A 57671-nucleotide genomic window follows, 5' to 3' on the forward strand; every position below is an offset into this window, starting at 1 on the left:
ACCTCCACGACCATTTTCCCATATCACTGCAATCGCTATTTCTGGGTTGTCGGCAGGGGCGAAGCCTACAAATAAGCCGTGATCGAGTTGACGTTCAGTTAATAAAGCTTCGTTATACTTTTTACCTTGCGCAATACTCTTGACCTGAGCGGTACCTGTTTTACCCGCAATTTGATATTGCAGTCCACCACGAATCCCTTTACCTGTTCCAGATTGGATCACATCCACCATGGCATCACGCATCTTAATCCAATCTTCATCAGTACCATTGAAGGCAATTTTATAATCTGGTGCATTGTGGACTTTGAATTGCTTTGTTCCTTTGGTTTCACGCAATACATGCGGTGTAACATGGGCGCCATGATTTGCGGTAATTGCAGTTGCCATCGCGAGTTGTAAAGGGGTAGAAGTGAATGCACCTTGCCCAATACTGACTGAGATTGTTTCACCTTTGAGCCATTTAGAATTGCGAGTACGCATTTTCCATTCTGGCGAAGGATACAAGCCTGTGCTTTCGCTAGGAAGGTCTACACCCGTTTTCTCACCAAATCCAAACTGACGCATCCATGTGTTCATACGATCAATCCCCATCTGGTAAGAAAGAACGTAATAGTAAGTATCACATGAGACAACAATGGACTTGTGCATATTGACTACACCATGACCCGTTTTTTTCCAGTCACGGAATTTGTGGGAGTCTCCTGGTAAGTGGAAATAACCTGGATCTGAAATAGCAGTTGACCAATCGACAATACCGTAGTGAATACCCCCTAATGCAGCCATAGGCTTAATGGTAGAACCTGGTGGATAAGTCCCTTGAACTGCGCGGTTATACAACGGCTGATCTAAATTGTCACGCAGCGCACTATAATCTGTATGACTGATACCAGTCACGAATAAATTTGGATTGAAACTTGGACTCGAAACGAGTGCCAAAATTTCACCTGTACGTGGATCCATTGCAACAATTGCACCACGACGCCCCGCAAGTTGCTCAGCAGCTACTGTTTGGAGACCATAATCAAGTGATAAATAGAGGTCATTACCGCGTACAGAATCTTTACGCCCTAATTTCCGTAAAACATTACCGAAAGCATCTGTCTCAATAGATTCAAAGCCAGGTGAGCCATGCAACAGGTCTTCGTAAAATTTTTCTACACCAATTTTACCGATCAGGTTGGTACCTGCGTAAGCATCTTTATCAATGCTTTTGAGTTCTTTATCGTTAATACGACCGACATACCCAATAACATGGGCAAATAATTCACCATGCGGGTAATAACGCGTCATTTGGGTTTCAATAGAAACACCAGGAAATTTAAACTTTACTTCACTAAATTTAGCGATATCTGTTTCAGTTAAGTTTAGTTTAAGCGTGACACGTTCAGTCTTTTTTGCGGTTTTCACACGACTCATGAAGCGTTCGATGTCTTCTTCGCTCAAGTCAATAATCTTTCTAAGGCGTTCTACTGTATCTTCAATATCAGGTACATCCGCTTTACTTAATGTAGCCGTAAAAACTGGATAATTGTCAGCCAGTAGAATGCCGTTACGATCAAAAATATAACCGCGGGCAGGGGAAATCGGTTGTAAACGAATTCGGTTTTTGTCCGATGCATCTTTAAACTGGTCGTAATGCACAATTTGCAAATAAGCATATCGAGACAATAGAACAATTAAAAAAAAGATTACCACGCAAATAGCAAACACCACTCGACTGCGAAAAATTCGCTTTTCTTGTTGTACATTTTTCAGTGGGAACTGCTGCTTCATAGATCTTTACTTTTTTGCGGGTAAAAGCTGACTTTATATCAAAGTATTTTAACTCAGATTGACTATAAAATTTGAAAAATTAATAAATAGTTCGTATGTTATAAAAATTAAAATTTGACCAAATAGACACTAATTTTAAAGCTTGTTGTATATAAGAACGAAAATTATTCTGTTAAAGTCGAATCACTATGGATGAATAATAATATTGTTCTCAGTTTGAGAAAATGGAGAAAATAATGAGAAAAATCGTTTCCTTTGCTGTCATGATGTGGGTAGGGAATTTAGCATACGCAGATTTTTCATCGTTTTATCCTGAAGCAAAATTGAAACCAGAACAATTTTCTAAAATAAATGTGGGTGCTGGTGTTACACAACGGTTAGCGCATGGGAATTTAGAATACGTCACTCCATACGGTATTGGATACGGAAAGCTTGGCGCTTTCTTAAATGACGACCACGATGTGGGTGCTCAAGTCGGTTTTCGTTACCCAATAATTCTCGGAACTAAGGACTTAAATGGATTTTATTTAGGTGCATTTGCTGGTCATCTAAAATCAAAAACAGTCAATGGTGAAAAGGAATCTCAACTCGGTGGTGGTATAGATTTATCTTATGTCATGCTGAATAAAGAAAGAATTAGTACATTTAGTGTAGGGATAAAAGCAGGAGAGGAAATCACGCAAGGAAACCAAGTGATTTTTGAAACTAAACCAGAACTACAGTTTGCTTACACCTTAAGTGTAGGATTTTAGAAAGCTTTATGGTTTTATACCTCAAGTTCGACTGCAATTAGATATATGAATATGAGAGTCATGAATGTTTGGATATGTGAGTGATTTGTGGCAAGCCTTCGTCAATCGACCTGATTTTTATGCAGTACTGAGTATTATCCCAGTAACCGCATTTGTGACTTGGGCTCACGTCTGGATGGCACTCAAGATGGTGTTTTATCCAATTAAGTTTTGGGGTTTTCACTTAGGTCCGCTTCCGGTGGGATGGCAAGGAATTGTTCCACGTAAGGCAGGACGTATATCGGGTATTATTACCGACAATACACTATCAAAACTTGGCTCCTTACGAGAGTTCTTAGATGCGATGGATCCCGAGGATACTGCTCGTATCATTGGTGAACAGGTTGGCTTTGAGTTAGAGCACTTAATTGATGAAGTGATGATGGATCGCAATGCGGTTCTATGGGAAAACTTACCTTACTCAATCAAGAGACGTATTTATGCGCAAGCACATAAGCAACTTCCAAATGTTTTGAAAGAGCTCGTAACCGAATTAACTTTAAATGTTGAGTCGCTCGTGGATATGCGTGCGATGGTAGTGAGTCAAATGGAAGGCGACCGTCAATTGATGGTCAATATGTTCCTAAAAGTGGGTCAAAAAGAAATTAACTTCATTTGGCATATCAGTGCATTAATCGGTATGTTCTTCGGTATCTTCCAAATGATCGTTTGGTTTGTGGTGCCTTGGCATTGGACTGTACCATTCTGGGCAGCAATTTGGGGCTTTTTAACAAATTGGATTGCAATTTGGATGGTATTTAATCCAGTTGAACCACACTATATACGTTATCCACAATTCTTTGAATTAACGAAAGATCGTAAATTCCCTTGGATAAAACCTGTCATTCCACGCATTGGTTCTTATAATATTCAAGGTGCGTTTATGAAGCGCCAAGAAGAAGTATCTGATGTATTTGCACGTGTAGTGACTGAAGATTTGATTACATTGAAATCTATTATGATGGAAATGATGTATGGTGGAAAAAAAGACAAAACACGCCGTATTGTTAAACGTCATATCAATGAAATCATGGAAACACCATTGGTTCGTACATCATTACAGCTATCTTTAGGTCCAAAAGAGTATGCAAAACTCAAGACAGACTTGATCGATCGCTCAATTGAAATTACGATGGTGCCTGTATGCGACCCAGCTTTTAATGCGAGCCGCGCACAGAAAATCTATCAAATGTTTAAAGAACGTATCCGTGAATTAACGCCGCGCGAGTTTCAAAATCTATTACGTCCTGCATTCCAGGAAGACGAATGGATCTTAATTGTGCTAGGTGGGGTAACAGGTTTCTTCGCGGGTCTGATTCATTTATTTGTGGCTTTCTTATAAATAGATGCTGGATTGGTGCCTACCAAAGACATTAACCAAGTATCGTCGATATAGTTAAAATGAGGATGTTTATTTATGCGCATTATATTACTCGGACCACCTGGAGCAGGTAAAGGTACTCAAGCTCAGTTGATCTGCAAGCGCTACAATGTCCCACAAATTTCAACCGGTGATATGCTCCGTGCTGCAATTCGTGAAGGAACTGAACTCGGTCTACAGGCAAAATCTGTAATGGACAATGGTGGTCTAGTTTCTGACGAACTGATTATTGGTCTGGTTAAAGAGCGTATTGCACAACCAGATTGTGCAAATGGTTGTATCTTTGATGGTTTCCCTCGTACGATTCCTCAAGCTGAAGCTTTGGAAAAAGAAGGCATTGATATTGATCACGTGATCGAAATTGATGTGCCTGATGAAGAAATCGTTAAACGCTTATCGGGTCGTCGCCAACATCCAGCATCAGGTCGTGTTTATCATATCGTCTACAACCCACCAAAAGTGGAAGGCAAAGATGATGAGACTGGTGAAGATTTAGTTCAGCGTCCAGATGACCAAGAAGAAACAATTCGTAAGCGCTTAGGTTCGTATCATACTGAAACTGAACAGTTGGTTGGCTTTTACCAAGGGCGTGCAGCTTCAGGTGAAAATGCGCCAACGTATGATAAGTTGAATGGACTTCGTCCTATTGAAGAAGTTCAAAAAGAACTTTTTGCAATTTTAGATCAAACTAAATAACCATTATTCAGCTTTGACAAAAAAGAAGCCCTAAGTCATATTAGGGCTTCTTTTTTATGATGTGAAGGTAAACAAGTGCAAAATATTGCCATTATTTTATTGATGCTTGCATGCTTGGCAGTATTGTCTTTTTTGGTATTTATAAGTTTTAAATTACTTCGCGATAGTCAAAAACAGATGAAATTAGATAAAGAGAAAAAAGATCAAAAAAAATCTCTTGATCGTTAAACCTGTTTTAAATCGATCTGTCTTGTCGCTCCATATTCGAAACGTTCAGGCCAGTTGCACACATCACTCACAGCACACTCATTGCACTTTGGCTTCCGCGCAATACAGCAATAACGTCCATGTAAAATTAACCAATGATGAGCGTCTACAATAAACTCTTTTGGAATCACTTTAACTAGACGGTGTTCAACTTCGAGTACATTTTTTCCTACCGCAAGTCCAGTACGATTACCTAATCGAAAGATGTGGGTATCAACGGCCATGGTTGGTTGACCAAAAGCGGTATTTAATACCACATTTGCAGTTTTTCGACCTACGCCCGGAAGTGCTTCTAAATCAGCACGGTTGTGAGGAACAATACTGTTGTGTTGTTTAATCAATATTTCACAAGCTTTGATGACATTTTCAGCTTTAGAGTTATAGAGACCTATTGTTTTAATATAAGATTTTAATCCTTCTACACCTAAGGCATAGATTGCTTCAGGTGTGTTTGCTACAGGGAAAAGCTTATCTGTGGCCTTATTTACGCTTACATCAGTGGCTTGTGCTGATAAGGTCACAGCAACTAACAACTCAAAGGGTGAAGAATAATTCAGCTCTGTTTTAGGGTTTGGGCGTTGAGCTCTTAATCTTTCAAAAAAAATTTGAATTTGCTTTTTTGTCATGTTTTTTACAGTTTTAGGTGTTTTAACGTTCATTTAAACACCCTCAATTGAATTGAGTTTTTCATATAATGTATTGAGTTGCTCTTGCTTATCGACACTCTCACGTACAGCAAGTTGTTTTTCAAGCTTTTTAATTTGTGTACGTAATTTGGCAAGTTCGATTGTAGATTTTGCATCTAATGTCTTATGAAGCGCTGTTTTTTTTATCGTTTGAATAGTAGGTACTGATTGTAATTGTTTTGAAAACTGAGCAAAAAGCGCAGTATCAATTTCAGCTTTAACGACAGGACCTTTGCGATGAAGACTGCGATTTTCCTCACGTTGAATATGAGCATAATAACGATTTCTAAGATCATTTTGTTCTAGGAAGCGGGCTTGCTGATTTGGTATGGGCTGTAAATCTTCAACAAGATCGATACAGTCAACTGGACAAGGTGGTATACATAATTCGCATCCAGTACAAAGATCAGTTAACACAGTATGCATTAACTTTCCTGATCCAATGATGGCATCTACAGGGCAAGCACTGATGCATTTAGTGCAACCAATACACTCGTCTTCACGTATGATCGCTTTCATACGCTGTGGGCGACCATCAGATTGAATTGGCCAAACGCTTTCTTCAGCTTTAAGCTTAGGGCGATTCAGTAAGTGAGCAATTGCGTCAGCAACAGGTTGACCGCCAGGGACACATTTATTCGCGTCTTCTCCTTCTACAATAGCTTTAGCATAAGGTAAACAACCATCACGGTGGCCACATAGACCACATTGGGTTTGAGGTAGGAAAGCATCAACTTGTTGTATCAATGAGATTTGTGCGTGCATGTACGTTAAAACTTAATCAAGCGAAAAGGAGATCATAGGTGCGAAATATGAATGATTTTAACATGATTAGTGTTAGTTTGGGGTGCGCTGTTATGGGTCATTTATCGCGCAATAAAAGCGCCGAATAAGCATTAATCCATAATTAAAAGTAATGAATTTGATAATTTAAAATTATTAAATACTATAATTAAGTAATTGAAATTAAAAAAATATTAAAAAAAATTATGAAAACTATTGTACAGTGCCTGTAAAAGATATTTAATACTTTGCGCCAAAACTTATCAATATATTGAAATTTTGACCAATTTTGATCCATTTTCTGCTGAGGATTAAGCGTTGAAATACAACAGCCTTAACGACTTCCTAGACTACGTTAAAACACGTGATGCACATCAACCAGAATTTCTTCAAGCTGTTGAAGAGGTGATGACAAGCTTATGGCCTTTTATTGAAAAGAACCCTAAGTATGCAGCTCATGGTTTATTAGAACGTTTAGTTGAACCTGAACGTGCGATTCAATTCCGCGTTTCTTGGGTTGATGATCAAGGTCAAACACACGTTAACCGTGCGTTCCGTGTTCAGTACAACTCAGCAATTGGTCCATTCAAAGGTGGTATGCGTTTCCACCCTTCAGTGAACCTTTCAATCCTAAAATTCTTAGGTTTTGAACAGACTTTCAAAAATGCGTTAACTACACTACCAATGGGTGGTGGTAAAGGTGGTTCTGATTTTGACCCTAAAGGTAAATCAGAAGGCGAAATCATGCGTTTCTGCCAAGCACTCATGATTGAGTTATACCGTCACTTAGGTTCTGACACAGATATTCCTGCGGGTGATATTGGTGTTGGTGGCCGCGAAGTTGGTTACATGGCGGGTATGATGAAGAAGCTCAGCAATGACACTTCATGCGTATTTACAGGTAAGGGTTTAACTTTTGGTGGTTCACTAGCGCGCCCTGAAGCAACTGGTTACGGTACAGTGTATTTCGCTGAGGAAATGCTTAAGACTCGTAACGACAGTTTCAAAGACAAGGTAGTTACGATCTCTGGTTCGGGTAACGTTGCACAGTTTGCTGCTGACAAAGCAATGTATTTGGGCGCAAAAGTTGTTTCACTTTCAGATTCAGCTGGTACTGTATACATTAAAGACGGTTTAACTCCAGAGCTTTTAGCTGAAGTAATGGAGCTTAAAAACGTTCAACGTGGTCGTATCTCTGAGTTTGCAGCGAAGCATGGTTTTGAATATCTTGAAGGGCAACGTCCTTGGGGTATTAAGTGTGATATCGCACTTCCATGTGCAACACAAAATGAATTAGATGCTGATGATGCGGATAAATTGCTTGCAAATGGTGTGATCTGCGTAGCTGAAGGTGCAAATATGCCTTCTACACTTGCTGCAGTTGAAAAATTCGTTGATGCAAAAATTCTATATGCTCCAGGTAAGGCATCTAATGCAGGTGGTGTTGCAACTTCTGGTCTTGAAATGTCTCAAAATGCGCTTCGTTTAGGTTGGTCTTTCGAAGAAGTAGATGAGCGTTTACATGCAATCATGAAAGAAATTCACCGTAACTGCGTAAAATTCGGTACTCAAGAAGATGGTACTGTGAATTATGTAGATGGTGCGAACATTGCTGGTTTCGTAAAAGTTGCTGATGCGATGTTAGCTCAGGGTGTATTCTAAGAATATATTCAAAAATAAAAAAACCGAGGCTTAGCCTCGGTTTTTTATTCTTTATAAAGAACCTTTTACAGCTTCACGCTCTACAGCCATATCAAAAATATAAGCATACTTTGATTGATCTGCAGCAGGATTTTTAATTTCATAACGTTTTACACGAATGATTTGACGTTCATTCGGACTATGTGAAAAACCTTCAATTTGATCGTAGAATAAAGTCCAGTCTTTATCGACTTGCGTTTTAATACCACTATCGTTGTATTTTATTTCTCTGACTTGTAGACAAGTTTGGGGAGCTACACCAGTACATTGTTTAGTTTCTGGCGAAATTTCAAGAAATATGGTTTCACCTTGAGTTTTGTATTTGGTTTCAGGTGTCATTTTACCCGTGAAGATAATCTTTTCACCATTCGGCTGTACCAAAGTCAACGTTGGATTATCACGATCATTTAAATTAAGCACGAAAGGAACAGCAGCTTGGGAAAATAGATTTCCAGCAAAGTGTTCTTGTTCGGCAGCCGAACCATTACATCCCTTCATGGTAGATGCAAGTTGAGCAGCTACGATAGTATTGTTTTTTAGCTCAAACCCGCCAAATAAAGTATTGCAGCTCGTATGAATTGAAAGTTTTTTATCAGCGGTGAAGTTTAAAGTGATTGGTTGAGGCGCATTTTGTGGATTGGCTTGCCATTGGTATGCAGCGAGAGTTTGATCCGCATTTTGTTGTTGAAGCACAGACACAGCTAAATCCCCAGCTTTTTGTAGATCGGAAGTCTGACACGCAGCAAGTGTGATAGGCAAAATAGCCAAGGTAATTAATTTTAATTTCATAACAAGCTTTCTAAATTGTATTGATCCGAGGAAGGATAACGCAGGAGATCTAAAAAATTATGGATACATTTTGCACTTTTCAGTATCAAAATGTATCCATTGATCGATGATTATTTCGTGATGGCCATTTAAAAAAATGATATTTTATTTTCTCTCAATCAAAGCGATAAATATCCATCCCTAAAGCACCCATGGTAAAACTACTATGTACAATGCTAAAACGATCACCAGTGCCCATAGAGAAAAATAAAGGTGCAAAGTGTTCTATCGTAGGGTGGTTACGATGAACATAAGGAATCGTATCCCACGCTAAAATAGCAGGATAATCCGAATGAGTGAGCTGCTGCACCACGTAGTTTCTAAAAGTTGATGCCCATTCTGGAACTTCACTCGTTTCACCATGCCAAGCAAGCTCTCTTAAATTATGGGTAATGCTTCCCGAGCCAATTAATAATATTTGCTGATCTCTTAATGGAGCGAGAGCTTGACCAATTTTAAATATCGCTTCAGCAGACATCGTCATGGGTAAAGAGATTTCGACTACGGGGATATCAGCTTCTGGATACATATGTAATAAAGGCATCCATACGCCATGATCACGAGGTCGTGTACTATTGGCATGTGCAGTAATTTGTGCCTCAGCGAATAAATTTAAAACTTGTTCAGCAACATCTGGAGCACCAGGGGCAGGATAGCGAATTTCATAGAGTGCATCTGGGAAACCTCGAAAATCGTGCCATGTTTCAGGTCTAGTCCCCGTACTTACTTCGAGTGCATTGCTTTCCCAATGCGCAGACATGACGATTATCGCTTTAGGTTTGGGCAAATTGAGACTCAAGCGATGTAAAGCTGGACCAACCTGTTCAGGATTCAAAGCCAGCATTGGAGAGCCATGTGAGATGAATAAGCCAGGTAGCGTTTGAATAGTCATGAGGGTGGTTCCATTCTTAGATGTATGAGGTGATCATCGCAAATTTTAGAAGTCAGAGTAACCATTTAAATTTGAACATCATGTTGCAAATTCGGAACGATTATCCAGCACGATGGTACGGATGGTTATGATTAATGCTCATGGCACGGTAAAGTTGTTCAATCAACAGAATGCGAACCATAGGGTGGGGTAGCGTTAATTTAGATAAAGACCAGTGCCAAGCAGCAGCTTTACGAACTGCATCAGAATGTCCATCAGGTCCACCAATCGCGAGTACAACATCATTCCCTTCTAGCATCCAACCTTTCATGATTTCAGCTAATTTTTCTGTACTAAACTCTTTTCCTCCCACTTCAAGTGCAATTAAAAGTTCATTTCCTTTCAGTGCATTTAAAATGCTATCGCCTTCGATATTACGGTATTTTAAAATATCAGCTTCAGAGTCATTCTTTCCGCGTTTCGCCATAGGAAGCTCAACAATTTGAGTTTGTACAAAAGGTTGAATTCTTTTGAAATAATCTTCAAAACCAGTAAGAACCCATGCTGGCATTTTTTGACCAATGGTCAAGATACGAATTTTCATGAAAATGTGTCACTAGAAGTTTCACGTTATTATACATTTCAAAGTGATGAATTTATAAAATCAAAAGTTAAAACATAATGGGTTGTTAATTTTGCATCCATTGGCATCTTATAAAAAAAAGAGAGCCTAAGCTCTCTTTCTTCACTTAAAAGACCGATTAGTGTCGAGCAGATTTTGATTCGTCAACTGCTTTCACAATGGGTGTTTTGACTAATGGTTTAGGCATAGAGGTTAATGCTAGTGGTAAAATTTCATCAATTGATTTTACAACTTTGATATCTAAACCTTCTTTCACATTATCAGGAATTTCGACTAAATCACGTGCATTTTCCTGTGGAATAAAGACCATTTTTACACCGCCACGATGTGCAGCCAGTAATTTTTCCTTTAAACCACCAATACGCATTGCACGGCCACTCAAGCTAGTTTCACCAGTCATTGCAATATCAGGTCGAATCGCAATGCCAGTAAACGCTGAAACTAATGCTGTCGTCAAAGCAAGACCAGCTGAAGGACCATCTTTAGGCGTAGCGCCTTCAGGTAAGTGCACGTGAATATCGGTTTCTTCAAAGCGAGTAGAATCGATACCTAAAGCATCAGCTCGTGTACGCACTACGGTCATGGCTGCAGTAATAGACTCCTTCATAACATCACCTAAAGAACCAGTGGTTACAAATTTGCCTTTACCTTTCATTGCTGCAACTTCAATTGTCAGTAGTTCACCACCAACTGAAGTCCAAGCTAGACCATTAACACGACCGACTTGAGCTTCTTCTTCAGCCATACCAAAATCGAATTTATGCGGCCCTAAGTAGTCAGGTAGATTTGCCGAATTAACTTCAATTTGAAGATTTTTCGCTTTTTTACTAACCGCTTCTTTAACCACTTTACGTGCGATTTTAGAGACTTCACGCTCTAAACTTCGAACACCAGCTTCACGTGTATAGCGTTGTACGATATCTCGAATTGCTTCTTCGTGTACACTTAATTCCTTAGCACGTAAGCCATTATTCTTGATTGCTTTAGGTACTAAGTAACGCTCAGCAATATTGATTTTCTCTTCCTCTGTATAACCAGGAAGGCGAATGACCTCCATACGATCTAACAAAGCTTCAGGTATATTCATACTGTTTGCAGTACAAATAAACATGACTTCAGATAAATCAAGATCAAGATCGAGATAGTGATCGTTGAATTTGTGATTCTGTGAAGGATCAAGCACTTCTAACAAGGCAGATGCAGGATCACCACGATGATCTTGAGCCATTTTGTCAATTTCATCGAGTAGGAATAAAGGGTTTTTTACACCGACTTTAGAAAGTGATTGCACAATCTTACCTGGCATCGCACCAATATAAGTTCTGCGATGTCCACGAATCTCAGCCTCATCACGAACACCACCAAGTGCCATTCGAACGAATTCGCGACCTGTTGCTTTAGCTACAGACTCACCTAATGAGGTTTTACCTACACCAGGAGGACCTACGAGACACAATACTGGTCCACGTAGTTTTTTTACACGTGACTGAACAGCAAGATATTCAACGATACGTTCTTTAACTTCATCCAAACCATAATGATCAGCATCAAGAATATCTTGAGCTTTAGCAAGATTGATACTTACTTTGCTCGCCTTATTCCATGGTGTATCTAAAATAGTTTCGATGTAATTACGAACTACGGCTGCTTCACTCGATGCAGGCTGCATTGCTTTGAGCTTACGGAATTCACCTTCTGCTTTTTTACGAACATGCTCAGGAAGATCCGCTTCAGCTAAGCGTTTTTCTATCTCAGCAATGTCATCTTCAGCACCGCCATTCATGTCAGAAAGTTCACGCTGAATAACTTTCATTTTTTCATTTAGAAAATATTCGCGCTGATTCTTTTCCATTTGACGTTTTACATTGTCATGTAAATTTTGCTCAATCTGTTGTTCTTCAGACTGTTGAAGCAAATAAGTCATTAACTCTTGTAAATGAGCTTCAAATTCATCGTGTTCGAGGAATTTTTGTTTCACTTCAATGTTTAACGGCACGCGTGTAGCGACAAAGAACATGAGTTGCAATAAATCATCGATTTTATTTGCAGCATTAATTAACTCACGCGCATTACGTAGTTTTGCTTCAGCGTATTGGCTGAAAAGACCACGTAATTCTTCGAGGCGAGTTTGTTGAGTTGACGATTCCATACGGATCGTCATTGGGCTAAGGCTGTGCTCAGCTTCTAAATAATCGTTTTGATCGTAAATATTAATCAATTTAGAGCGATAAATACCCTCGATTAAAACCTTAATGCAGTTTTCATCGTTTTCATGATTTACGACTTGTACAATCTTCGCGACAGTACCGTATTGATATAAATTGTCGTGATCAATTTCTTCTGTAAGAGAATCTTGTTGAGCTACTACAAAAACTAAATTGTCACTGTTACGAGCTACATCAACTGCTTTAATCGATTTTTCACGGCCGACAAAAAGCGCAATTTGCATGTGGGGATAAACCACAACATCACGCAAAGCTAATAGCGGTAACACGCTAGGGGTCTGAAGTTCTAAGTTTTCTTCATTCATAATAATATCAGTCATGAGCACTCCTAATGAGTGACAACGGTGTTGCCATATTTTTATAGTGATGTGTAATTTAAAAAATACAAGGGTGAAAATCGATAAAATTCGATTTATTTCTACTAATCTTGATAAATTCAGTTGGATTTAGGGTGAATTAATATTCTTCGTTTGAATTTTAATCGTTTTCTAGGGGTGATTAACTCATCTAATGGCTGATCCCAAGGTTGGCGCTTTAAAGGATCTAAGATTAATTGAAAGTCATGCGCTAAACCGATGCGATATGGTTGATTGCTCGCATGCTTTAACGTTCTATCATAAAAGCCACCTCCCATACCCATACGTGTTCCATGATAATCACAGGCTACTAGGGGCATCAACAGTAAATCAATTTGTTGTACATTTTTCCCCAATCTATGCATAGGCTCATACATGCCTAATTTATGTTTAGTAAAACGTTTATTTAGATATTGATGCTTTGAAATTGGAACCCATTTTAAAGTTGAATCAAGTCTGGAGACTTTTGGGAGATAGACGACTTTATGCTTTGAAAAGCAATGCATGATTAGGATATGTGTTTGAACTTCACCGAATGCATCTAAATAAATCCCAATTTTTTGTGCAGATTTAAATTTAGAATGAGATTGGATTTTTGACAAAATCTGAAAAGCAGAACGTCGTTGCGTAAAAATTGAGAGTTGTCTTCTACGAGAACGTAGATTTTTTCTTAAAAGTTGTGTCTGCAACTGCATTTCAAACTGTACCAATCTAAGTGCATGTGTAAGGGTAAGTAGTTTATCGATTTTTACTCAGGTTTAATCAACCTGATTTGAATATTTTCGATAGTATATTTTTCATTTACCCTAGGTGTAACAAATAAAAGATTGGGGTCAATTTAATTTTTAATTGAAGCCGATAAGCTGAACTCTATCAGATCAATGAAGCTCTGATCATAAAGAATAGAAAAGGGAACGATAATGAAAAATAAAAAAAACGGTAGTCTATTTAAAAAGAGCAAGCATGCTTATCGTATGGTTATGCTCACGACAGTAATTAGTCTTTCTGGTCTAATCACAAATCATGTAAATGCTCAAACTAACTCTAAGTTGGATTTATCATTGTCCAGCCATTCTGTGAATAAAATAAAAAAACTACTGAATGATCCAAAAGTTTGGCAACAGATTCCGAAACAAGTCACCTTATGTGTGTATTCACCGAGCGGTGCTCATGGTGAAGCATTTGAGCAAGCGACGAGCTATATGAGTGAATTACCACGAATTGCTAAAGTTGCTCAAGATTTTGGCGTGCAAATGACTGTCAATCGTACGGCTAAGCTACAAATGCAGATAGATTTGAATTATCCAAAATTAAAGCAAAAAACATCCACTGAAGTTAATTTAAAAGTCTATACAGATGAACGGGTTTTAACTGAAGACTTTAGAAGTAAACGTTGTGATGGTGCTGGAATAAGTAATTTACGTGCTAAGCAATTCAACCCTTTTGTTGGAAGTATTGATGCAATAGGTGCAGTTCAAAACTATAAACAACTGACTAAAGTGATTCAGCTGTTAGCAAGACCTGAATTTGACTCGAAAATGGTCAATAAGGATTATGAGATTGTCGGTATTGTGCCTTTAGGTGCTGCTTATATTATGGTAAATGATCGTAAAATTGATACTTTATCTAAAGCAGCTGGGAAAAAAGTTGCTGTAATGAGTTTTGACGCAACCCAAAAAAAATTAGTCCAAAATGTTGGTGCTCAACCAGTTTCAGTGGATTTAACTTCTGTAGGCGGAAAATTCAACAATAAGGAAGTTGATATTATCGCAGCACCTGCAATCTTATTTGAACCTTTGGAACTCTATCGTGGAATGACAAACAAGGGCGAGGTACGAGGCGCAATTATTCGTTTTCCACTGGTTCAAGTGACGGGTACATTGATTATGCATCGAAATAAATTTCCTGCTGGAATGGGGCCCATAGCAAGGGAGATTATTTCCAAGCAATTAACACCAGCTTATAAATTTATTGATCAAACTGAATCTAAAATTGATTCTCAATTTTGGATGAATATAAGAGATGCTGAGAAACCTGGATATTTGAAAATTATGCGCGAAGCTAGAATTCAGATGACAAAAGAAGGGCATTATCATCCTGAAATGATGTCTATCCTTAAAAAGATACGATGTAGTGATGATCCTAAGAATTATGAGTGTGCGCTTCAAGATGAGTAACTAATAATCTATAAAATAGATGGTTTTTATAATTTTAATCGGTTTTATTTGTTTTTAGCCATGCGTTAAATTACTCACATCTTGGTTCATGAGTAAACGTGAGATGAAAATTTTTATCGCAGTGGTTACTTATACTTTGTTGATAAGTGCATGCGCATATGATCCAGTGCATTATGAGCAGCTTAGAATGTCAGAGAACGCGCAACACATGAAATTAAATGGTTAAAAAAGCCCCCAGATGGGGGCTTTATGCCTATTTCTTTTTAACGATATCGCTCCAAGACACATTAGCTGGCACGCCTGAATTAAAGCGAACTGATGCGGATGATGAATAATCTTTAGTTTGTTCAACGACAATCTTTTGATTGTACTCATCAATAATTTCTAACTTACCGCCTGCTTTCGGGTAAATTCTCCACGACTCTTTTTCGAAGGGTTGAGTTACACTGAAGTTGAATGCATATGAAAAATTAGCATCTTTAGGTTGGCCAACGATTGTACCTTTACTTGACACACTTTGTAATTGATCATCAAAGAAACGGTATTCATAATCTTGTAGCCCCATATATTCCAATGTAGTGCTAGGGTTGTTTTTATCTAAAATCTGGAATTTTAAAGGATCTTTTACAGAATAAATTGCGCCATTAGAACCAACTGTATCTTTTACAATTTTACCAGTGACTAAATATAGTTTAGATGTATCAGTCCACGGTGTATAAAGCGCATTATTAAACTCTACTGTGGTTGAGCTTAATGTTTCAGTAAGCGAAATAGATCCTCCTTTAAATGTTACGACTTCCTTGCCGAAACTAGTAGCACAAGAATCATTACCACTTTTTAGCTTGATTATTTGAGTAGTTCCACTTTTAGTTAGCTCAGTACAAATTAAATTTCTAAAAATTGTAAATGCACTTGTTCCTTGATCTGTTAATTCAATTACTCTACCTGTACGAGTAATGGGTCCATCACCCAATGTTTCGCCAATCATGTGCCCTAATGCTTGATTAAATCGATCATCCATGACATTTAAAGATTCTGAAAAACCAAGCGTTTCTTTAAGTTTTGTTAAAAAATCTTTATCTTTAAAAGGTATAAATGTAGAGCTCACATCGCCTGGTTTAATATAATTATCATTTGGCGTGTCAAGCTTCGAGTCACTTCCACCACCACATGCACTTAGTAATGCAGCAATACTCGCAACCCCAGCCAATTTTGCTAATTTAGACATATTCTCTTCCTTTAAATATAAATCTATTCTCATTGTTTATAATGTTTGACTAATAATATGAAGTCTTTAAACAATAAGAAGACATTAAAATGAAATACTTTTTGTGTAATTTCTATTATGGGGAATAATAATTTAAATTTTAGAAAAGTTACTAGGTCATTATTAACCAAATTTACAAATAATATGTCAATTTTTTTATATTGTTAAATATATATAAAGCAATAGGTTTAAATAATTAAATAATATTGAGGATTAAATATATTTATTTTAGAAAAGTGTGTAATAATTTGTTTATGGTGATGATAATGTGATAAAAATCAAAAATTATTAATATTGATTATTAATTTGGGATAAAGCACAAGGATGTTTATTCAAAAATAAGAAAAAAGAGAAAATAAAATAATAAGAAAAAAGAGAAAATAAAATAAAGACTCCGGAGATGCCGCTGCATGTGTCGTTACCCTGAACCCGACGAGTTCAAGGTGGACGCGACGTATACTTGCTGGGTTTCCCACTCGAGGTGGGCATACGCTCTAAATATACAGAACACAATCCATAAGTTTAAGTATCGGCAGGGGAATAGACCCGCTGGCGAACATCCCAGAGTTAAATTAAGTATAACGAAATGAGTGAGATTGGCAAACCTTGGTGTACCCATTATTTGCGTGATAATTCACTCAGTAAAACTGACTGTGCAAACTTAGATCAAATTTATACAGTTTCTTCAACGTCTTCCAAGATTGTTGCAAGTAAGCGTTCACAATGAGAATATTCTTGTAAGGATTTGTTCATTGTTAAAACTTCTTGCATAAGCTCTAAAGCCACCATGATAACGAGCTTATTGTGTTCTACGTTAGGTGCTTTTCTACGAAATTCTTGAAATTTCTCATTCAGCAAATCACCAGCACGTTGTAAATCATCTTTCCGATCTTGAGTGGTTGAAAGTCTAAATGTTTGTTCAATTAGTCTTAACTCGACTGTAACGACTTCAGACATAATTATGCTTCCTCATTTTGTTCAGCCGGATTTTCTAATTGTTGGATTTCTTGGGCATGATGATCTTGATCAGTACCTAAAATGGCCAATCGTTGAATGATTTGCTCAACCTTAGTTTTAGCGAGTTCATTTTTTTTGATTAAACGTTGATTTTCAGCCTTCAATTCATCAATTTCTTTTTGAGCTTGACGTTGTTCAGCCAACATTTTTTCTTTGATGACTCTCAACTCATTCCTTTCAGCCAAGATTTCCTGAAATCTATTTTTTAAATCAGTACAACTCTTTTCTAAACGACTATAACGTTCTGCTAAAGCAGTAGCATCTTGATTTAAAGTTTTATAAATACCATCCAATTGATTGTATTTGTCATTTAGACTTTCAATCTGTTCTTGCTTTTGAGTGATGACGCTATTTTTTTGAGCAGTTTGAGTTTGATGAGTTTCCTGAAGTTCTTTCTGCTTAGCTTCAAGAGAACTATTCATTTGTTCGGTTTCGGACAAACGATGTTTAAGCGTGCCTAAATGCGTTTGTAAACGCTGTAATTGTTCTAACATAACGAGGTCGCGTAGTTTCGCAATCAAAGGTAATATATACAGAAGTATAGAGATTGGAAAAGCGAATGCAAGACGATATTTCAGGTTGGACAGATTGGAACCAACAATTCGGTTCAATTGAGGAAATTACTAGTCCTAGTGAGTTACATGGTCTACTTACAGGTATTGTTTGTGTAACTGAACCGCCATCTCATGAGGAGTGGATACAAATTTTGTCTACATTGAATGTGCCTCAATTAGAACCTACGGCGCTTAATTTACTGGCTGAGGAATCTGAAGATGTTTCGCATGCTTTATCAGAAGATGAATTAGATTATTTACCCATTTTGCCTGATGATGAACATGTATTGTCTGAGCGTGTTCAAGCTTTAGCAGATTGGTGTGCAGGAGTGGTATTGGGGTTTGGATTAGCGTCTGGGCATATTCGTGCTGATGAAGCTGAGTTGATTGAACACTTGCAAGATATTGCAGCAGTCGAGTTTGAAGATTCTGATAATGATGAAGAAGGTGAAATTAGCTATCAAGAACTTTATGAATTTGTTCGATTAATTCCAGTGAGTTTATCTGTTGGACGAACCAAGATTGCTGTTGAAGAAAGCTCATTACTGAAACATGTAAAACCAACAATTTCGAAAAAAAATGAGCAAAGTGTCGTTGAGATGTTTACACCTCATCGACCAAGTTGATTACATTCAATCAAGAGTACTACTTAACATATAAGTAGTACTGTATTTTCTTAAATTAAATAGCCTAAGCTGCAGAAAAGATATGAAACTTACTCAATCAGATTTTCAAAAACGACGTGATCAATTAGCCGCTGAAATAGGCCTAAGAAGCATTGCAATTATTGCAACACGTGAAGAAATGTTTAGAAATCGTGATGCTGATTATAAATATCGCGCTGATAGCAGCTTTTTTTATCTAACAGGATTTGCAGAGCCTGAAGCAGTTGCTGTAATTGAAACATTTGATACTGAAGAAGAAGGTTATACCTACAGTTTATTTTGTCGTGAACGCAATCGACAGATGGAAATCTGGACAGGTTACCGTGCAGGGATTGATGGTGCAGTCGATGATTATGATGCGGATGAAGCTTATGCGATTGATCTACTAGACGAAGAAATCATCGCAAAGCTTCAAGGAAAAGAAAGATTATTTTATAGAATTGGTCAACAAGCCAGTTTTGATGCAAAAATTACAAAATGGATTGCAGAAGCAAGTGGTGAAAGCCGACGTGGTACCGCTGCACCGACACAATTGATTCAGTTAGATACAATTTTAGATGAGATGCGTCTACACAAAGAGCCAAAAGAAATAGAGTTAATGCAAATCGCATCTGATATTTCTGCTCAAGCACATACGCAAGCGATGAAATCTGTACGACCAGGAATGATGGAATATGCTTTGGAAGCGGAGCTGAATTATATTTTTGGTAAAAATGGTTGTGTACCATCGTATAACAGTATTGTGGGTGGTGGTGAAAATGCTTGTATATTGCACTATGTTGAAAATAACAAACAACTTAATGACGGCGATTTAGTTTTAATAGATGCAGCTTGTGAATATGAATTTTACGCGTCAGATATCACACGGACGTTTCCAGTAAATGGTAAATTTAATCCTGAACAAAAGGCGCTCTATAATATAGTGCTCGATGCACAAATCGCTGCAATAGATGCGGTTAGAATTGGTAACTCTTATAAAGAGCCACACTACGTTGCTGTTCGTATTTTAGTGCAAGGCTTGCTTAATCTTGGAATCATGCAGGGTGATCTCGATGAAATCATTGAGACAGAAGCCTATCGTCAATTTTATATGCATGGAACTGGTCACTGGTTAGGCATGGATGTTCATGACGTAGGGGCATATAAAGTCGATGGAGAATGGCGAACATATCAAGAAGGTATGGTGGTGACCATTGAACCAGGTTTATATATTGCCCCTGATGATGAAACTGTCGATCCAAAATGGAGAGGGATTGGTATTCGCATTGAAGATGATATTGTTGTCACTCAAGATGGACCGAGAAACCTGACTGCTAAAGTAGTAAAAACCATTGAAGATATCGAAGCCTTGATGGCGAGTTAACCATTTTCACAAATCTAAAAAGTCGATGGAAACATCGGCTTTTTTTTAATGTCATATTCAATATTGAAAAATGAATTATGGCTTCATCTTCAATAACGCTAATTCATTATAAAAAGTAAAAACTTTATTGTAAGATGAATTTGATTAAGAATTTATGTGTATGCAGCTATTGCTTGCTTTTATAAGGATCAAAACATGCAACAAGAAGTCATCATTGTCGGTGGTGGAATGGTCGGATTAAGCCTTGCTCTTATGCTGGCTAAAACTAACATTGCAGTGAAATTGTTAGAGGCGATCAGCTATCCTAACTATGATGATGCTAACCTTGCACCATATCATTCAAGTTTTGATGCCCGTAATAGTGCGCTGTCACGTCGAAGCGTGCAAATTTATCAAGAATTGGAAATTTGGGATTCACTGCAACAATATGCAACGCCTATTTTAGAAGTAAATATCACAGAAGAAGGAAGCTTCGGTAAGGCACGTTTAATCGCGGCTCAAGAGAAAGTAGAGAGCTTTGGTCAAGTGATTGAGAATGCATGGCTTGGACGAGTATTGTTATCAGAGGTCAAAAAAAATCCACTCATTGAGTTAATTGATGGTGTTCAAGTGACGTCGCTTAAACAGGATGAGAATTTAGCTTATCTTGAAGCATTAAAAGCGAATGAACATTTGCAGTTTCAATCCAAATTAGTCATAGCAGCAGATGGACGTGATTCTTTCTGTCGAAAAGCACTCGGTGTTGGTGCATCAGTGTGTGATTATGATCAAGTGGCGATTGTCACTACAGTGCAGACATCCAAACCTCACTCCCATGTCGGTTTTGAACGTTTCAGCCCACTTGGTCCTTTAGCATTGTTGCCTTTACCTGGTGAATACCGTCGCTCTGTTGTTTGGCCAGTGCCTAAAGGTACTGAGGGAGAGTGGCTAGGTGATGGAAATGATCAGCATTTTTTAGATGCTCTTCAAAAAACGTATGGCGATCGAGCTGGAAAATTTGAGAAAACTGGACGTAGATTTAGTTTTCCTTTGTCTCAGGTTTTGGCTGAAAAACAAGCAGTAGGACGAGTTGTACTTATGGGTAATGCTGCTCATACGATTCATCCAGTCGCAGGTCAGGGTTTTAATTTGTGTATGCGTGATGCATATGTATTGACCCGATATTTAAAACAACAAGTCATCAAAAATGCCGATTTAGGTGAAGCTGCTGTACTGAAAGAGTATGAAAAATCTCGACTCAAAGATCAGCAACGTGTGATCAAGTTTTGTGATTCTGTGGTGCGAGGCTTTAGTAATCAAAATCCAATCCTAAAATTTGTGCGAAATACAGGTCTAATGTGCTTTGAAAATATTCCAGGTATTAAGCCACTCGTTGCCAATTATGCAATGGGGTTAAAAGCATGAATGATGCTATTTTAGATGTCGTGATTGTGGGCGGTGGTTTAGTCGGAGGATTAGCTGCTTTATTGCTGGCTAAAGGTGGAGTTCAAGCGACTGTACTTGATGCAGCACCGATATTGGATCACGAGAAGACCTTAAAATCATTGAATCCTCGTGTACTTGCATTGAGTCAAGCCACTATTCATTTGCTTAAGCATGTTGATGTATGGGATAAGTTGGCTCGTCAACAACCCTACACGGGAATGCAGGTGTGGAACAAAAATGGCTTTGGTGAAATCAATTTTGGAACATCAGCGCATTCTAAACCTGATCAAGCACAAATATTAGGTTCAATGGTCGAACCAAGTATCTTGAACCTTGCGATTCAGAGCATGATGATCGACCAGATTGATGATTACCGTACTCAGATTCAAGTGAAACGTATTGAGCAAGGAAATGGTTGTTGGATTCTTCATCTCGCTGATCAAACTCAATTGAAAACGAAACTTTTAATTGGTGCGGATGGTGCAAACTCATTCGTACGTGAACAAGCCATGATTGATTTGGATGTTTTGGATTATCATCAGGCTGGTATTAGCTGTGCGATCAAGACGGAACAAGCTCATCAACATGTTGCGAGACAAATCTTCTTAGAAACAGGGCCACTGGCTTTTCTCCCAATGGCAAGTTTAGAAGATCAAGAATATGGTCATTGGCAATCCATTGTATGGACTTTACCAGATGATTATGCAGACGAATTTGCGTCACTCTCAGATGAAGATTTTGTACAATTACTGACAAGAGAGAGTCATCATATGTTGGGCAAAGTATTAGCCGCAACGCCTCGAGCAAAATTCCCACTGAAAGCACGAGCTGCTCAACGATATATTAAAAATGGCTTAGCGCTAATTGGTGATGCAGCCCATGTTATTCATCCACTTGCAGGTCAGGGGGTGAATATTGGTTGCCTTGATGCAGCAATTCTATGCGATGCGCTACTTTCGGACTACGCACGTGGCGTTTGGGCTCATGAGCAAACTTTATTGAAATATGAGCATCGCCGTAAATTTCAAAACGATGCCATGATGCATAGTATGTCTATGATTGGGTGGATGGAATCTGCTCCTGTTTTTCCTATTGTTTGGGCGAGAAACTTTGGTTTGAAACAAGTTGAAAATATCAGTGCGTTAAAATCGGCGTTTATGTCGCAAGCGAATGGTTTGAGTCAGCTCAGTAATACAAGATATCAAGTGAATTGAAATCTGATCTAAAAAGAATCATCAGTATATATTTTTTTACCAATATGATTAAAAAATATACAAATGAGGTGCTTTAGATACTATGCGAACGATAAAGAGCTTGATACATTTCTCTAAAAATCAAAGCACGTTCCAATCAGGTGCGTGAAAACATTGATGGGGAGTTTGAAATGACAGACGCAAATGATTTTGATGACAACGAAGACAGTGTTGTAGACGAAAATGAATCACAAGCAGCAGAAAAAGGTGCGGCCGTAAGTGACGTTACTGTATCTGATGCCGATGTCGCGGAAGCTGAAACATTAACAGTGACAGCTAAACTCAAACAACGTCAGGCACTGGAAGATGAAGTTGCTGCTTTTCTAGCACGTGGTGGTCGTATTACTGAAGTTCCACCTGATGAATCAATAAAAGATTAATAAAAAAGCACCATCAATATGGTGCTTTTTTTATTTTGCTTAATCATTCGCACCACTGAGCTCTAGCGCGCGTTGATATGCGACTTTCTTTTTGATTCCGGTGAGATCAGCTGCAAGTTGAGATGCTGCTTTTACAGATAAATCTTGCAATAAGCGATTGAGTAATTTATCTAATTCTTCTTGATGCATGTCTTTTTCAGTGGCTGCTCCAGCAATGACCAGTACAATTTCACCTTTTTGCTGGTGATGATCATTTGCAATAAATGATTGTAAATCTCCAAGGGTCATTTTTTTGATTGTTTCGAAGGTTTTGGTAATTTCACGTGCAAACCCGACTTCACGGTCAGCCCCGAACACAGAGACCATATCCGTTACAGAGTCTAGGATTCGATGTGGTGCCTCATAGATGATCATGGTATGCGTGTTGTCTTTCAGTTTATTTAATTGAATAAGACGTTGTGATTGTTTCGAAGATAGAAATCCTTCAAAACTAAAGTGATCACTGGGTAGACCTACAGCGCTTAATGCTGCAATAGCTGCACATGCACCTGGAACAGGAACGACACGAATACCATGCTCCTGAGCTGCACGAACCAATTTAAAACCAGGATCACTAATCAATGGTGTACCTGCATCACTGACGAGTGCAACATTTTCACCATTTTTTAACTTATCGATAATTATATCAATTTTGTTACTTTCATTGTGATCATGGCACGCTGTAAGCGGAGTTGAGATATTATAGTGTTTCATTAAAAGAGCGGACTGACGTGTGTCTTCTGCCGCGATAAGAGAGACAGACTTTAAAACATCAATTGCTCTATAAGTCATGTCATCTAAGTGCCCAATTGGCGTCGCTACAACAAATAACTGAGCACTCATAAGGTTTCTCCATGTTGGATCTATTAAGAATAAAAAAAGAATTCATTGGTATTGGCTTATGTGGAATGATTTTCCAAGCCCAAGCGGAAGTATTGGTTATTTTACCTGATTCAGGCCCTATGGCGCGAGCAAGTAATAGTATTAAAAATGGTATTGATGAGGCTTATCAAAAGTCTAAAAGTGAAATGCCAATAAGATATGTCAATTCGGATCAAAAACGATTAAAAGAGATCCTAAAGATGCAAGTCAGTCAAAACACCAAACTTATTATTGGTCCATTAGCCAGACAGGATGTCGAAGCAATAATGAAAGAACCGCTTAAAATTCCTGTTTTAGCACTTAATGAAGTTCCTTCTAAGCATGCAAAAGTGTGGCAGTTTAGTTTATCGAAAACTGATGATGCTCAAGTTTTAATTAAACAGATTGAAAGTGATCGAGTTCAGCATCTCTATATCTTGCGTGAGTCTGGTACTGAGTCTGAGAGCTTAAGCTTTGTAAATGCCGTGTTTAAAAATTTTCATGGTAAATTTTCTCTAGTCCAACAATTGCCTGATATAAAGTCAAATGAAGGTGTGTTGCTTTTAGGCAGTATGGCGTGGATCAACTCATTGAAGAATAAGCCTTCAAAACGTTTGTATGTTCAGGCTTTTGCTATTGATCATAATATGGATATTCCGAAGGGAACTAAATTCTGTGATGTTCCAGTCATGGTTCAATTTTTAAAAAAACCTAATCAAACAACAGAAAATACTGCTGCATTCCAACGTCTCAATGCCTTCGGTCAAGATGTTTGGCGTTTGGCGGATTTGATGTTGAAAACGAAGAATCCTGATCAGATATCAATTCAAGGTCAGACTGGGCATTTGAGTTTTAAAGAGCATCGGATCGAAAGAAAACCTGCGTGTTTCGAGAAAACATGGTTTAGATTAAAAAATATTTAAGAGGACTTAAATGGATGAGTTCTCAACAATTAGGTATATGGGCTGAAGACCAAACTGAAAAAATCTTGATCTCACAGGGTTATATTGTGCTGGCTCGAAATTTTCATTCTCTTTATGGTGAGATAGATCTGATTGCTCAACGTGATCTTGAGCTTATATTTGTTGAGGTCAAAGCCAGATCAAAAACAACCTATGCTTCAGCCCTAGAATCAATATCATCGAGCAAGCAAATTAAAATTGCGAAAACAGCAATGTCATTTCTTCAAAAATTTCCAAGCTATACAGAGTTTTATTATCGTTTTGATGTGTTTTGTTTTGATTTTCATAAAAAAATTGCAAAACCGTTACAGCATGAAATTTCTGATATGGATTATGATCTTGAGTGGATTGAAAATGCATTTACAATAAATGCAGACTTGATTAATCTATGAACCGAATGAGCTAAGCCATTTCCAACAATAGAAAAAATTCAAGTTTCACGAGGAGACGGATTGAGTGTTGAAGCGTATTGTAATTTCGATGGCGTGTGTTGCTAGTCTTTCAGGCTGTGCAAGTTTTATTTCAGGTGGAACTGGCGCAGAACCAGTTGGGGTGGTGAGTGGAGCTCGTTCTTTAGGTCAGGTATTTATTGACTCTTCAATTGAACGTACAGCAAAGATCAATTTATACAAATTGGATGCTCGTTTTAAACAATCTCGAGTCAATGTGAATAGCTTTCACAGTAATGTCTTGTTAACAGGTCAAGTGCCTGATGCGCATTTGAAACAGTTAGCAGAAGATAACGTTCGAGCGATGAGTGATGTGAAATCTATTCATAATTACATCACAGTTGGTCCTCAAATTGGTTACTCTACCATCATGCAAGATGCGACTGCGACAGCGAATACACGTGGCTTAATTATGCGTGCGCCAGTTGTTTCAGACAGTAAAGTCTTGGTTCATACTGAAGATGGCGTGTTATATGTGATGGGACGCTTAAATACAGCTGAAGAGCAAGATCTCATTGAAGTTTTACAACGAGTAGGGAATGTCACGAAAATTGTTACTTTGATTGATAACGTGGAATCTGCTCAAGTAGGCGCAGGTGTTCAATCATCATCACTTATGAACCCTTCAGCGGTGAGTACTCAACCTTATGTTGAAACACCCGTCGCAATTGATCCTGATGCTGGTGTTAGTTACCAATAATGTCGAATAAGATTGCGCAATTTTTTCCGAAATCAGTTCAGTTAAAACTTACCCAGTTGAATCAAAAACTGAATGCTTTTCGCCCATATAATTTGGGTGGTTTGGCATTAAATCAATTGACCTCAAATAAAGGCTATTCTGTAAAAAGAAATATTGCTTATGGTCTTAAAGCTCGGCAACGACTGGATCTTTATGTTTGCCAAGCGCCAGCGAATAAACCTTTAGTTATATTCGTGCATGGTGGTGCATGGAGTAGAGGAAGTAAGGACGATTACAAGTTTCTTGGAGAAAGTTTGACACGTGCTGGATATAACCTCGCCGTAATAAACTATCATCTGGCGCCAGAACATATTTTTCCTCGTTACGTAACTGACCTTGCAGATTCAATTCAATATTTAATCAAAAGTGCTGATAAATATGGTATTTGTGCAGATCAAATAGCGCTTATCGGACATTCTGCTGGTGCTTTTAATGTGATGTCACTGATTTACCATCCTTCATTCATTGACTTTGAAGGACGAGATCGAATTAAAGCGTTGATTGGTTTGGCTGGACCCTATCACTTTAACTATCTAGGTGATCATTTATCTGAACATGCATTCGATAAAGCAGTAAATTTCAAAGCGGTGATGCCATACTATTTTGTAGAGAAAAATAATATTCAGCACTATATTTTTCTAGCAGATCAAGATACGTTGGTAAAAGATCATAATTCTGAAGAGATGCATCAAGCACTGTTAGCTGTAGAGAATCATAGCCAGCTCATTCGGGTGCCTCGTACTGGACATGTATCAATCATGGCAACAACTGCCACATTATTTGATCGACTCTTCAAAACTCGATCTCTCATCCTGAAAGTTTTAGAAGAGTCCTTCAAATAAATCTATAACGATTCGGATTTGAGTTATTCAGATTTGAAAGGAGTATTGTGAATGACATGTTGAATCATGGCATGCGCAATACTTCCTGCAAATGGAATTTCTGGTAAGTCATCAAATTTAAAGAATTGGGCATCACTAATTTCATCTTCTTGAAGCACAATTTCACCTGAATCATACTCGGCTCGAAAAGCAATCATTAAATTACTTGGGAATGGCCAAGGTTGGCTGGCAAGATATTGAATATTTTTAACGTTTAGACCAATTTCTTCCATGGTTTCGCGTTGCACAGCCTCTTCTAAAGTTTCACCAACTTCGACAAAACCTGCAATCAAACCATACATATTGGATTTATTTTTTGCATTTTTCGCGAGCAAAATTTCATTGTCACCTCGTGTAATTACCGTAATGACACAAGGTTGAACACGAGGGTATTGGTGATAATTACATGCTGGGCAGATCATGGCATATTCTGAACGGTGCACATCTGTTACTGTACCGCAATGACTGCAAAATTTATGATTACGACGCCATTCTAATAATTGAACTGCTCGACTCGCTTGTTCAAATTGTTGCTTAGACCATTGAGTGATCAACTGTCGGATTGGCACAAGTTGATAACCTTTAGGAATTGCTTCTTCAATATGTAGATCTCGTGCAATTACTTGATCACCAGATTGGAAAATCAGATCACTCTCTAAACGTTCAACACGTGGTAATTGGAAGTTTTCATCGACGAGAAGTTGATGTTGTTTAAAAATATAAGCAACAGAGAGTTCAGACATTAGGCAACCGCTTTAATTTTTTGACTGCTGATGAGTGCAGTCTCAGATACTGATTTATGAATAGGATAATCATACTTCAAGCCATCAAGATGAAGTTCTAGACTGGCAAGCACATCTAGAATGTGCTGAAGTTGTTGGTGGGTGAGTGATTTCTGAATATCGTAATAGTGTTCAACCGCCTCAGCACTATTTTTTAGCGCATTACTTAATATTTGAGCATCAAGAAATAGAGCAGCACCGCTTAATTGTCTTAAATTGGTTGTGATGTTTAATAAATCATTTGTGTCTTGAGCATCATTGTTTTGAAAAAGTTTATCGCCTAGTTCTTGCAAGAGAATTCGAGCTTCTTTTTGCAGCGTTTCATGCGCATCATCTAACCGATCCAGTGATATATTCATATTATTCACATCAAGTTGAATGCGAGTTGGTGCAAAATTTCGCTTCAAAATCCCGATAGAGTTCATAGCCGACAGCATGCTGTTCATTAATCGTTGAGCAAAATCGGCATTTTGTTGAATATAGGTTCGATGAAAATGCTCTGCTTGCAGTTTCATTTCTGCATAAGCTTCATTAAGATTCATCACTAAAAAGATATTTGCCATACGATAGAGCTTTAAGCGAATATCTAAAATTTGATCGTCAGTAAAACTTTGATAGTGACTTTCAATATCTAACCTTAATTGATTCAATTCTTCTGTAATCAAGTGAGCAACGGTATCGATTGTTCTTTGATCAGGTCCAAACAGATGGCGACTAAAAATTTGTAGTTGAACATCAGTCAAAATGTTGTCCGAGATTTGAAAATACTCACGAAGCATTTGTGAATCGTAGTTTTCTTGGCTAATACAAATCGCTAAAGCATTAGCAAAGTCAGTTTCATCGACCTGAAAATGCTGGGGTGCATTTAAAAACTCTCGGATCTGACTGCCAACTTTAGCCAACCATTTTAGGCGTGCATCACTGAGAATGAGTTGGTCAAGTTGATTAAATGCGATTTGCATCAGAAGCCAATATTGTTGACTCGGTGTTTCAAGAGAGAGCAGTGCTATATGATCTACAATGAGTTTAAAACGATCAAAATAGTCTTCAGTTTCATTTTGCGTCACTAATTTTATTAAACAATCTTTATATAGTGTATTCCAATAATCAGATGAATTAATCTGATTCGATGAAGCTTGCGGTGTTAAAGTTAATTGTTTCTGAGTGGTCTGAATTCCATTACCCAAAGCTGTGCAAGGGATGTTCAATACTCGCTCAAGATGGTTAAGTGTATCTAAGAGAAATTGGGGGACATCGACTTCACGTAAGCAAATAAATTCGATATATCGCTTTAGCATCGTTGTACCATCACTTAATGCAGCAGCGTATTTCAGGTTTTTTGCAGTTGGATTTTGCATCATCTTTGACATGACTTGCGCGCAGTAGTGTGCAAGTTGTGCGAGATGAGGAAGCTGGATCATGGCAAAAACTTGATTGGATTGTTCAAGTCGAATGAATGAGTCATCTATCCCAAAAGGAAGTGTTTGATCCTCAATAAGCTCTGATACTGTATTTTCGACCTGATCGATGATTTGATCAATTTCTTTTTTAACAATAAGTAATGCTGTAGGGTCAAAATAAATTGAACTTTGATAAGACATCGATCGAAACCTATGTTGGCCGTTAATTTTGCTCAGACCCAGATAAGGGGAATTTTTGCTCTAAATGAATATAGCCGAACTGATCGTACTTTACAAAATGAATCAAGCAGATGGAAGATTATTTAGCAAATAAGCACGGCTCGCCATTTTTTTCTTGGTAATCTTCGATCCATTTTTGGTGTGCTGCTAATTCCTCATCAGAAGCATAAATGATTGGTAAATCTACCTCAATTTTTTGGTACTGATTTTGTCCAGTTTCAGAATGATGATCATGCGCTGAGAGTGCATCGATATCAAATGAAACTTGACCACCTGTCATGGCTAAATAAACATCTGACAGAATTTCTGCATCCAGTAAAGCACCGTGGAAGGTACGATCACGCTGTGGAACTTCGTAGCGCTTCACTAATGCATCCAATGAGTTCTTTTGACCTGGATGTTTCGCTTTTGCCATTGCAAGTGTATCAGTCACTGTGCAGACTTCTGAAAGCGTACCAAAGCCAGCACGTTTGAACTCCATATCTAAGAAGTTCATATCGAAAGTTGCGTTGTGTGCGATAATTTCTGCACCTTTTAAGTACTTGTACAGTTCAGCAGCGATTTCTTCAAATATAGGTTTATCTTTCAAAAAATCATCAGAAATACCGTGAATTGCTTCAGATTCACCGACTGGTTTTTTGGGATTGATATAAATGTGAATTGAACTTCCTGTCAGTTTACGATTGATCATTTCAATCGCACCCACCTCGATAATACGGTCTGTATCTTGATAATAAAAACCTGTAGTTTCCGTATCTAAAATCAGTTGGCGTGGTCCTTGTAAATTTAAACGAGCAGGCGTGACCACAATATGTGGATGCGATTTTTCAGCTAACTGAGGAACGCTTTGATCTACAGATTCAGAACCTAAGTCCTGTGCATCAACTGTCTTAATAATATCCTTAATAATATCTGAGGAGTTTGAGGTGACTTCGTCCGTGCGGTATTTAGCTTGATCATCATTTTGTGCTAAATCAATTTCCACTTCTTCTTCGACTTCTTCATCTTGATCATTGAGATCTAAACCAAACGGATCATTGAGCAACCAATCTTCAGACTGTTTTTTTTTATCATTCGCTTGCAGGGAATTTTTTAATTGTTCAGCCGTTTGGTCAGCGCCTTGATTAGCTAACTGATCTGCCATTTCATTGCCTGGATGTCCTGCATGACCTTTAATCCAGTTCCATTCAATGTCTCGACCTTGACAAACTTGATCCAAAGTTTGCCATAAATCAGGATTTTTTACGTCTTTCCAATTTTTCTTTTTCCAACCACTGATCCATTCAGTAATACCGCGTTTTACATAGTTTGAGTCTGTCCAAATGATAAGCTTTGTATCAACAGGACAAAATTTGATTCCTTCGATTGCAGCGGTTAACTCCATACGATTATTGGTCGTGTCTGGTTCACCACCACATATTTTATGTTCTGTATCCTTAGTGATGATGTAAGCACCCCAGCCACCTAGCCCAGGATTACCACGACATGCGCCATCAACATAAAGTGTTATTTCAGACATAGTTTGAACCAATCAATCGAATAAAGTGTTGAACATCAAGTTCGGAAATTTTATTGTATACGTAAATGCGAAACATCAGTGCGATAACTGGATATTTTTTAATGTCTTGTAACATTTATAAGCAATTACTCATCAAGAAGAGACTTGCCTGAACAACGAGCTCCTCTAAAATGGCTTATATACAATAAATTTACTATGCGTCTTTCGGAATTTGTATGTCTAAAACAACCACCGCAGTGTGGCAGCCATCTGCAACTTTTTTATTTAAAATTTCAGTAATTACTTCCGCAGTAACCGGATTAGGCGTAATGACTGGCTGTACAGCGAGTCCCACTTCTGCAAAGACGCAAAAGTCGAATCAACTCGGCATGTTAGATGCCAGTAGCTTAGATTCACTTGAAGATCTTTTATCTGCAACTGATATGCGTGCAGTTGAAGGTGATCGTTTACTTATTTTAAAACACGGCGATGTTTGGAAACGTATGACCGTTGGTTTTAAAATGGATGAAACAAAGTGGGATCCACGGATTGATGCTCAAAGAAGTTGGTTTATTACGCGTCAGCCTTATCTGGATCGTTTATCCGCTCGAGCTTCTCGTTATCTTTATCATACTGTAAAGGAAGCAGAGCGCCGTGGATTACCCACTGAACTTGCTTTACTTCCCGTCATTGAGAGTTCCTATGATCCAGCTGCAACGAGTTCAGCGGCAGCTGCAGGGATGTGGCAATTCATCCCAAGTACAGGTCGTATTTATGGATTAAGACAGACCAATTTGTATGATGGACGTCGTGATGTAGTTGAGTCTACACGTGCAGCCTACGAGTTTTTAGGAAGTTTATATAACCAATTCGGTTCATGGGAATTAGCTTTAGCGGCTTATAACGCTGGTCCTGGACGTATTCAACAAGCGATTAACCGTAATAAGGCTGCTGGCTTGCCTACAGATTATTGGTCATTACGTTTGCCTCAAGAGACAATGAACTATGTTCCACGTTTCCTTGCGGTTGCACAGATTATCAAATCCCCTGAAAAGTATGGCGTCAGATTACCACCAATTGCGAATCGTCCTCACTTTAGAGAAGTTCCAGTTCCAGCAGGTGCGAGTTTAAACGAAATTGCTTCTCTGACAGGCTTAAGTCGTGCAGAACTTTATCAACTGAATCCAGGGCATCGTGGTGATATCATTGATCCTCAAAGTCCACAGCGAATTTTAATTCCAGCAGATTTAAATCCAAATATTGATCGTAAACTGAAAGCACTCAAACCAAGCAGTACAGGTCTATGGACGAGCGCTTCAAGCCCTGTTTCTACATCTACGCCAGCAACCACAATTACAACGACAGTAAATACACCAAAAGCTTCAAATGCTTCCGTATTGGCAACTCAAACAGTGAAGCCAGTTAATAATACTCAAACAGCTTCAGTTTCTACAACAATTTCAACTTCGAAGGGTAGGACTCCTTCTGGTTCTGATGCATTGGCAGCTTTTGCTGCTTCGGCAGTGGTGCCAAGCGCACCTCGTATACCTGTTGCTGTTACACCGGCGCAAAATGTTAAACCTGTACGTGTCGAACCCGAAATCACTGCTGAAGAAAAAGCCAAAATCTTAGCTTCAATTGCACCTGAAAAAACTACAACAACTACGAGTTCTGATCAAATTATTGCCTCGGTCATTGAACCACAGGCCACTGAAGCAGAAAAAGCGGAAGTCGTTAGAGAGATTAGCGCCATTGCACCTCAAGGTACTGAGATTGTCGATCCGTTGGATGGCAAGATTAAATTAACTGCGATTCAAACAAGTCAATCTGTGGCAGCAGGACAAGGTTCAGAAGTTAAAGTTGGCTTTGCTTATCCTAAATCTGTGGCAGAAAGTACATTGCCTACTTCTGAGGAAGCCCAGCTTAATCAAGGTAAGGCATTTAAGAAAACTGAAAGTGAAGTGGTTGTAGAACCACCTAAGGGTAAGCGTAGTACGTATACGGTACTCCCTGGTGACACGCTAGCAATTATTGCAATGAAAAACGGCGTAAGTTGGAGAGATATTGCAAAATGGAACCAAGTAGATCCAAATGCAACCTTATATGTAGGTGCGACTCTATATCTCTACGATGCTAAACCAGTAGCATCTGCTCAGAAAACGGATATAAAGCCAGCAAGTTATATTGTAAAAGCAAATGATAGTCTGACTAGTGTTGCAAACCAGTTTGATTTGAGTGTCCAACAATTGGCTGAATTGAATGGTCTAACTATCAATAGTAATTTACTGGTTGGGCAGAAGTTAAATCTAATCCAGTCTCAAGCATCTAAATCAAGCAAAACAGAACAAGCGGTAACAAAGGTTCAAACGAAATCTTATACGGTTAAACGTGGCGAATACTTAAAGTTAATCGCTGATCGATACGGACTTTCGACTCAAGAGTTAGCGTCATTAAGCTCAGGACTGAAAGCTGATAGTAGCCTGTACGCGGGTCAAAAAATTAATGTTCCTTTAGAAGAAGTGCAATCTGCTACAGCTTCATCAACAACTCGCGCGAGTAATGCTAAAACTGTACCTGAAATTCAGACTGAAACTTACCGCGTACAACGAGGAGATACGTTGTACAACATTGCAAATGCGAATAAGTTAACCGTTGTTGAGTTGGCGACACTGAATAATTTGGATATTGAAAAAGGATTGATGGTTGGTCAAACCATTAAAGTACCAGTGGGATCTAAAGTACCAGAGCAATATGTTGTTCAATCAGGTGATAGCCTGAATGCCATTGCGAGCAAATATAATCTTTCTGTCGCACAGTTAGCAGAAATGAATGGCTTGCGAACGAATGCAGGATTGCAAGTTGGGCAAAAGCTGAATTTGAAAGAAGATGAAAATAAAGCTTCAACTAAGCAGAGTTCGACACGAAATAATTCGGCTGCTGAGAAAGTAGAGTCTCACACTGTGAAGAGTGGAGAGACCTTAGCAAGTATTGCGCGACAATATGATATGCCGCTTCAATCATTACTTACGCTGAATGATCTAAATGCGAGATCAGTCCTTCAAATTGGTCAAAAATTAAAAGTAAGTCGCGATGTTGAAAAGGCGGCTACGAGTACTGAAAAAACACCAGTCCGTCAATCAAAATCGCGTGATACAGAGGATTATGCTGTCAAATCAGGTGAGTCTCTCCATGTTATTGCTACACGATTTGATATGACTGCAAAAGAACTTGCAGATCTAAATAAGTTGAACCTACGTGCTGGATTGCAAAGAGGTCAAATTATTCAAGTTCCTAAAGTGGTCACAGATTATAAAGTCCGTAGTGGTGATTCCCTGTACAGAATTGCGAATCGATTTGGTATAGACATTGATCAGCTTGCAGAAATGAATGGTTTGAAACCAAACACACCTTTACAGATTGGTGCTACGATTAAAGTTCCACATTCTTAAGTCTGCTTAAGCAATCAGGAATTTCATATCGAGATGTGCATTTCATCAACTTTGTCAAAAGCAAAGTTTATTTTCCTCTTCTTGCCCATTCATATCAGTGCATGGGCAAATCTTCAAACGACGCCTTATATTGCTTTACAGTCAAAACCGAAATATCTGAATTTAGATGCGATGCCATATGCCAACCCAGACGCACCAAAGGGTGGAAAGTTGGTGAAAGCGGCTGATGGGACATTTGATAATCTAAACGGTATGAATGGGCAAGGAAGTTGGGTTGAAGGTACAAATTACTTGTTCGATACGCTATTTTCCAAGTCATTAGATGAACCAAATGTGTTTTATCCACTTTTGGCTGAGAAAATTCAGTTTGATCCAAGCCGAACAAAATTTGTGATTTTTCATTTAAATCCACGTGCTCGATTTAGTGATGGATCTCCTGTACTTGCTGAGGATGTCAAATTCACGTTTGAAATGTATTTAACAAAAACCAATCCCGGTTTACAGATGTATTTGTCTGATTTAGATAAAATTCAGGTTCTGTCTAAACATGCCGTAAAAATGGTATTTAAATCAGAAAGTAATACTGAAATGCCAGCAATACTTTCACAGATGCCCATTTTTTCTAAAAAGGATTGGCAATCTAAAGATTTTAGTCGAGCAACACTCAAACCCATTTTAGGATCAGGGCCATATACAATTAAAAATCTTGATGCTGGTCGTAGTATTACCTATCAGCGTAATCCCCATTATTGGGCTAAGGATTTGCTTGTAAATCGTGGTCGTTATAATTTTGATCAAATTAAATATGTTTATTACCGTAGTTCGGACATTGCATTTGAAGGATTTAAAGCTGGACAATATACATTTCACCAAGAGAAATTTGCTCGTAAATGGAAGACGGAATACAACTTTCCAGCATTTAACTCAGGGTTGGTTAAAAAATATAGTGTAGCTTTAAAAAATCCTGCTCCGACACAAAGTATCGTTTTTAACACACGAAAAAAACCGCTAAACGATATCTATTTTAGACAAGCAATGACCTATGCTTATGACTTTGAATGGCAAAATAAAGCATTGTTTTATCAACAATATCAACGTTTACAAAGTCATTTTCAGTTTAGTGAGCTCGAAGCAAAGTCAGTCCCAAGTCCAAAAGAGTTAACAATATTAAAACCTTATTTATCTCGGTTGCATCCTTTACAACGAGAAGGGGTATTAAAAGCGTGGAAATATCCCATCACTGATGGTACAGGCTACAATCGTAAAGGCTTACTCACTGCTCGGAAAATTTTAATTGAGCAGGGGTATTCATTTAAAAATGGTAGTTTGCATGCGCGTGATGGAAAACCAATTCAATTAGAATTGCTTCTTCATCAAGAAGGCTTACAACGGACGCTCATGCCTTATATTCGAAATTTAAAAAAATTGGGTATTCAGGTTTCGATTCGGCAAGTCGATATGCCTCAATATTTACAGCGGATGCGTCAATATGATTTTGATTTAACCACGATGGTGATGCCGCAATCGCTTAATCCTGGGAATGAGCAAGCGCAATTTTGGAGCAGTCATGCTGCAAATGAAGAGGGAAATTATAATTTTTCTGGTGTAAAAAATAGCGTTATAGATGGAATTATACAACGTATTATCCATGCGCCTAATCGTGAAAAATTAATATTAAATACACGTATCTTGGATCGTTTATTACGTGCAGGATATTATCAGATACTTACTTATGGAAATGATCGTGAATGGTATGCGTATTGGAATATGTATAAACAACCACAGATTAAACCCAAACTCGCTGTTGGTGAAGATTATTGGTGGGTAGATCAACAGCAAGCTCGCAAAGTGTCTGCTTATCTTGGTCGAAGTAAAGGCTCACGTTAAAGGTTAAATTTATGGGTCTTTATATACTTAAACGACTTTTGCTGATCATTCCCACTTTATTTTTGATAATGCTGATCAATTTCGCCGTCGTTCAAATTGCTCCTGGTGGACCTGTAGAACAGGCAATACAGAGAGCTGAACAGTTTCAAGGCATTGGTGTTGTGTCTGGTTCGACATCTCATATCAATGAAGTCCAGAGTCATTATCAGGGTACACGAGGACTCAGTCCTGAAATGGTCGAGCAGATCAAAGCGCAATATGGATTTGACCGCCCTGTGCATGAGCGCTTTTTTCTAATGCTAAAAGGATATTTTCAACTCGATTTTGGAACGAGCTTTTTTAAAAATAAATCAGTAACAACATTAATTTTGGAAAAAATGCCAGTCACGATCTCCCTTGGCTTATGGAGTACCTTACTGATCTACAGTATCGCCATTCCTCTAGGGATTAGAAAAGCGAATAAACATGGCGGTCTGTTTGATCAAACGACCTCCCTAGTATTGGCCGTAGGTTATGCAGTGCCAATTTTTGTATTTGCTATTCTGCTTATTATGATTTTTTCGGGGGGATCGTATTTGCAATGGTTTCCATTACAAGGATTGGTCTCTGAGAATTTCGCTGAACTCAGCTTCATTGATAAAGTAAAAGATTATTTTTGGCATCTTACATTGCCTGTCCTTACTATTATATTAGGTGGATTTGCGACCCTCACATATCTAACAAAATACTCTTTTATGGAAGAATTAAATAAACAATATGTGACGGCAGCTCGTGCTAAAGGTCTGACCGAGCCACGCGTTTTATACAATCATGTTTTCCGTAACGCCATGTTGATCGTTATAGCAGGATTACCTGAAGCACTGATCGGAATTTTTTTTGTTGGCAATCTATTTGTAGAAATTATATTTAATCTTGATGGTTTGGGATTGCTCGGATTTGAGGCAATTCAGCAGCGTGATTATCCTGTAATTTTTGGAACATTGTTTATCTTTACGTTGGTCGGTCTAATTTTGAGATTACTCAGTGATGTTCTATATCAATTGATTGATCCAAGAATCAATTTTGATCGTCAAGGAGCATAAAAAATGTCTCCACTTTTCGATCAACGAATTTCAAAATTTAAGTCACATCGACTCGGATACTTCAGCTTCATTTTATTTATCGCGATCTTTATTTTATCCTTGGGGGCAGAGTTTATTGCCAACGAAAAACCAATACTTATTTATTATAAAGAAGAAATTTATTTCCCAATTTTTAAGCCTTATCCTGAAACAACATTCGGTGGTGTCTTTGAGACTGAGTCTGATTATAAAGATCCAGCTGTTCAAGAATTGATTAATGAGCATGGATGGCAGATTTGGCCTATCATCCCATTTTCATATCAAACACCTAATTATGAATTGGCAGAAGCTGTACCATCTCCACCGACCTCCGTGAATTGGTTAGGCACAGATGATCAAGGTCGTGATGTCTTGGCGAGATTAATATATGGTATTCGTATCTCTTTGCTGTTCGGCATTGCACTTACTATTGGATCTGCATTCATAGGAATTACCATTGGTGCTGTCCAAGGCTACTTTGGCGGTTGGTTGGATCTGATCGGTCAAAGGCTGTTAGAGGTGTGGGGTGGTCTACCAATGTTATTTATTGTGATGATCTTAGTGAGCATGTTTACACCAAGCGTATATTGGCTGTTTTTAATTATGCTGATGTTTGGTTGGACTGCGTTAGTTGGTCTTGTTCGTGCAGAGTTTCTGAAAGCCAGAAATTTGGACTATGTGCGAGCTGCGAGATCACTCGGTGCTACAGATAGTCAAATTATTATCAAACATATTTTACCCAATGCTATAAGTTCGTCACTCTCACAGCTTCCTTTCATTCTTACCGCTAATATTACCGCACTTACAGCATTAGATTTTCTGGGCTATGGTTTGCCACCTGATACAGCTTCAATTGGTGAAATTTTATTGCAGGGTAAGAATAATCTATCAGCACCGTGGTTGGTTTTATCTGGATTTTTTAGTCTAGCAGTTGTGTTATCTATTCTTATTTATATTGGAGAGGCTGCTCGAGATGCATTTGATCCAAGAGGCTAAACCAATACTTGAAGTCAACAAGCTCAATATACAGTTGAATGAACAAAAAATCTTAACTGATTTGTCTTTTAAGCTAAAGGCGGGTGAGACAGTAGCCATTGTTGGTGAAAGTGGTTCAGGAAAATCTTTAGCTTGTCTAAGTCTTCTAGGTCTTCAAGATCGCGCTCTAGACTTAAGTGGTGAAATCATATTTCAAAATGAAGATCTGCGTCTAAAACACGAAGATCAGTTGCGCTTAATACGTGGCAATAAGATCGCGATGATATTTCAAGAGCCAATGACAGCGCTTAATCCATTACATACCGTTGAAAAAATTATTTCAGAACCATTATGGTCGAAGGGGTTTAAGAAGAAAGACATTCGAAAAAAAATAGAAGAAGTGCTTTGTGATGTAGGGTTGGGGAACTCATCAGACATCCTCAAGCGATATCCACATCAGTTGTCTGGTGGGCAGCGTCAAAGGGTGATGATCGCAACAGCTCTGATTTCAGAACCTGAAATTTTAATTGCAGATGAACCAACAACAGCCCTTGATGTATCACTACAGAAACAAATTTTAAATTTAATTAAAGACCAAGCACATCAAAAAAATATGGCCTTAGTTTTGGTTAGTCATGATTTAAGGTTGGTGCAACAATATGCTGATCAGGTATTGGTTTTGTCTAAAGGTGTCACAGTTGAACAGGGTGATGTCTCTCAAATATTCCTGCAGCCTCGCCATGAATATACTCGACTGCTCCTTAATCAGCAGTTTGATTCGATTTCACCCATCAGTGAACAGGCCAAAGAACTTTTAAATACTGAACATCTTCGAGTGCGGTATCCACCTAAGCTGAATTTTCTGAATGTATTTAAAACTCAATTTATAGCGGTGGAAGATTTATGTTTTCAGCTTAAACAAGGAGAGTCGCTTGGTATTGTAGGTGAAAGTGGATCTGGAAAGACCAGTGCTGCACTCGCGCTTGCACGACTCATAGAGTCAATAGGTACCATTGAATTAAATCGTATCAATCTCAATCAATTGTCTGACAAGCAACTTAGAGCGCATCGAAAAGATTTTCAAATCGTTTTTCAAGATCCTTTTTCGAGTCTCAACCCAAGAATGAATGTTTTGTCATTATTAACTGAAGGGTTAAGATTAAAAAAATTGAGAAAGAGTGAAAAATTAAAACTCGCGATCCAAGCCCTTGAAGAGGTTAATCTCACAAAAGAATTTCTTGATCGTTATCCTCATCAAATGTCGGGTGGCCAGCGACAAAGAGTATCGCTGGCCAGAGCACTTATTCTGAAACCTCAATTACTCATTCTGGATGAGCCAACATCTGCATTAGATCGTAATACACAAATAAAATTGGTGAAATTACTTCAAGATATACAGCAGAGAACAGGGATCAGTTACATCTTTATTAGTCATGATCTGAAAATTGTGAAAGCGTTATGCCATCGAGTTATAGTGATGAAAGATGCAAAAGTTATAGAAATTCAAGAGACAGAACGTTTATTCCGTGCACCGATTCATGCTTATACGCAACATCTTATACAAAGTAGTTTATAAAAGTTATTTGACAAGAAGGATTGTCAATTCTAGACTGAAATTCAGGGAAGTCACGCCTAATTGGTTTTAGGTTTAGATAAGCACAAAATTGAGAACTTCAAGATGAGTAAAATTGCTGAGCCGATTCAAATTCGCAATACAACTTTCAAAAATCGCATTATTAAAGGCGCAATGAGTGAAGCTCTAGCGAATACTGCTGGTGAACCAAATCATTTGCACACAGGCTTGTATGAAGCTTGGGCAAGAGGAGGTTTAGGGGGTTCAATCACAGGAAATGTAATGGTTGATCTACGTGCGAAGAATGAGCCTGGTGTCGTCGTGGTCGAAAATGAGCGAGATTTACCTAAATTAAAGGCATGGGCTGACCTAGGTAAACGTTATGGTATGGTCCAGCTTGTTCAATTGTCTCATCCGGGCAGACAGTGTCCTAAAGGCTTAAATAAAGAAACTGTTGCACCGTCTGCTGTTCCATTTAGTGCTATGTTGGCTACTACCTTTGCTACTCCACGGGCTCTCGAGCATGAGGAAATCCTAGATTTAATCCAAAGGTTTGCAACCTCTGCAGCGATTTGCGAAAAAGCGGGCTTTGAAGGTGTTCAATTACACGGTGCTCATGGATATTTAATAAGTGAATTTCTATCGCCACTGACCAATAAACGTAATGATCAATGGGGTGGGAGCATTGAAAATCGTATGCGTTTTTTATTAGAAATTTATAAAGCTGTTCGAGCTGCAACATCTGATAATTTTATCGTTTCAGTGAAATTGAATTCCGCAGATTTTCAACGAGGTGGAATTACTGAAGAAGAAGTGATTCAAGTATTTAAAGCTATTGATGATGCAGGAATCGATTTAATTGAAATTTCAGGCGGTACGTATGAAGCGCCCGCAATGGCAGGTGCTAAAGCTGAACAGCGTAAAGCAAGTACCATTGCACGTGAGGCTTACTTTTTAGATTTCGCAGAGAAAATACGTAAAGAAGTAAAATGCAGACTGATGGTTACAGGTGGATTCAGAACCGTTAAAGGGATGAATGATGCTTTAGAAAGTGGTGCATGTGACTTTATTGGAATTGCACGCCCGCTCGCTGTAGAAACGGATTTAACTGATCGTTTGATTGCAGGACACGATGTTAGGTATGCAGTAAAACCAATTAAAACAGGAATTCCATTTATTGATAAAATGGCAATTATGGAAATTATTTGGTATGCGGCACAATTCAAAGCGATTGGTGAGGGTAATCAACCTAATCCAAAACTTTCACCTTTAAAAGTTTTTCTGAATTATGCAAAAGGAAATGTGAAGGCTATCATTCAAGGTAAAGTTAATTCAAGAAAATCTGCATAGTGTGAATCAATATATATAAGGAGCCTTGATGGCTCCTTATTTTATGAGGCGACTTAGAACTAAAGCGCAAGCGTTTGAAAAGGGAAAAGTATCTTAGAAACTTCTTGGGTTGCCCATAATCCGATCGCTCGTGGATGATAGTAAGGTGATAGATATGGAATTAATAATGTGAGTTTATCGTTTGTATCATCTAATGAATGACATTGATGTTTGATCTGTTCAAGTTCATGTTGATTATTGTATTTTGAGAGCCAGTTTTGATCTCCTGTTACAGGCATTCTTTTTAAACGAATAGTTAATGATTCCCCTTGAATCCAGTCTTTGATCAGCATTTTCTCAGTTGCATTAAATACACCAAACATTTTGCCATCACTATCGTGAATAAGTTTCCAAAAACGACTTTCTTCGACAGGTCTGTTTTTAATAATCCATTGTTTATCAATTAAGATTTGAACAAATTCAGATATTAATTGAGGTTGAGCGAGCCACTCATTAATAGACTTGCCACTGAATTGACATTTTTGGTTATGGATATGTTGACCGACAACTGCTTTTCTTTGCAGAAGTTGATAAACGCTTTGAGTCAGATCAATTTCTTGGATGATATTTGTTGAGCTCAAGCCAAGATCATTCATTTGGAAACCCATTTTAACCAATTCAAGATATTTTGATTTATCTTGAGCTTGATGATAATGATCAATAAATGCCTCTATTGATTTTTCAGCATGTCCATTGTGTGCATTATCAATTGTAATATGAACATTAAAATAATGAGGATCAATTCCAAGTTCTGCTAACTCATAATTGGTGATTAACAGGTGTAGTGGTAATTGTTCATAACCCAAGTTAAATCCAATTACCAGTGGAAATAAATCATGTGGTACATATGCGAGAGCAAGTTGAACAGCGGCTTGTTCGAAATAAATATCATCTAAATAATTAATGTACGGTTCAAGCTCGAAATGTCGCAGTAAGCTTTGATACATGCAAACATGATTTGCTTTAGCATCTCCCAAGCCAAGTTCTTCTAAGTAGATATAGCTTAGATCTTTGCTTTCAAACAGAGAGGGGTGCGTAAGAGATGAATATAGCCAGGAGCCATCTACATATTTAACTGGAGCAACTTTATATAAAAATTCTAAAGCATGAGAGATGGTTGGAAAGTAGTCACGCCCAAGGCCTGATTTTCGTTGATCTAGATAACTTTGAAATTTAGAACAAGTTTGATCATGTTCGTGTTGTATATGTTGCCTAACTTGGTCTACCTGATCAATCCACGATAAATGAGTCGTATTGAGTTGATCGAATAGTGAAAGAACATAGGTTTCAGCATATTCTGTTTTACATTCACGACTCACTTTAGGGTCTAAAAAAAACTCAACCCAGTCTTTATTTGTTTTAGGACTAATTGTATTTAATTGTGATGGGGATGCTAGGGGATTAAGTACGGTGTTGTCCAACATCATCTTCTCCAAGCGTTATTAAGGGTTTAAACCACCATAACCTGCAAAGATGATAATGTTGTTTATTTTGTGTTCGATTTTTAGGGTGACTAAGTTATAAAAAAAAGCCCAAGTCTTAAATGCTTGGGCTTTTTTATGAGATGTATCATCTAGAATATGGCGTCCCTACGGGGATTCGAACCCCGGTTACCGCCGTGAAAGGGCGATGTCCTAGGCCTCTAGACGATAGGGACAGTGCAGAAATATATTTTAAACCATGTTATTTCAATTGAAATTAATGGCGTCCCTACGGGGATTCGAACCCCGGTTACCGCCGTGAAAGGGCGATGTCCTAGGCCTCTAGACGATAGGGACTTAATAAAATCTACTTCTGAAAATTGGCGTCCCTACGGGGATTCGAACCCCGGTTACCGCCGTGAAAGGGCGATGTCCTAGGCCTCTAGACGATAGGGACGTTTCAGAGGTGGGCGTATAATAGGGTGAAAATAGGGGGGTGTCAAACGCATTTCAGCAAAAAAATTAAAAAAATGGTGTGTTCGTATGAAAATAAAACAATATTGAATTTAAAGGCTAAATTTAGATCAAATTTCCAAGAAATATTAGAAAAGCATTTGGAAAATAGGAACTGTCTAAGCAAAAAAATAGCGACCGAAGTCGCTATTTCAAAATCAAGATTTATCGTGATAAAACAGGTAATAACTGGCATAGCATACAGCAATGAACGCTAAACACCCGAAAAAGCTAATACGCATACTTGGATCAAATACCATACTTAAGCATGTGATAAAACAGAACACAAAACCTAAGATTGGGACAATTGGAAATAATGGAGCAGCAAAGCCCAGCTCTTCTTTTTTGCGCCCTTGCTTATACCAATCGCGTCTGAAATTAAATTGGCTTAAACAAATACTCATCCACACAACGACCATTGTAAAAGCAGCAATACCTAATAAATTGGTAAAAATAGTCTCAGGTGCGAATTGTTCTGACAATAAGCCTGGTAACCCACCGATCATTGTCACGATCACTGCAACATAGGGGATACCACGTGCATTCACTCTAGAAAATACTGCAGGGAGCTGCTTTTTGTAAGATAAAGACCACATCATGCGTGACGCAGCAAACAAACCAGAGTTAGCAGCTGATAATAAAGCGGTAATAATTACAAAACGGATGATATCTTCTGCATAGGGAATACCAATATGCTGGAAAACAGTCACAAATGGAGAGCTACTCACACCTTCAGCAGCTAAGCCAGCTTCTTGATGTGGAAGAAGTGACGTTACTACAATGATTGTACCTACGAAGAAAATCAACAGACGAAAAATCGCTGTATTAATCGCTTTAGGAACATTTTTAGCTGGGTCTTTAGTTTCACCAGCAGCAACCCCAATTAATTCTGTTCCAGAGAATGCGAAGTTTACGATAAGCATCGTAGCAAAAATTGGGAATAGACCTTCAGGGAACCAACCTTGTGCAGTTAAATTGCTAAATAAAGGCGCCGTTTCGTAACCTTGATAGCCAATTACACCAAAAATTGCGAGTAGGCCTAAGAGAATAAATGCAACAACAGTAATAACTTTAACTAATGCCAGCCAAAATTCAGATTCTGCGAACCATTTTGTGGAAATCATATTTAAAACAAATACGAATACACCAAAGACTATAGTCCACATCCACATGGAACTATCTGGGAACCATTCCTGCATGAGGAGGGCGGCGGCTGTAAACTCAGTTCCTAATGTAACCGACCAAGTTAACCAATATAACCAAGTGATGGTATAGCCTGTTCCTGGTCCAATATATCTTTTGGCATAAGCACCAAACGAACCAGACTCAGGCATATGAACGGCAAGCTCACCTAAACACAGCATAACCATGTAGGCGATAATCCCGCCAAGGATATAAGAAATAATGGCACCTATAGGCCCCGTTTGTGCAATGACTTCACCCGAACCTAAGAAAAGTCCAGTACCGATTGCGCCGCCAAGCGAAATCATAACCAGATGTCGAGTACTCATAGCGCGTTGTAAAGGCGCAGAATTGCCCTGATGCGAAGCATCATTCGGAGATGAGTGCATAGGATTGAAAATTCGAAACAAATGAAGCGAGTTATTGTAGTGAAAAACTACAATTCTTCAATGAAATAATAGTAATTTTGAATATTGAGTGATCGTATGAAACGATAATGGCGTCCCTACGGGGATTCGAACCCCGGTTACCGCCGTGAAAGGGCGATGTCCTAGGCCTCTAGACGATAGGGACGTTGCGAGGTGCTTGTATATTAAGGATAGACATTTCAATTGTCAAAAGCTTCGTATCAAAAAAAGTTTTAATCGTTCATACATTAAGCAAAAACAATCAATTAGTTTTAATTTTGATTAAACTGACAACAATAAGATTTTTCATGTATTTAAATAACATGGAGAGAAGGTCCTCACTATAAAAAACGATCCGCTTTATATTCATCATATCAAACCAGCCATCTGTAAAATTTGATAAGATGACGTGGTAAGACAACGAAGGAAAGAGGCGTGTTGCCATTTAAACTCTGGGTCGATGCTGATGCATTACCTAAAATTTTGCGTGAAGTCATTTTAAGAGCTTCTGATCGTTATCAACTTGAAGTAACTTTTGTCGCCAATCAAAATGTAGGAATAACTCCTTCTGTTCGTATTAATTCAATACAGGTGATGAGTGGAGCAGATCAAGCTGATAAAGAAATTATCGAACGTATGAAAGAACATGATATTGTCATGACGCAGGATATTCCTCTAGCAGCTCAAGTCATCGAAAAGGGTGGCGTTGCAATTCATCCACGTGGTGAAATTTGGACAGAAGCTAATATTAAGGCACGATTACATTTGCGTGATTTTATGGAAACTTTGAGAGGGGCTGGAGTTCAAACCGGTGGACCACCGCCAATTTCAGAAAGAGATAAGCGTGAATTTTCAAGTGCTTTGGATCAAACGATTCAAAAACAAAAAAGAAAAACTGCCTGATTTATCTTATCAATCGAGTTCACATGCCAGAAAAATCTAAACTTATGCTCATTTATGCCTTATTGGTCATCATCTGGGCAACAACTCCACTTGCGATTGTGTGGAGTGTAGAAGATATTTATTTAATGTGGGCATTGGTGATTCGATTAGGCTTGGCACTGCCTATCGCGGCATTGCTTCTCATTGTTTTAAAGGTAAAATTTCCTTTAAATTCAATTGCATTGCATAGTTATTTTGCTGGTTCATTTAGCTTGATTGGTTCACAATTTTTTACTTATGTAGCTACTGATTATCTAAGTTCTGGCATGATTGCACTGATGTTTGGATTAGCACCAATTATGGCAGGGCTTATTGGAAAATTTATCTTTCAACAAGATTTGCATAAGCTGCAATGGTTAGGAATGATCGTCGCGATTACTGGGCTCGTAGTGATCAGTTTTACTGGATCATCACAACATATCCATCCCATTGGAATTGGTTTAATGTTGCTTAGCGTTTTTTCATACGCAATGTCAATTTTTTGGGTAAAAAAAATAAATGCTGATGTAGCACCGATGGCACAGGCGACAGGTTCAATACTTGTTTCTACCTTTGTTGCATGTTTAATTGTGCCATTTATATGGAAATATTTACCTACTGAATTACCTTCAATGAAGTCATTACTTGCGATCATATATTCTGTTGTTATGGCTTCATTAGTGGCTATGTTTTGTTATTTCTATTTGGTCAAAAAAATCCAACCGACGACATTGTCACTGACAAATGTAATGACTCCAGTTCTAGCACTTGGTGTAGGCGCTGCATTTAATCATGAGAAATTAACGCTAGGTATGATACTGGGAGCAATGATCCTACTTCTGGGATTGTTTATGTATTTTTATCGTGATATAGAAGCGAATCAGAAATTTAAACAAAAAGTATTAAAGCCTTAAGTTGGATGCTCAGCGATTCTGTGAGTTTTTTAAATGCTTCAAGGCTTCTGTTAACTTTACTTTGTCTTGGGGATGTAACGTTAGAAAATATGCACCGGTTCTAAACAGCCCATTTTCTTCTTGATTGCTGTAGACAACTTGTGCAGTTGCAGCGATATGAAAATCATTTTCAGGGTGACTCAATGTGATGTGTATATAGGTTTGTTCAGGGATATGTTGCTCAGCATAAAAACTAAAACCCGTTTCAGACAAATTGACTTGAGTAGGTACTGGTAACATGGTTTGTACAATAGAGTCGTAAAGTGAGCCCGTAATGAGGTTTAATTTTTGATTAAATAAGGATAATATCCGAGCAATTTGTTGATCTTTTTGATTTAATTGTTCTAATTCGTACATAAGCGCATGATCAAATTGATCTAATTCTGCAAGTAAGAGAAAATAGCGCGGTAGTACAAAATTTGAATCATAGGGATCATTCAAAGCGACATCTTTAGTGATGATCTGATAATTTATTCTTAAGGCAGCATCAATACGTGACATGACGCGTCTTTCAATATTGCCACTTTGATGCTGAAGATTTTCCATTAAAACACCTCGGACTAGATGGTATGTTTAAACCGATCTCGCTGTATATAGGGTTGAGATACACTCGCGCACGGCGAAGTAATCACTTTATTTCTTTTATTGCTTTAGTTTCCATGATCGGTCTGACTTTGGGCGTCGCTGTTCTCATTACTGTGTTATCTGTAATGAACGGTTTCGATCGTGAATTAAAAAACCGTGTCTTGGGAATGGTACCTCAAGCGACTGTTTCCTCTACACAAATTCTAACAGACTGGCCTGAGCTTGCAAAGAAAATAGACCAACATGAACATGTGACGGGTGTTGCACCTTTTACACAGTTGCAGGGGATGTTAACAGCCCAAGGACAGGTTGCAGGGATAATGGTCACAGGTATTGAGCCTGACTATGAAAAAAATGTATCTATTATTCAAAATCATATGGTTCAAGGCGACATCAACTCATTAAAGAAAGGTGAGTTCGGGATTGTTTTGGGCAAGCAGATGACGGATGCTTTAGGTTTAAGTCTCAATGACAATGTAACATTGGTATTACCTGAAGCGACACCATCACCCGCTGGCGTTGTTCCAAGATTTAAACGTTTTAAAATTGTCGGTATTTTTAGTATTGGTGCGGAAGTGGACTCGATGATGGGTTACATCGCGCTAAATGATGCTTCGACACTGTTGAGACTGCCGGATGGTGCACAAGGTATCCGTATGAAGCTAGATGATATCTTCAAAGCACCACAAGTCGCTGAAGAAGTTGTTATGGATTTACGAGGCAATTTCTATCCATCAAATTGGACTTATACGCACGGCAATCTCTTTAGTGCCATTCAGATGGAAAAAGCAATGGTTAGCCTTTTACTTTTCCTCATCGTCTTGGTTGCAGCATTTAATATTGTATCTTCATTGGTGATGGTGGTTACTGATAAAAAATCTGACATTGCTATTTTAAGAACCTTAGGTGCTTCACCAGCAACGATCACTAAGATTTTTATGGTACAGGGTACGGTGATTGGTGTTGTAGGAACACTGGCAGGAGCAGCACTAGGTATCATCTTTGCAACGAGCATTAGTGGATTTATTGGCTGGTTGAACACTGCTTTTGGACTAAATTTGTTCGATGCATATTTCATTAACTATTTACCATCGTATCTACGTTGGCAAGATGTGGTGGTGATTGTTAGCTTATCACTAGCGCTAAGTTTCCTTGCAACAATTTATCCAGCGCTGCGTGCTGCCAAAGTTCAACCAGCAGAGGCTTTACGCTATGAGTAATATTGTCTTAGAAGCCAAAAATATTCATAAACATTTTACAGATGGTAAATCAACTGTTGAAGTGATTAAGGGATTGGATTTAGTTGTTGAGCAAGGACAATTTGTTTCAATTGTTGGATCAAGTGGTTCGGGTAAGAGTACGCTGTTACATGTATTAGGGGGGCTTGATCGTCCGTCCGAAGGTGTGGTGATGCTTAATGGTCAGCGTTTTGACACTTTAGGCGAAGCTGAACGCGGTTTCCTACGTAATGAACACCTCGGATTTGTGTATCAATTTCACCATTTACTTCCTGAGTTTACGGCTTTAGAAAATGTATCAATGCCGCTGATGTTACGTAAAGATGCAACTTTTAAAGAAGTAAAAGAACGTGCAGAATATTTGTTGAATAAAGTGGGTTTATCACATCGTTTAACGCATAAACCAGGTGAGTTATCTGGCGGTGAGCGACAACGCGTTGCGCTTGCACGGGCTTTAGTGGCTCAACCTAAATTGATGATGGCAGATGAGCCTACTGGAAATTTAGATCGTAAAACTGCCGTCACAATTTTTGAATTGCTTTCCGATCTGCGTAAAGAATTTAATATGTCAATGCTCATCGTGACCCATGATGAACAGCTCGCACAAACTGCTGATAAGATTTTGCATATGCAAGATGGATTGTGGGTATAGGCTCAAAATCAGATTAACAGTCTTGTTAAAGCCCACTTAGGTGGGCTTTAATCTATTTAAGAAAAATAAACATAAAAGTTAGATGTTTTTAATATTTATTCTCATCTGTTGGATTATTGGTGTTGCTACGATCAGCTTTCAGGGTGAAGTTGAATATTCAACTCTCTTGCTGGGCATGGCAAGTATCATTTTGATCATGGGTTACTTTGTACGATTAATGAGGCAACCTGATCGATTCATTTATCCTCACACCTCAAGTATTGTCCAGTCATCATCAAGAATGCTTGTGCTAACGGGAATTTGTCTGATCACATTTGTTTTGGGGCATCAACATGCAAAAACAGCCTTACACGATCGTTTAGAGAAACGTGTTCAATATATTGAAGAAAAAGAAATAGTTGTCTATATCAATAAAATTAATCAGCTGAAAATGGATCAGGAAGGTCGATCAATACAGCAGCGTGCGCAAGTGATCGACAAGAAGCAAGGACAATCTCAAACGCTATTATTATATTTGCGAGAGTCAAAACTTGATACGACATTAGAACTAGGGCGCTATTATAAAGTTACGGGAAAATTAAGACCCGCACATAGTTATGCAGTAGATGGAGTCTTTGATCAAGAGAAATGGTTGTTGCAGCAAAATATAGCTGGAACAATGCGTGTAGATTGGATCGTACCTGTAAGTGAAGCGGTGTTATATTCTGAAGGTTATTTATCTTCAACCGATGTGCATCGGAGCCTTATCGTACGATTGAGCCTGAGCATTGAAAAAGCACGTTTAGCTTTTAGGGATGATATCGAACAGGGAGTATTCAGGAATAAGGGTTTGCTAGTCGCGTTACTCACAGGTGATAAGAGTCTACTGACGGAGCAACAAGAAGAATTATTTAAAAAACTAGGCATTACGCATTTATTGGCTATTTCAGGTCCACATGTTCTAATTTTTGCTGGCTTATTATCGCGGTTCATGGGGTATCTTGTATCAATTTTTCGTCCTCATATTTTTCTAAAAGTTCCCAAAACATATTTACTTTTAATCCCTTTCGTATGTGGGGTAATTATTTATAGTTTTTTTTCAGGGCTCGAAATTCCTGCACTAAGAACTACATTGTCAGTTTGTCTAATTAGTATCGCTATTTTATTTAAATTTAAGATTAAGCCTTTTGTACTATTACTTATCAGTGCAAGCTTAATGCTCTATTTAGACCCTTTTAGTATTTTATCTGCTGCATTTTGGCTTTCGTACGGCGCATGTTTGATTTTGATTCGTGTATACCAAACGATCGTTCATGAACAGCAAAACACTGCTTTAATCAATAAGCATCGTTTTATAGATAAAGCAAAAATGTATCTTAAAATACTTTTGCAATCCCAATGGAAAATATTTATTGCACTGATACCACTCACTCTACTGATATTTCAACAGATTTCTTTATTTGCGCCATTTGCTAATTTAGTTGCTGTTCCAATGATTGGTACCTTGATCGTGCCATTGGAAGTACTGGGCTATTGTCTCAGCTTTATTCCTTTTGTTGGTCAATTTTTATTTCATCTGGCTGATGTATTGATATCGGTTCTTTTGGTGCTACTGACTAAGCTGGGAGCAATATTAGACAATCCATTGAAATGGGTAGCGTTAACGAAAGCACAAATGTTTTTGCTCGCTTTGGCAGTATTCATGTTCTTTATGCCAAAGAATGTAATCCCTCGATTATGGATACCCGTATTAGGTGTGGCATTGCTGATGCCTAAACGTGATGATGGATACGATATCATTGAAATTTTGGACATAGGGCAGGGGCAGTCCATACTCTTACAGTCATCAGGGAAAACTGCTTTAGTTGATACAGGCGGGAGCTTTGATGAGAATACATTTAGTATCGGAGAAAATGTAGTTGTCCCTTTCTTAATTCAACGTGGCATATCAAAATTAGATCAAGTTTTTATCAGTCATCTTGATCAAGATCATGCTGGAGCATACCGCACTATTGGAAAACATATACAAATTGATCAAGTTATCTCAAATGAAAAAGATGATAGGTTTCAGTATGTTGAATTTGATTATTGTCGACAGCATCAACAGGTACAATTGGGTAAGATCAATATACAATTTCTTTCACCAGTTGAATCACAATTAAATTTTGTCAGTCAAAATCGTAATGAGCTTTCGTGCGTAATGTATCTGACATTACCCTATGCTAACGATTTTAAGCATATTCTGATTATGGGGGATGCAGGGTGGGAGACAGAGTATCGTATTTTAAAGCAGTATCCTGAACTTAGAGTAGATATTTTAATCTTAGGACACCATGGCAGTCGACATAGTTCATCTTACGACTTTTTAAAAAATACCAAACCTAAAATTGCCATTGCATCGGCTGGTTTTGATAACCGCTATAATCATCCACATCCTGTTGTCAAAGAGCGTTTAAAAGCGCTTAATATTCCGCTACTTGATACCCAATCGAAGGGCAGCATTCGAATGACCTTCGATAAAAACGGAGATGTACAATTTCGATATCATCGAGATCAAAAAGCGTGGTTAACTCGGAATATCCCCATAGATTAACTTGCTTTTCTGACTTGTTCTATTTTTGCTCTGGCTTGTTCTGCAGGGATACGATAAATGTTATGTAGATCAGGATTTGCACGGAAACGTTTGTAGCTCCAATGAGCATGTTCAGGATAACGATGAATCAGGCTTTCTATTGCACGGTGAATTACTAACGTTCCATCAGCGGGAGTGCCTTCATAAATCGAAGCATCCATTGGTTCAATAAATACATCAAAATCTTCAGTTTCATTGCGAATTGCATAGACCAAAAGGCCTTTGGCTTTAGTTTTTTGGATGAGTTTGGCACTTAAATTACTGGACTCGAGTGGTATGCCGAAATAATCGATCATTTCACCACCGTGTTTAGGATTGTGATCTGGAAGAATCACAGTTGTCCCCCCTAATTTAAGGGCTTTAAAAATTTGTCTTATACCACTCTCATCTGTAGGGACTAAAGTTGCTTGTTCTCGACTACGAGCCTGGCGCACAAATTGATCTGCTTCTTCATTCTTGATGGGTTTATACATGATGGTCATCTTGGTATATTGTGCGAACCACGCATTCATGACTTCCCATGTACCAAAATGTGGTGCGAGTAAAATAATCCCTTTCTTTTCAGCCATTGCTTCATGAAAATATTCAGCACCCGTGACATGGCGTATTCGTGAAATATTGGTTTCGTTTGAGCTTCCCCAAATACTAAAAAATTCCATATAAGATTGAAGTTCGTTTCTTACCGCTGCACGAGTCACTAAATGTTTTTCTTCATCAGAAAGATGTGGTAAGCAAATGTCGATATTGAGGCGGATGGTGTTCGTAGTTTTTGTAATTTTTAGCGTATTAATCAGCCCTGCAAGCATTTTTGCAAAAAAACGAGAAAAACGAATCGGACGGCGACTGAAGAAATTTAACAGGCGGGTTGTGGTCGATGTTTTGGTTTCAGGCATTAGATTCAAAATTTGGTAAGTTCATAGAATATTGTGATTTGGGTTTATTATATGTTAAATCTTGACTGATAAATAGTTTGACCTCATTCCTTGTATATAATGTCAGCTTAAATTTAATTTGGATGGTATGTATGTCCGCTTGGCCGCCTGAACCACAAAATGAAAATCAAAAACCAAATAACCAACCGAACGGAAAAGAATGGCAAATTTTAGAAAAAGCTGTTCTCGCATCTGTAGAAGAACAGAGACGTGCAAGACGTTGGGGAATCTTTTTTAAATTTCTTACTTTCGCATATCTGTTGTTTATAGTTTTGGTCATGGGGAAAAGTTGTTCAACGACTTCCACTGATAGTGCGGTGTCATCACAGCATATTGCTACAGTCGATATTGTAGGAACGATTGCTGCAGACCAGCAAAGTGTGAATAGTGCAGATACGATCAAAGGTTTGAAAAAAGCATTTGAAAGCAAGCAATCGCAAGCTGTTGTTTTAAATATTAACTCTCCGGGTGGATCTCCAGTTCAGTCTGATGAAATTTGGCAAGAGATCCAATATTTAAAGTCGGTTTATAAAGATAAAAAACTTTATGCATTAATTGGTGACACAGGTGCTTCAGGTGCATATTACATTGCGTCTGCTGCGGATGAAATTATTGTTAATCCATCAAGTTTAGTCGGCTCAATTGGTGTCATTATGCCAAACTATGGAGTGAGTGGTTTGATGCAAAAACTTGGCGTTGAAGATCGCACCATGACTTCAGGTGAGAACAAAGCATTATTGTCGATGACACAACCAGTTGATCCTGCACAACGTGCACACGTACAAGGTGTATTGGATAATGTTCATCAACATTTTATTGATGCAGTCAAAAAAGGTCGTGGCAATAAATTGAAATTGCAAGACCCTGCTATATTTTCAGGTTTGTTTTGGACTGGTGAGCAGGCTGTGAAGCTCGGTATTGCAGATCGGATTGGCAGTATTCACACACTGAAACGCGAATTAAAAGTCGAAAAAACGGTAGATTATACTATTCAACGTAGCCCCTTTGATTCTGTGCTTGGACGACTTGGAAGTGAAATTGGTCAAGGTTTTGCTTCTTCAATTTCCAAGCAGATTCAATCTGAGCAGGTGAATCGAATCCAATGAAACCATTGATCCATTTTGCTCATGCCAACGGGGTTCCATCGAAAGTTTATCAAAAATTTTTTGATGCTTTGTCTGATCAATTCGATGTGATTTATACGACCAATCTTGGTGTTGATCAACGTTATCCTGTAGATCAACACTGGGAAAGTATGACACAGCAAGTGATTGATAATATTGTTCAGAAATCCCATGGTCGTAAAGTGATTGGTATCGGGCACTCCTTAGGAGGAGTTTTGACGTTCAAAGCTGCGTTGAAATGCCCAGAACTTTTTAGTCAAACTATTCTTCTCGATCCACCTCTCATTATGGGGGTGGAATCATTTGTTATGCATATTGCAAAGTCTTTGAAGTTAAAAGCAGTGGATCAAATGTCGCCAGCGGCATTGTCTAAACGTCGACGTGATCATTGGGATAGCCGAGAGCAAGCTGCAACATTACTTCGACCCAAAGCATTATATGCAGCATTTGATGAGCAATGTTTTAATGACTATATTCAATTTGCATTAGTTGAAGATCCAACGCGTGGCGGCGTTGAATTGGCGATTCCAAAATCTATTGAAGTGGATATTTTTAGAACCAATCCTTCATTGTGGTGGCTGCCTCAACCTAAGCTCAAAGTTTCAAGTCAATTAATTGTTGCTTCTGAAGGTCCATTCTTAGCACGTAAATTCCCTCATAAAGTGAGGAAAAAGTTTGGTGTGCCTTTTAGTATTTTTGAAGGTGGACACATGTTCCCACTCGAACATCCTGAGCAATTGGCTGCACATTTAAAAACTATTTTGACGCCACTAAAAAACGCAGCCTAAGCTGCGTTTTTTAAATCAAATATGACAGAACTGTATTGGATCTTTCAAAATTTGATTTTTATAGTGCACGCCTTCGGATGTGACTTGAATGGTTTGATTACAAATCCATTCTACAACTTGAGGATAAATTAAATGTTCAAGTTGATGTACACGATCTGCTAAAGATGCAACATTATCATGGTGAGAAACTTTGAGTACGCCTTGAGCAAGTGCTTGACCTGCATCTAGTTCTGCAGTGACATAATGTACTGTGCAACCATGCCATAGATCACCAGTATTCAATACACGTTGATGTGTATGCATTCCTTTGTAATTTGGCAGCAGAGAGGGGTGGATATTGATCATTTTACCCTCCCATGCTTTAACGAACTTAGCACTTAAAATGCGCATAAACCCCGCTAAAACCACAAGATCAGCTTCCCAGTCGAGCAGTTGCTGGTGCATAACATCATCAAATGCTTCACGATCTGGGAAGTTTTTATGTTCAATCACTGCAGTTGCAATGTTGGCATGAGCAGCACGCTCAAGTGCGTAAGCAGCAGGTTTATTCGAGATCACACCGACGATTTGACCTGAAAGGTTTGCATCGATTAATGCTTGTAGGTTTGATCCGTTACCTGATACTAAAACAGCAATTTTAATCATGTTTTAACAATAAACTGATTAAGCGAAGATCACACGAATTTTTTCGTCTGCACCTTCGACAGATTCAGCATTGTCAACAATGTGGCCCATTGTCCATGCTTTTTCGCCGAGTTGATTTAAGATTTCAACTGTTTTATCAGCTTCAGCAGCATCAACAACTAGAACCATACCTACGCCACAGTTGAATGTGCGGTACATTTCAAATTGTTCTACACCACCTTCACGTTGAAGAAGTTTGAACAGCTCAGGCCATTCCCAAGAAGATTCGTTTACTACAGCTTGGGCACCATTTGGTAATACGCGAGGTAAGTTACCTGGTAAACCGCCACCTGTGATGTGTGCCATCGCGTGAACATCAACCTGTTTGAGAAGCTCTAAAATAGGTTTAACGTAGATACGAGTTGGCTCCATTGCAACATCAGCAAGTGGACGACCATCAACAATTTGAGTTAAATCAACATTTTTTACATCTAAAATTTTACGAAGAAGAGAGTAGCCGTTAGAGTGTGCGCCGCTTGAAGCAACACCAACTAATACATCACCAGCTTTAACTTTAGAGCCATCAATAATTTTACTTTGTTCTACAACACCTACACAGAAACCAGCTAAATCGTAATCTTCACCTTCATACATGCCTGGCATTTCAGCAGTTTCACCACCGACCAACGCACATCCAGCAAGCTCACAACCTTGACCGATACCTGTCACTACATTTGCTGCGACATCAACATTGAGGTGACCAGTTGCGTAGTAATCAAGGAAGAAGAGTGGTTCAGCACCACAGACAAGTAAATCGTTCACACACATTGCAACCAAATCCTGACCAATTGTGTCATGACGTTTTAAATTCAATGCTAAACGTAATTTTGTACCAACACCGTCTGTGCCAGATACGAGAACAGGTTCTTCATAACCTTTAGGAATTTTACAAAGTGCACCGAAGCCACCAAGACCGCCCATTACTTCAGGACGAGTCGTGCGTTTAGCGACAGATTTGATACGATCGACTAACGCGTCGCCCGCCTCAATGTCGACACCTGCATCTTTGTAGCTTAAACCAGTGTTTGGGGTAGAAGTTGAGTTGCTCATATTGAAGTCTCCGCATTCGCGCGGGGATTATAACCTGAATATACGAAACTCTTATGTTATTTATGCACTAAAATGTTATCTTTACTAAAATATTTTCCTTTACATAACGAATAATCTTAAAAAAGGCGAGTTTCTATGGTAGATCGTACCCTACGCCGTGTTTTTATCCTTGCAGGGATAGCTTTATTTCTCTGGATTTTATACTTATTAAAACCGGTCGTAATCCCATTTATTGGTGCATTTTTAATAGCTTATCTTTTCAGTCCATTGGTTGATCGATTGCATAAGATAGGTTTACCTCGTTGGTTGTCTATCAGTTTGGTATTTATTGGTATTGGTGTCGTGATCACATGGGCAATGTGGTATTTGGTTCCATTAATTTGGGAACAGCTAATGTATGCTAAATCCAGTATCCCGAAAGTAGTTCATTGGGTAAATTATAGCTTCTTACCGTGGTTATCAGATACTTTCAATATAGTGCCACTAGAATTAGATGTAGACCAGATTTCAGCAGCTGTTATGGAGTATGTTCAAACCAATTATAGTGCTGACAGTATCCAAGCGATGGCACTCAAATTGGCACAATCTGGTCTGAATTTTATTCAGATTGGTGGGACAATTGTACTGATTCCAATTATTGCATTTTATTTCCTCTTAGATTGGGATCGAATGCTCAATAGTTTGCGTCGACTCATTCCACGTCCTTATGAAGCTTCAACGCTTGAAATCGTAGGTGAATGCCATAGCGTACTAGGCGCATTTGTAAAAGGACAATTCCTCGTGATGATCCTTTTGGGGATTGTTTATGCCGTTGGTTTACAACTGATTGGTCTGGAAGTTGGTTTGATTATTGGCATGATTGCAGGCTTGGCAAGTATCATCCCATATTTAGGGTTTGCAGTAGGAATTATTGCTGCCGTGATCGCAACTTTCTTCCAATTTGGTATGGATTGGACTCAACTCCTTTTAGTTGCAGTGGTGTTCATGGTAGGGCAAGCTGTTGAAGGTTATGTGCTTCAGCCATTCTTATTGGGAGATAAAATTGGTCTTTCTCCAGTAGCGGTCGTATTCGCTGTATTGGCTGGTGCACAATTGGCTGGTTTCTTGGGTATGTTGATTGCATTACCTGTTGCAGCTGTAATCGTGGTACTGCTCCGACATGCACGTGACACTTATGAAAGGAGTACAATTTATGGTACGCCAGCTGTTGCCGTAGCTGATCATGGTGGTGGTGAAATTACAATCCAAACCGATCAGGTTGATATTGAGCTTGATCTCAAACCA

At 38.4% G+C, this 57671-nt stretch carries 50 protein-coding genes, 4 tRNA genes and 1 other RNA gene (2 of these 55 only partly in view); 29 read left to right on the plus strand and 26 right to left on the minus strand.

All coding sequences use genetic code 11. The features are described from left to right. Positions 1–1773, minus strand: partial view of a penicillin-binding protein 2 gene (gene mrdA, locus AC1M9M_RS05980; RefSeq protein WP_481595854.1) — the 5' portion only. 291 nt of this gene lie to the left of the window's left edge; 1773 of the gene's 2064 nt are visible here — the first part of the coding sequence; it begins with the start codon at positions 1771–1773; the stop codon falls past the left edge of the window. A gap of 236 nt (positions 1774–2009) precedes the next feature. Here mrdA and AC1M9M_RS05985 point away from each other — a divergent pair, with 236 nt between their 5' ends. The 4 genes from AC1M9M_RS05985 (at position 2010) to AC1M9M_RS06000 (ending at position 4869) form a co-directional block, all read left to right on the plus strand. After that, the gene (locus AC1M9M_RS05985; RefSeq protein WP_035268492.1) at positions 2010–2525 is read left to right on the plus strand and encodes a hypothetical protein; all 516 of its coding nucleotides are present in this window, start codon (positions 2010–2012) and stop codon (positions 2523–2525) included. Positions 2526–2589: 64 nt separating this feature from the next. Further along, the gene (locus tag AC1M9M_RS05990; protein ID WP_035268489.1) at positions 2590–3906 is read left to right on the plus strand and encodes a DUF445 domain-containing protein; all 1317 of its coding nucleotides are present in this window, start codon (positions 2590–2592) and stop codon (positions 3904–3906) included. Positions 3907–3981: 75 nt separating this feature from the next. Continuing rightward, the gene (gene adk / locus AC1M9M_RS05995) at positions 3982–4641 is read left to right on the plus strand and encodes an adenylate kinase (protein WP_035268488.1); all 660 of its coding nucleotides are present in this window, start codon (positions 3982–3984) and stop codon (positions 4639–4641) included. A gap of 75 nt (positions 4642–4716) precedes the next feature. Then, a complete protein-coding gene (locus AC1M9M_RS06000; protein WP_171076785.1) occupies positions 4717–4869 on the plus strand; it encodes a hypothetical protein in 153 nt (50 codons plus the stop codon). Here AC1M9M_RS06000 and nth read toward each other — a convergent pair. Together nth and AC1M9M_RS06010 are read right to left on the minus strand one after the other, a co-directional pair. Continuing rightward, complete coding sequence (gene nth / locus AC1M9M_RS06005; protein ID WP_481595855.1) at positions 4866–5567, minus strand: endonuclease III; 702 nt, start codon at positions 5565–5567, stop codon at positions 4866–4868. The two genes, AC1M9M_RS06000 and nth, sit on opposite strands and share 4 nt — an antisense overlap. Next, positions 5568–6359: an RnfABCDGE type electron transport complex subunit B gene (locus tag AC1M9M_RS06010; RefSeq protein ID WP_035268482.1), complete on the minus strand. Its 792-nt coding sequence runs from the start codon at positions 6357–6359 to the stop codon at positions 5568–5570. It lies immediately after the preceding gene. 336 nt (positions 6360–6695) lie between these two features. Here AC1M9M_RS06010 and gdhA point away from each other — a divergent pair, with 336 nt between their 5' ends. Continuing rightward, positions 6696–8039, plus strand: coding sequence for an NADP-specific glutamate dehydrogenase (gene gdhA, locus AC1M9M_RS06015; RefSeq protein ID WP_035268479.1), 1344 nt, complete (start codon positions 6696–6698; stop codon positions 8037–8039). 51 nt (positions 8040–8090) lie between these two features. Here gdhA and AC1M9M_RS06020 read toward each other — a convergent pair whose 3' ends face one another. The 5 genes from AC1M9M_RS06020 to AC1M9M_RS06040 all read right to left on the minus strand — a co-directional run bounded on the left by AC1M9M_RS06020 (position 8091) and on the right by AC1M9M_RS06040 (position 13696). Further along, positions 8091–8867: a DUF4377 domain-containing protein gene (locus AC1M9M_RS06020; RefSeq protein WP_481595856.1), complete on the minus strand. Its 777-nt coding sequence runs from the start codon at positions 8865–8867 to the stop codon at positions 8091–8093. Positions 8868–9021: 154 nt separating this feature from the next. Beyond that, positions 9022–9798: a DODA-type extradiol aromatic ring-opening family dioxygenase gene (locus AC1M9M_RS06025; RefSeq protein ID WP_481595857.1), complete on the minus strand. Its 777-nt coding sequence runs from the start codon at positions 9796–9798 to the stop codon at positions 9022–9024. Positions 9799–9898: 100 nt separating this feature from the next. After that, positions 9899–10381, minus strand: a complete 483-nt coding sequence (gene rlmH, locus AC1M9M_RS06030) for a 23S rRNA (pseudouridine(1915)-N(3))-methyltransferase RlmH (RefSeq protein ID WP_481595858.1) — start codon at positions 10379–10381, stop codon at positions 9899–9901. 157 nt (positions 10382–10538) lie between these two features. After that, a complete protein-coding gene (gene lon, locus AC1M9M_RS06035; RefSeq protein ID WP_180027935.1) occupies positions 10539–12965 on the minus strand; it encodes an endopeptidase La in 2427 nt (808 codons plus the stop codon). A gap of 116 nt (positions 12966–13081) precedes the next feature. Then, positions 13082–13696: a 5-formyltetrahydrofolate cyclo-ligase gene (locus tag AC1M9M_RS06040; RefSeq protein ID WP_481595859.1), complete on the minus strand. Its 615-nt coding sequence runs from the start codon at positions 13694–13696 to the stop codon at positions 13082–13084. A gap of 285 nt (positions 13697–13981) precedes the next feature. Here AC1M9M_RS06040 and AC1M9M_RS06045 point away from each other — a divergent pair, with 285 nt between their 5' ends. Beyond that, the gene (locus tag AC1M9M_RS06045) at positions 13982–15178 is read left to right on the plus strand and encodes a putative solute-binding protein (RefSeq protein ID WP_481595893.1); all 1197 of its coding nucleotides are present in this window, start codon (positions 13982–13984) and stop codon (positions 15176–15178) included. 253 nt (positions 15179–15431) lie between these two features. Here the strand turns inward: AC1M9M_RS06045 and AC1M9M_RS06050 are convergent, their stop codons facing one another. The 4 genes from AC1M9M_RS06050 to AC1M9M_RS06065 form a co-directional block, all read right to left on the minus strand. Continuing rightward, positions 15432–16406, minus strand: coding sequence for a hypothetical protein (locus AC1M9M_RS06050; protein ID WP_481595860.1), 975 nt, complete (start codon positions 16404–16406; stop codon positions 15432–15434). 426 nt (positions 16407–16832) lie between these two features. Next, a non-coding RNA gene (gene ssrS / locus AC1M9M_RS06055) (6S RNA) lies at positions 16833–17016 on the minus strand. Between the two features lie 101 nt (positions 17017–17117). Beyond that, positions 17118–17402: a cell division protein ZapA gene (locus AC1M9M_RS06060; protein WP_481595861.1), complete on the minus strand. Its 285-nt coding sequence runs from the start codon at positions 17400–17402 to the stop codon at positions 17118–17120. A gap of 2 nt (positions 17403–17404) precedes the next feature. Then, positions 17405–17956, minus strand: coding sequence for a hypothetical protein (locus AC1M9M_RS06065; protein ID WP_035269763.1), 552 nt, complete (start codon positions 17954–17956; stop codon positions 17405–17407). 65 nt (positions 17957–18021) lie between these two features. Between AC1M9M_RS06065 and AC1M9M_RS06070 the strand changes: the two genes are divergently transcribed. From AC1M9M_RS06070 to AC1M9M_RS06090, 5 genes are all read left to right on the plus strand, one after another. Next, on the plus strand, positions 18022–18642 hold the full coding sequence (locus AC1M9M_RS06070) for a UPF0149 family protein (RefSeq protein WP_092766815.1): 621 nt from the start codon (positions 18022–18024) through the stop codon (positions 18640–18642). Positions 18643–18724: 82 nt separating this feature from the next. Further along, complete coding sequence (gene pepP, locus AC1M9M_RS06075; RefSeq protein WP_481595862.1) at positions 18725–20044, plus strand: Xaa-Pro aminopeptidase; 1320 nt, start codon at positions 18725–18727, stop codon at positions 20042–20044. Between the two features lie 195 nt (positions 20045–20239). Beyond that, positions 20240–21448 (plus strand): FAD-dependent oxidoreductase, encoded by a 1209-nt coding sequence (locus AC1M9M_RS06080; RefSeq protein ID WP_481595863.1) that lies wholly within the window; start codon positions 20240–20242, stop codon positions 21446–21448. Next, positions 21445–22683, plus strand: a complete 1239-nt coding sequence (locus AC1M9M_RS06085; protein WP_481595864.1) for an FAD-dependent monooxygenase — start codon at positions 21445–21447, stop codon at positions 22681–22683. The genes AC1M9M_RS06080 and AC1M9M_RS06085 overlap by 4 nt, the downstream gene beginning before the upstream one ends. A 170-nt stretch (positions 22684–22853) precedes the next feature. After that, positions 22854–23102: a hypothetical protein gene (locus AC1M9M_RS06090; RefSeq protein WP_035269751.1), complete on the plus strand. Its 249-nt coding sequence runs from the start codon at positions 22854–22856 to the stop codon at positions 23100–23102. A 39-nt stretch (positions 23103–23141) separates the two neighbouring features. Here the strand turns inward: AC1M9M_RS06090 and rsmI are convergent, their stop codons facing one another. After that, positions 23142–23984: a 16S rRNA (cytidine(1402)-2'-O)-methyltransferase gene (rsmI, locus tag AC1M9M_RS06095; protein ID WP_481595865.1), complete on the minus strand. Its 843-nt coding sequence runs from the start codon at positions 23982–23984 to the stop codon at positions 23142–23144. Positions 23985–23995: 11 nt separating this feature from the next. Here rsmI and AC1M9M_RS06100 point away from each other — a divergent pair, with 11 nt between their 5' ends. From AC1M9M_RS06100 to AC1M9M_RS06115, 4 genes are all read left to right on the plus strand, one after another. After that, positions 23996–24925, plus strand: a complete 930-nt coding sequence (locus AC1M9M_RS06100; protein WP_481595866.1) for a penicillin-binding protein activator — start codon at positions 23996–23998, stop codon at positions 24923–24925. Between the two features lie 14 nt (positions 24926–24939). Beyond that, the gene (locus AC1M9M_RS06105) at positions 24940–25356 is read left to right on the plus strand and encodes a YraN family protein (RefSeq protein WP_180027924.1); all 417 of its coding nucleotides are present in this window, start codon (positions 24940–24942) and stop codon (positions 25354–25356) included. 64 nt (positions 25357–25420) lie between these two features. Next, complete coding sequence (locus AC1M9M_RS06110) at positions 25421–26113, plus strand: BON domain-containing protein (RefSeq protein WP_035266827.1); 693 nt, start codon at positions 25421–25423, stop codon at positions 26111–26113. Further along, complete coding sequence (locus tag AC1M9M_RS06115) at positions 26113–26994, plus strand: alpha/beta hydrolase (RefSeq protein ID WP_092766808.1); 882 nt, start codon at positions 26113–26115, stop codon at positions 26992–26994. The genes AC1M9M_RS06110 and AC1M9M_RS06115 overlap by 1 nt, the downstream gene beginning before the upstream one ends. A 23-nt stretch (positions 26995–27017) precedes the next feature. On the opposite strand, the gene nudC is transcribed toward AC1M9M_RS06115, so the two are convergent. The 3 genes from nudC to dnaQ form a co-directional block, all read right to left on the minus strand. Then, complete coding sequence (gene nudC, locus AC1M9M_RS06120) at positions 27018–27776, minus strand: NAD(+) diphosphatase (RefSeq protein ID WP_481595867.1); 759 nt, start codon at positions 27774–27776, stop codon at positions 27018–27020. Continuing rightward, complete coding sequence (locus tag AC1M9M_RS06125) at positions 27776–29416, minus strand: chemotaxis protein (protein ID WP_481595868.1); 1641 nt, start codon at positions 29414–29416, stop codon at positions 27776–27778. Before AC1M9M_RS06125 ends, nudC begins: the two co-directional genes overlap by 1 nt. A 118-nt stretch (positions 29417–29534) precedes the next feature. Beyond that, a complete protein-coding gene (gene dnaQ, locus AC1M9M_RS06130) occupies positions 29535–30974 on the minus strand; it encodes a DNA polymerase III subunit epsilon (protein WP_481595869.1) in 1440 nt (479 codons plus the stop codon). 215 nt (positions 30975–31189) lie between these two features. On the opposite strand from dnaQ, the gene AC1M9M_RS06135 reads away from it, so the two are divergent. The 6 genes from AC1M9M_RS06135 (at position 31190) to AC1M9M_RS06160 (ending at position 41287) form a co-directional block, all read left to right on the plus strand. After that, positions 31190–34402 carry a LysM peptidoglycan-binding domain-containing protein gene (locus tag AC1M9M_RS06135; protein ID WP_481595870.1) on the plus strand — a complete coding sequence of 1071 codons (3213 nt, stop codon included), beginning with the start codon at positions 31190–31192 and terminating at the stop codon, positions 34400–34402. A gap of 33 nt (positions 34403–34435) precedes the next feature. Continuing rightward, on the plus strand, positions 34436–36289 hold the full coding sequence (locus AC1M9M_RS06140; protein ID WP_481595871.1) for an extracellular solute-binding protein: 1854 nt from the start codon (positions 34436–34438) through the stop codon (positions 36287–36289). A gap of 11 nt (positions 36290–36300) precedes the next feature. After that, on the plus strand, positions 36301–37371 hold the full coding sequence (locus AC1M9M_RS06145; protein ID WP_481595872.1) for a microcin C ABC transporter permease YejB: 1071 nt from the start codon (positions 36301–36303) through the stop codon (positions 37369–37371). Positions 37372–37374: 3 nt separating this feature from the next. Next, on the plus strand, positions 37375–38385 hold the full coding sequence (locus tag AC1M9M_RS06150; RefSeq protein ID WP_481595873.1) for an ABC transporter permease: 1011 nt from the start codon (positions 37375–37377) through the stop codon (positions 38383–38385). Beyond that, entirely contained in the window at positions 38363–39940 is a 1578-nt protein-coding gene (locus AC1M9M_RS06155) for a dipeptide ABC transporter ATP-binding protein (protein WP_481595874.1), read from the plus strand. The genes AC1M9M_RS06150 and AC1M9M_RS06155 overlap by 23 nt, the downstream gene beginning before the upstream one ends. 102 nt (positions 39941–40042) lie before the next feature. Beyond that, positions 40043–41287, plus strand: a complete 1245-nt coding sequence (locus AC1M9M_RS06160) for an NADH:flavin oxidoreductase/NADH oxidase family protein (protein WP_481595875.1) — start codon at positions 40043–40045, stop codon at positions 41285–41287. Between the two features lie 59 nt (positions 41288–41346). On the opposite strand, the gene AC1M9M_RS06165 is transcribed toward AC1M9M_RS06160, so the two are convergent. The 6 genes from AC1M9M_RS06165 to AC1M9M_RS06190 form a co-directional block, all read right to left on the minus strand. Beyond that, positions 41347–42750, minus strand: coding sequence for an iron-containing redox enzyme family protein (locus tag AC1M9M_RS06165; protein ID WP_481595876.1), 1404 nt, complete (start codon positions 42748–42750; stop codon positions 41347–41349). 157 nt (positions 42751–42907) lie between these two features. Next, positions 42908–42983: transfer RNA gene (locus AC1M9M_RS06170), tRNA-Glu, on the minus strand. Between the two features lie 45 nt (positions 42984–43028). Further along, positions 43029–43104: transfer RNA gene (locus tag AC1M9M_RS06175), tRNA-Glu, on the minus strand. Positions 43105–43128: 24 nt separating this feature from the next. Next, positions 43129–43204: transfer RNA gene (locus tag AC1M9M_RS06180), tRNA-Glu, on the minus strand. A 214-nt stretch (positions 43205–43418) separates the two neighbouring features. Further along, positions 43419–44831, minus strand: coding sequence for an amino acid permease (locus tag AC1M9M_RS06185; protein ID WP_481588952.1), 1413 nt, complete (start codon positions 44829–44831; stop codon positions 43419–43421). Positions 44832–44939: 108 nt separating this feature from the next. Then, positions 44940–45015 (minus strand) — tRNA-Glu (locus tag AC1M9M_RS06190). 269 nt (positions 45016–45284) lie between these two features. Here AC1M9M_RS06190 and AC1M9M_RS06195 point away from each other — a divergent pair. Together AC1M9M_RS06195 and AC1M9M_RS06200 are read left to right on the plus strand one after the other, a co-directional pair. Continuing rightward, positions 45285–45752: a YaiI/YqxD family protein gene (locus AC1M9M_RS06195; RefSeq protein WP_035266848.1), complete on the plus strand. Its 468-nt coding sequence runs from the start codon at positions 45285–45287 to the stop codon at positions 45750–45752. A gap of 23 nt (positions 45753–45775) precedes the next feature. Then, on the plus strand, positions 45776–46684 hold the full coding sequence (locus tag AC1M9M_RS06200) for a DMT family transporter (RefSeq protein ID WP_481588953.1): 909 nt from the start codon (positions 45776–45778) through the stop codon (positions 46682–46684). 9 nt (positions 46685–46693) lie between these two features. Here the strand turns inward: AC1M9M_RS06200 and AC1M9M_RS06205 are convergent, their stop codons facing one another. Then, positions 46694–47269: a PilZ domain-containing protein gene (locus tag AC1M9M_RS06205; RefSeq protein WP_035266851.1), complete on the minus strand. Its 576-nt coding sequence runs from the start codon at positions 47267–47269 to the stop codon at positions 46694–46696. Positions 47270–47292: 23 nt separating this feature from the next. On the opposite strand from AC1M9M_RS06205, the gene AC1M9M_RS06210 reads away from it, so the two are divergent. The 3 genes from AC1M9M_RS06210 (at position 47293) to AC1M9M_RS06220 (ending at position 51770) form a co-directional block, all read left to right on the plus strand. Then, positions 47293–48528, plus strand: a complete 1236-nt coding sequence (locus tag AC1M9M_RS06210; RefSeq protein WP_481591824.1) for a lipoprotein-releasing ABC transporter permease subunit — start codon at positions 47293–47295, stop codon at positions 48526–48528. After that, positions 48521–49198, plus strand: coding sequence for a lipoprotein-releasing ABC transporter ATP-binding protein LolD (lolD, locus tag AC1M9M_RS06215; RefSeq protein WP_481595877.1), 678 nt, complete (start codon positions 48521–48523; stop codon positions 49196–49198). Before AC1M9M_RS06210 ends, lolD begins: the two co-directional genes overlap by 8 nt. An 82-nt stretch (positions 49199–49280) precedes the next feature. Next, entirely contained in the window at positions 49281–51770 is a 2490-nt protein-coding gene (locus tag AC1M9M_RS06220) for a DNA internalization-related competence protein ComEC/Rec2 (protein ID WP_481595878.1), read from the plus strand. On the opposite strand, the gene AC1M9M_RS06225 is transcribed toward AC1M9M_RS06220, so the two are convergent. Further along, the gene (locus AC1M9M_RS06225; RefSeq protein ID WP_481588956.1) at positions 51767–52702 is read right to left on the minus strand and encodes a lysophospholipid acyltransferase family protein; all 936 of its coding nucleotides are present in this window, start codon (positions 52700–52702) and stop codon (positions 51767–51769) included. The two genes, AC1M9M_RS06220 and AC1M9M_RS06225, sit on opposite strands and share 4 nt — an antisense overlap. 131 nt (positions 52703–52833) lie before the next feature. Between AC1M9M_RS06225 and sppA the strand changes: the two genes are divergently transcribed. Both sppA and AC1M9M_RS06235 read left to right on the plus strand, forming a co-directional pair. Further along, complete coding sequence (gene sppA, locus AC1M9M_RS06230; protein ID WP_481595879.1) at positions 52834–53847, plus strand: signal peptide peptidase SppA; 1014 nt, start codon at positions 52834–52836, stop codon at positions 53845–53847. Next, on the plus strand, positions 53844–54653 hold the full coding sequence (locus AC1M9M_RS06235) for an alpha/beta fold hydrolase (RefSeq protein ID WP_481595880.1): 810 nt from the start codon (positions 53844–53846) through the stop codon (positions 54651–54653). Before sppA ends, AC1M9M_RS06235 begins: the two co-directional genes overlap by 4 nt. Before the next feature lie 15 nt (positions 54654–54668). Here AC1M9M_RS06235 and purN read toward each other — a convergent pair whose 3' ends face one another. Beyond that, positions 54669–55298 (minus strand): phosphoribosylglycinamide formyltransferase, encoded by a 630-nt coding sequence (purN, locus tag AC1M9M_RS06240; RefSeq protein ID WP_481595881.1) that lies wholly within the window; start codon positions 55296–55298, stop codon positions 54669–54671. An 18-nt stretch (positions 55299–55316) separates the two neighbouring features. Next, the gene (purM, locus tag AC1M9M_RS06245) at positions 55317–56387 is read right to left on the minus strand and encodes a phosphoribosylformylglycinamidine cyclo-ligase (RefSeq protein WP_481595882.1); all 1071 of its coding nucleotides are present in this window, start codon (positions 56385–56387) and stop codon (positions 55317–55319) included. A gap of 135 nt (positions 56388–56522) precedes the next feature. Here purM and cxpE point away from each other — a divergent pair, with 135 nt between their 5' ends. Beyond that, on the plus strand, positions 56523–57671 hold the 5' portion of the coding sequence (gene cxpE / locus AC1M9M_RS06250; RefSeq protein WP_481586444.1) for a chloramphenicol efflux transporter CxpE. The gene runs 75 nt beyond the window's last position; the window shows 1149 of its 1224 coding nt (coding positions 1–1149); its start codon is at positions 56523–56525; its stop codon lies beyond the right edge, outside the window.

The organism is Acinetobacter sp. ANC_7503 (assembly GCF_056780035.1).

What these genes read in the sequence shown, in the direction of transcription:
- AC1M9M_RS06050 (WP_481595860.1), bottom strand. Translation starts at nt 16,406, where the DNA reads ATGTCTAAATTAGCAAAATTGGCTGGGGTTGCGAGTATTGCTGCATTA.
- AC1M9M_RS06155 (WP_481595874.1), top strand. Translation starts at nt 38,363, where the DNA reads ATGCATTTGATCCAAGAGGCTAAACCAATACTTGAAGTCAACAAGCTC.
- lon (WP_180027935.1), bottom strand. Translation starts at nt 12,965, where the DNA reads ATGACTGATATTATTATGAATGAAGAAAACTTAGAACTTCAGACCCCT.
- AC1M9M_RS06090 (WP_035269751.1), top strand. Translation starts at nt 22,854, where the DNA reads ATGACAGACGCAAATGATTTTGATGACAACGAAGACAGTGTTGTAGAC.
- sppA (WP_481595879.1), top strand. Translation starts at nt 52,834, where the DNA reads ATGTCCGCTTGGCCGCCTGAACCACAAAATGAAAATCAAAAACCAAAT.
- AC1M9M_RS06070 (WP_092766815.1), top strand. Translation starts at nt 18,022, where the DNA reads ATGCAAGACGATATTTCAGGTTGGACAGATTGGAACCAACAATTCGGT.
- AC1M9M_RS06165 (WP_481595876.1), bottom strand. Translation starts at nt 42,750, where the DNA reads ATGTTGGACAACACCGTACTTAATCCCCTAGCATCCCCATCACAATTA.
- AC1M9M_RS06040 (WP_481595859.1), bottom strand. Translation starts at nt 13,696, where the DNA reads ATGCAGTTGCAGACACAACTTTTAAGAAAAAATCTACGTTCTCGTAGA.
- rlmH (WP_481595858.1), bottom strand. Translation starts at nt 10,381, where the DNA reads ATGAAAATTCGTATCTTGACCATTGGTCAAAAAATGCCAGCATGGGTT.
- AC1M9M_RS06115 (WP_092766808.1), top strand. Translation starts at nt 26,113, where the DNA reads ATGTCGAATAAGATTGCGCAATTTTTTCCGAAATCAGTTCAGTTAAAA.
- AC1M9M_RS06020 (WP_481595856.1), bottom strand. Translation starts at nt 8,867, where the DNA reads ATGAAATTAAAATTAATTACCTTGGCTATTTTGCCTATCACACTTGCT.
- AC1M9M_RS06225 (WP_481588956.1), bottom strand. Translation starts at nt 52,702, where the DNA reads ATGCCTGAAACCAAAACATCGACCACAACCCGCCTGTTAAATTTCTTC.
- AC1M9M_RS06140 (WP_481595871.1), top strand. Translation starts at nt 34,436, where the DNA reads ATGTGCATTTCATCAACTTTGTCAAAAGCAAAGTTTATTTTCCTCTTC.
- AC1M9M_RS06010 (WP_035268482.1), bottom strand. Translation starts at nt 6,359, where the DNA reads ATGCACGCACAAATCTCATTGATACAACAAGTTGATGCTTTCCTACCT.
- AC1M9M_RS06125 (WP_481595868.1), bottom strand. Translation starts at nt 29,416, where the DNA reads ATGTCTTATCAAAGTTCAATTTATTTTGACCCTACAGCATTACTTATT.
- AC1M9M_RS05990 (WP_035268489.1), top strand. Translation starts at nt 2,590, where the DNA reads ATGTTTGGATATGTGAGTGATTTGTGGCAAGCCTTCGTCAATCGACCT.
- AC1M9M_RS06185 (WP_481588952.1), bottom strand. Translation starts at nt 44,831, where the DNA reads ATGCACTCATCTCCGAATGATGCTTCGCATCAGGGCAATTCTGCGCCT.
- AC1M9M_RS06025 (WP_481595857.1), bottom strand. Translation starts at nt 9,798, where the DNA reads ATGACTATTCAAACGCTACCTGGCTTATTCATCTCACATGGCTCTCCA.
- AC1M9M_RS06160 (WP_481595875.1), top strand. Translation starts at nt 40,043, where the DNA reads ATGAGTAAAATTGCTGAGCCGATTCAAATTCGCAATACAACTTTCAAA.
- AC1M9M_RS06100 (WP_481595866.1), top strand. Translation starts at nt 23,996, where the DNA reads ATGTTGGATCTATTAAGAATAAAAAAAGAATTCATTGGTATTGGCTTA.
- nudC (WP_481595867.1), bottom strand. Translation starts at nt 27,776, where the DNA reads ATGTCTGAACTCTCTGTTGCTTATATTTTTAAACAACATCAACTTCTC.
- AC1M9M_RS05985 (WP_035268492.1), top strand. Translation starts at nt 2,010, where the DNA reads ATGAGAAAAATCGTTTCCTTTGCTGTCATGATGTGGGTAGGGAATTTA.
- dnaQ (WP_481595869.1), bottom strand. Translation starts at nt 30,974, where the DNA reads ATGTCTGAAATAACACTTTATGTTGATGGCGCATGTCGTGGTAATCCT.
- pepP (WP_481595862.1), top strand. Translation starts at nt 18,725, where the DNA reads ATGAAACTTACTCAATCAGATTTTCAAAAACGACGTGATCAATTAGCC.
- adk (WP_035268488.1), top strand. Translation starts at nt 3,982, where the DNA reads ATGCGCATTATATTACTCGGACCACCTGGAGCAGGTAAAGGTACTCAA.
- AC1M9M_RS06210 (WP_481591824.1), top strand. Translation starts at nt 47,293, where the DNA reads ATGTTTAAACCGATCTCGCTGTATATAGGGTTGAGATACACTCGCGCA.
- AC1M9M_RS06150 (WP_481595873.1), top strand. Translation starts at nt 37,375, where the DNA reads ATGTCTCCACTTTTCGATCAACGAATTTCAAAATTTAAGTCACATCGA.
- AC1M9M_RS06200 (WP_481588953.1), top strand. Translation starts at nt 45,776, where the DNA reads ATGCCAGAAAAATCTAAACTTATGCTCATTTATGCCTTATTGGTCATC.
- AC1M9M_RS06220 (WP_481595878.1), top strand. Translation starts at nt 49,281, where the DNA reads ATGTTTTTAATATTTATTCTCATCTGTTGGATTATTGGTGTTGCTACG.
- nth (WP_481595855.1), bottom strand. Translation starts at nt 5,567, where the DNA reads ATGAACGTTAAAACACCTAAAACTGTAAAAAACATGACAAAAAAGCAA.
- AC1M9M_RS06145 (WP_481595872.1), top strand. Translation starts at nt 36,301, where the DNA reads ATGGGTCTTTATATACTTAAACGACTTTTGCTGATCATTCCCACTTTA.
- AC1M9M_RS06105 (WP_180027924.1), top strand. Translation starts at nt 24,940, where the DNA reads ATGAGTTCTCAACAATTAGGTATATGGGCTGAAGACCAAACTGAAAAA.
- AC1M9M_RS06045 (WP_481595893.1), top strand. Translation starts at nt 13,982, where the DNA reads ATGCTCACGACAGTAATTAGTCTTTCTGGTCTAATCACAAATCATGTA.
- AC1M9M_RS06080 (WP_481595863.1), top strand. Translation starts at nt 20,240, where the DNA reads ATGCAACAAGAAGTCATCATTGTCGGTGGTGGAATGGTCGGATTAAGC.
- AC1M9M_RS06065 (WP_035269763.1), bottom strand. Translation starts at nt 17,956, where the DNA reads ATGTTAGAACAATTACAGCGTTTACAAACGCATTTAGGCACGCTTAAA.
- AC1M9M_RS06060 (WP_481595861.1), bottom strand. Translation starts at nt 17,402, where the DNA reads ATGTCTGAAGTCGTTACAGTCGAGTTAAGACTAATTGAACAAACATTT.
- lolD (WP_481595877.1), top strand. Translation starts at nt 48,521, where the DNA reads ATGAGTAATATTGTCTTAGAAGCCAAAAATATTCATAAACATTTTACA.
- AC1M9M_RS06235 (WP_481595880.1), top strand. Translation starts at nt 53,844, where the DNA reads ATGAAACCATTGATCCATTTTGCTCATGCCAACGGGGTTCCATCGAAA.
- purM (WP_481595882.1), bottom strand. Translation starts at nt 56,387, where the DNA reads ATGAGCAACTCAACTTCTACCCCAAACACTGGTTTAAGCTACAAAGAT.
- purN (WP_481595881.1), bottom strand. Translation starts at nt 55,298, where the DNA reads ATGATTAAAATTGCTGTTTTAGTATCAGGTAACGGATCAAACCTACAA.
- rsmI (WP_481595865.1), bottom strand. Translation starts at nt 23,984, where the DNA reads ATGAGTGCTCAGTTATTTGTTGTAGCGACGCCAATTGGGCACTTAGAT.
- AC1M9M_RS06085 (WP_481595864.1), top strand. Translation starts at nt 21,445, where the DNA reads ATGAATGATGCTATTTTAGATGTCGTGATTGTGGGCGGTGGTTTAGTC.
- AC1M9M_RS06135 (WP_481595870.1), top strand. Translation starts at nt 31,190, where the DNA reads ATGTCTAAAACAACCACCGCAGTGTGGCAGCCATCTGCAACTTTTTTA.
- AC1M9M_RS06205 (WP_035266851.1), bottom strand. Translation starts at nt 47,269, where the DNA reads ATGGAAAATCTTCAGCATCAAAGTGGCAATATTGAAAGACGCGTCATG.